This window comes from Streptomyces sp. NPDC030183, assembly GCF_055573455.1.
Genome location: NZ_JBVIBK010000012.1, coordinates 113,049 through 170,719, shown reverse-complemented (window position 1 = coordinate 170,719; position 57,671 = coordinate 113,049). Strand labels below are relative to the sequence as shown.

Sequence of the window (57,671 nt, the reverse complement as noted above, 5' to 3'; positions counted from 1 at the left end):
GCTCGGACGGCAGCGGTACAGCTCGGCCTTCACGGGTGAGGAGGCGTTCCTCGCCGACCACCGGGTGCGGGGCGAACAGGTCCTGCCCGGCGTCGCGTACCTGGAGATGGCGCTCGCCGCCGCGGCCGACGCCGGCCTGGACTTCGCTGCGCGCTCGGCGGGGTTCGCCCTCACCGACGTGCTCTGGGCCCGGCCGTTCCGGGTGAGCGGGCGCCCGCGCGACCTCCATGTCGCGCTGCGGGCCGACGACGCGTCCGCCGTCCGGTTCGAGATCTTCGCGGCGGACGCCGACGCCGGCACCGCGGCCACCACGCGCACCGGAACGGACGCGGCAACCACGGGCCCGGTCCTGCTCAGCGCCGGTGCCGTCGTGCCCTTCGCGGCCACGGCCGACCCCGTCGACCTGCCGCGGCTGCGGGCGGAGTGCGGCGTGCGGCGGCTCGACGCCGCGGAGATCTACGCGGCGTTCCGGGCCGCGGGGATCGACTACGGCGACTCGTTCCGCGGCATCGAGCACCTCCTCGTCGGCGAGGACCAGGTCCTTGCCCGTCTGGTGCTCCCCGTCGCCGCGCGGCAGGGCCTCGACGAGTACCGCCTGCATCCGAGCCTGATGGACGCGGCGCTGCAGGCCACGCTGGGGCTGATGACGGCGGACCCGGACGCCTCGCACCAGGTTCTGCTGCCGTTCGGCGTCGACCGGGTCGAGGTGTTCGGCGCCCTGACACCCGCCCTGTGGGTGTGGGGCCGGCGCAGCGCCGAGGGCTCGCGGGACGGTTCCGCCCGCCGCTTCGACCTCGACCTGTGCGACGACGCCGGCGAGGTCAGGGTCCGCTTGAAGGGCTTCTCTGTGCGGGCCCTGCGGCAGGAGAGCGCGGACGAGTGTGTCATCGCGTTCCCCCGGTGGCGCGAGCGTGCGCTGGCCGGGTCCGCTTCGTCGGTCTCCGGCGCGCGGACCGCCGTGGTGTTCGCCGAGGAGGGCGCACTGCCGGAGGCGGGTGCGGCGGCCCCCCAGTGCGAGGTGTTGACGCTGGCCTCCCGGGCCGCCGGACTCGACGGCCGGTACGCCGACTACGCGCTCCAGGTGTTCGAGAAGACCAAGGCGCTGCTTCAGGACGGCACCCGGATCGAGGTCGTCGTACAGATCCTGCTGGCGGACCGACCGGAGTCGCTGGTCCTCTCCGGCCTCGGCGCGCTGCTCAGGACCGCCCAGCTGGAGAACCCGAGGATCACGGGACAGGTCGTCGTCGCCGACGCCGCGGCGTCCGCGGACACGCCGCACGCGCTCCTCGCGGCCGAGCGGCGCAGCCTCGCCGACCCGATGGTCAGGTACCGCGACGGCCGGCGCGAGGTGCCGTCCTGGGCCGAGGAGCCCGCGGCGGGCCTGCCCGGCTCGCCCTGGCGGACCGGTGGCGTCTACCTGATCACCGGCGGCCTCGGCGGCCTCGGACGGATCTTCGCCGAGGAGATCGTCGGCCAGGTGAAGGACGCCACCCTCGTCCTGGTCGGCCGCTCCCCGGAGAACGGGCAGGCGCGGCGGACCATGGAGGAGCTGCGGGCGCCGGGGGCGGACGTCTCGTACGTCCAGCTCGACGTGTCCGACCGGGCGGGTGTCGAGGCCCTGGTCGAGCGGGTCGTGGCCCGTACCGGGCGTCTCCACGGGGTCATCCACAGCGCCGGCGTGATCGAGGACAACTTCGTTCTGAAGAAGACCGGCCGTGAGTTCCGCGAGGTTCTCGCGCCGAAGGCGAGCGGCCTGGTGAACCTGGACGAGGCGACCAGGGACGTGGACCTGGACTTCTTCGTGGCGTTCTCCTCCGGCGCCGCCGTCACGGGCAACGTGGGCCAGGCCGACTACGCGACGGCGAACGCCTTCATGGACGCCTACGCGCAGTACCGGCAGGGCCTCGTGGCGGCCGGACGGCGCCGCGGTCGCACCCTGTCCGTGAACTGGCCGCTGTGGGCGGAGGGCGTCATGCGCCCGGACGCCGAGACGGAAGCACGGCTCCGCGAGCGCTACGGGGTCGCCCTTCTGGAGCGGACCGACGGGATCGAGGCCTTCTCCCGGAGCCTTCAGACGAACCATCACCAAGTGCTCGTCGCCGTCGGCGACGAGGCCCGGATCAGGCACGCGCTGTCGATGCAGCATGCCGGTGAGGACACGGAAGAAGCAGTGAGCACCGACATTCCCGGCACGACGCCGGCGAGGCAGGCCGAGGGCCCGGACGAGGGCCTGAAGGGCAAGGCCGTCGCATACGTCACCTCGCTGCTCTCCCGCGTGCTCAAGGTGCCCCCGCACCGCATCGAGGCCGACCTCCCGCTGGAGCGTTACGGCATCGACTCGGTGATGGCCATGAGCCTGACCGCAGAGTTGGAGGCGGTCTTCGGGCGCCTGCCGAAGACGCTGTTCTTCGAGCACCGGGACATCGAGGAGCTGACCGGCTACCTGGTCGGCGCGCACGGTGACCGGCTGCGGGAACTGCTGGGCATCGACCGCGCGGCCGCCCCCGCCCCGTCCGTCACGCAGACGGAGAAGCCGCGGGAGCCGGGCCCCGCGGCAGTCTCCGCTTCGTCCGCGCCGGTACACCCCGCCGTCACACCGCGCGGCACGGACATCGCCGTGATCGGCCTGGGCGGGCGCTACCCGCAGGCTCGCAACCTCCGCGAGTTCTGGCACAACCTCGCCGAGGGCCGGGACAGCATCACGGAGGTCCCCCGGGAACGCTGGGACCACAGCGCGTACTACGACGAGGACAGGTCGAAGCCCGGCACCACGTACTGCAAGTGGGGCGGGTTCCTGGCGGACGTCGACCAGTTCGACCCCCTGTTCTTCAACATGTCGCCGCGCGAGGCCGAGGCCACCGACCCCCAGGAGCGCCTGTTCCTGGAGTGCGTCTACGAGACGCTCCAGGACGCCGGATACACGCGGCAGGACCTGCAGCGGCACCGCTCGAACGGCGTGGACGGCAACGTCGGTGTGTTCGTGGGCGCGATGTACGACGAGTACCAGCTGTACGGGGCGACCGAACAGGCGCTGGCGAACGGCCAGATGATCCCGGGCAACGCGGCGAACATCGCCAACCGCGTCTCGTACTTCTGCGACTGGCAGGGGCCGAGCATGACGGTGAAGACCATGTGCTCCTCGTCCTTGACGGCGCTGCACCTCGCCTGTCAGAGCCTGCGGTCGGGCGACTGCGAGGTGGCCGTCGCCGGTGGCGTCAACCTGTCCTTGCACCCGTCCAAGTACCTGCTCCTCGGACAGACCGGCTTCGCGTCGAGCAAGGGACGGTGCGAGAGCTTCGGCAAGGGCGGCGACGGCTATGTGCCCGGCGAGGGTGTGGGCGCCGTCCTGCTGAAACCGTTGGACCGGGCGATCGCCGACAACGACAGGATCTACGGCGTCATCAAGTCCACCGCCGTGAACCACGGCGGCAGGACCAACGGCTACACGGTGCCGAACCCGAACGCCCAGAGCAGTGCGATCGCGCACGCCCTCGACAAGGCAGGTGTCGACGCGCGCACGGTGAGCTACGTCGAGGCGCACGGCACCGGGACCTCGCTCGGGGACCCGATCGAGATCGCCGGTCTCACCAAGGCGTTCTCCCGGCACACCGACGAGCGGCAGTTCTGCGCGATCGGCTCGGTGAAGAGCAACATCGGGCACGCCGAGAGCGCCGCGGGCATCTCGGCCCTGACGAAGGTGCTGCTCCAACTGAAGCACGGCAAGCTCGTGCCCTCGCTCAACTCCGAGGTGCTGAACCCGCACATCGACTTCGGCGAGACGCCGTTCCGGGTGCAGCAGGAACTCGAGGAATGGCAGCGCCCGGTCGTCGCCACGGCCGACGGGGCTCGGGAGTACCCGCGCATCGCCGGCATCTCGTCGTTCGGCGCGGGAGGCTCGAACGCCCACGTCATCGTCGAGGAACACGTCCCCGCTGCCGACCCGGCGGTCGGCACCGAGGCGGCCCCGCTGGCATCCGTCATCGTGCTTTCCGCACGGAACGAGCAGCAGTTGCGCGAGCAGGCGCAGTTGCTGCTCGACTGGGCACAGGAGGAGCGCATCGGTGACGCCGACGTACCCGGCATCGCTTTCACCCTGCAGGCGGGGCGCGAGCATCTGGACGAACGCCTTGCGTTCGTCGCCGGCTCCGCGACCGAACTGATCGCCCGGCTGCACGACCACGTGGACGGCAAGGACACCGTCGGCGAGGTCCACCGGGGCCGGGCCAAGCGGTCCCAGGACGCGGTGTCGTTGCTGGCCGACGACGAGGACATGGCGCAGACCATCGAGGCCTGGGTACGGAAGCGGAAGTTCGGCAAGCTGCTCGAACTGTGGGTCAGCGGTCTTGTGTTCGACTGGCGCAGCTTCTACCCGGCTCCGCTGCCGCGCCGGCTCTCGCTGCCGACCTACCCCTTCGCCCGCAAGCGGTTCTGGATCCCGGGAAGCAGTACCCCGGCCATGGCGGAGGCGGCCGCGCCGGTGGCCGAGACTGTCGTCGAGAGGCCGGCGGCACCGGTCGATCGCGTCACCGCCCCCGCGGCCCTGCCGATCCCCGCACCTGCCCCTCTGGGCAGCGGGCGTGCCGTCGCGAAGCCGCAGGGCATCGGCCTCACACCGCTCGGCAGCGGTTCCCACGAACCGCGCCCGGCGCCGGTGTCCGCGCCGCGTGCCGCCCAGGCCGTGACGCCGGCGCCGGTGGGAGCGCCCGCCGCCGGGGACGGCGATTCCCGTCCGGCACCTGTCGGGAGCCCGGAACCCGCGTCTGCTCCTGCCGACGCGGCGGTCACCGTTCGCGACGACGAGACGCTTCCCGACGAGGAGACGCTCGTCGACGAGCTGGCGGCGAGCCTCGCCCACGCCCTGTACATGGCGGCGGAGGACATCGACCCGGACACGAACTTCACCGATCTCGGCCTGGACTCGATCGTCGGTGTCGAGTGGATCAAGGCGGTCAACAAGCAGTACGGGCTCGACCTGGCGGCGACCAGGCTCTATGACACGCCCACGGTGCGCCGGCTGGCGTCCTACCTGCGGAACCTGCCGATCCGAACTGCGGGGACACGACAGACACCGGCCGGACCGACGGTGACCGACTCCGAGGCCGAGGCCCGGGTGGTCTTCACCGAGGAGGAGATCCAGGCCGGTCTGCTGAGCAGCCTGGCGGAGGCCTTGTACCTGTCGGAGAGCGAGCTCGATCTCGACCGGAACTTCACCGATTTCGGCCTGGATTCCATCGTCGGTGTGGAGTGGATCAAGGTGATCAACAAGCAGTACGGACTCGACCTGGCGGCGACCAGGCTCTACGACCACCCGACCATCCAGGAGCTGACGGCCTGCATCTTCAAGGAGTTGGGGAAGGGAGGCGCCTCTCAGAGGCGTCCCTTTCGCGGCGTGACTAAGCCTGCCGCGACACCCGCAAGCGCACCGGCACCCGAATCCGCACCGGTACCCGCCTCGGAGCTGGAGCCCGCCCCCGCGGCGCCGCCCGTCCACGCCCCGGAACCCGTCGTCGAAGCGGCACTCACCCCCGCCTCGACGCCCGCGTCGCCGGGCCGCCGTGACGCGATCGCCATCGTGGGCATGGCAGGCAAGTACCCGAAGTCCGCGAATCTCGACGAGTACTGGGGCAACCTGGCGGGCGGGCGCGACTGCGTCAGCGAGATCCCGAAGTCCCGCTGGGACGTCGAGCAGTACTTCGACCCCCGCCCGGGCCAGAAGGGCAAGGTCTACTGCAAGTGGATGGGGCTCCTCGACGACATCGACGTCTTCGACCCGCTGTTCTTCAACATCCCGCCGGCCGAGGCCGAGGCGATGGACCCGCAGCAGCGGCTCTTCCTGCAGGAGGCCTACCACGCCTTCGAGGACGCCGGGTACGACCCGCGGGGGCTGAGCGGCAAGAAGTGCGGCGTGTACCTGGGGATCATGAGCAATGAGTACGGCATGCTCATGCAGAAGCAGGGCGGTGTCACGAGTACGGCCACCAGCAACAGCAACGCCATCACGGCCGCCCGCATCGCCTACTTCCTGAACCTCAAGGGCCCCGCCATCGCCCTGGACACGGCCTGCTCCTCCTCGCTCGTCGCCACGCACCTCGCCGCTCAGGCGCTCCGGAGCGGCGAGACCGACATGGCTCTCGTCGGCGGTGTCACCCTCTACCTGAGCCCCGAGGCGTACATCAGCATGTGCGGCGCGGGGATGCTGTCGCCGGACGGCCGCTGCAAGACCTTCGACAACGGCGCGGACGGCTTCGTACCGGGCGAGGGCGTGGGCGCCCTCGTACTGAAGCGGCTCGCCGACGCCGAGCGCGACGGCGACCACATCTACGGCGTCATCCTCGGCTCGGGCATCAACCAGGACGGGAGGACCAACGGCATCACCGCCCCGAGTGTCGTGAGCCAGATGGAGCTCGAACGCGACATCTACGAGCGCCACGGCATCGATCCCGCGAGCGTCAGCTACGTCGAGATGCACGGCACGGGCACCAAGCTGGGCGACCCGATCGAGGTGGAGGCCCTGGCCACGGTCTACCGCGAGAAGACCGACAAGGTCGGCTACTGCGCCATCGGTTCGGTGAAGAGCAATCTCGGCCACACCTCCGCGGCCGCGGGCATCGCCTCGATCCAGAAGGCCGTGCTCTGCATGCAGAACAAGCACTTGGTGCCGACGCTGAACTTCAGCAAACGCAACGAGCACTTCGACCTGGAGAACTCACCGTTCTACGTCAACACCGACCTGGTGCCCTGGAAGACCGAGGCGGGCGCCGCACGGCGTGCCGCCGTGAGCTCCTTCGGCTTCAGCGGCACGAACGCCCACCTCGTGCTGGAGGAGTACGAGCCGGGGCACCAGGACTCGGCGCCGCGGGCGCCCCACGCCTCGTGGGTCTTCCCGCTGTCGGCGAAGAGCGACGACCAGCTCAGGACCGCGGCCACCCGGCTCAGGGACCACCTCCGGACACACCCCTCCCTGGAACTGCGGGACGTGGCCCACTCACTGCAGGTGGGCCGTGAGGCCATGCCGCAGCGTCTGGCGATCGTCGCGAGGACCCTCGGCGAGCTCCTGGAGAAGCTGACCCGGTACGGCGAGGACGGCCAGGCGGACGGGGTCAGCACAGGACGGGCCGCCAAGGGCCGCCGCACAGGCACGGCGCGGCTCCCGAAGGCCGGCCCGGGCGGCGTGCTGCCCGGGGCGGAGTGCGAGCGGCTCGCCGACCTGTGGGTGAACGGGACGGCAGTCGACTGGTCGCGGCTGTACCCGGACGCCCGGCCCCGCCGCGTCCCGCTCCCCACCTACCCCTTCGCCCGCCAGAGCTACTGGCTCGCTGCCCCGGCTGCTCGGGCCGCCGAGCCCGAAGGGACCGCCGTCACCGGCCCCGTGGCGGAACCGGCAGCGCCAGCCGCGCCGACAGCGGCGTCCGAGCCCGCACCCGTGCCTGCGTCCGAACCGTCGGCCGACACGAACATCCTGCTGAAGCCGGTCTGGGACGCCGTCTCGAAGCCCGCCCTGCCCGGCCCCGGAGCTTCCTCCGGCCGCGTCGTCGTGGTCGGCGGCGGCGAGGAGCACTGGCAGCGGATCCGAGCCGTCCACCCGGAGGCCGAGCGTCTGGGCGTCGGGCCCGCCGACACGGTGGAGACGCTGGCCGCGAGGCTCGACAAGGTGCTGGAGCCCCTCGGGCACCTCATCTGGCTGGCTCCCCAGCAGTCGCCGGCGGATGTCACGGACGATGCGCTGGTCGAGGCCCAGGAAGACGGTCTCTACGCCTGCTTCCGTGTTCTGAAGGCACTGCTGAGCCTCGGCTACGGCCGCCACGCCCTTGACGTGACCCTCGTGACCGAGCAGAGCATGCAGGTCCGGCGCAGCGACACCGTCGACCCGACACACGCCGGCCTGCACGGCCTGCTGGGCTCGGTGGCCAAGGAGTACCCGGGCTGGAGCGTGCGCCTCGCCGACCTCGACAAGGGTCAGGACTGGCCGCTGGACGAACTCTTAGCGCTGCCCTGCGAGGAGCGCGGCAGCGTATGGGCCTACCGGCGCAGGCGCTGGTACCGGCAGGTTCTCCTCCCGCTCCAGGACACCACGCCGGCGGCCGGCGGCCGTCCGGCGTACCGGCAGGGCGGTACCTATGTCGTGATCGGCGGTGCCGGCGGCATTGGTGAGGCGTGGACCGAGCACATGATCCGTACCTACGGAGCACAGGTCGTGTGGATCGGCCGGCGTGAAGAGGACGCGTCGATCCGCCAGAAGCTGCAGCGCCTGGGCACGCTGGGGCCGGAGCCCCGCTATGTACGAGCCGACGCGGCGGACCGGGCGTCGCTGCAGCGCGCCTATGAGTCCATCAAGCAGAGCCACCCGGAGATCCACGGCGTGGTCCACTCGGCGATCGTCCTGCTCGACCAGAGCCTGGAGCGAATGGACGAGGGGCGCTTCCGGGCGGCAGTCACGGCCAAGGTCGATGTGAGCGTGCGCCTGGCTCAGGTCTTCGGTACCGAACCCCTGGACTTCGTCCTGTTCTTCTCCTCGATGAACTCGTTCCTCAAGGCCCCCGGGCAGAGCAACTACGTCGCGGGCTCCGTGTTCGAGGACGCCTACGCCGGGCGGCTCGCGACCGCACTGTCCCTCCCAGTGAAGATCATGAACTGGGGCTACTGGGGCAGCGTCGGCATCGTCGCTTCGCAGGAGTACCAGGAACGCATGAGCCGGGCCGGCGCAGCCTCTATCGAGCCCGCCGACGGCATGGCGGCCCTCGACGTCCTTCTCACCGGCACGTTCGACCAACTCGGCCTGGTCAAGGCTCACGGGGGTAACTCGTAACATGCGGCACATCATTCGGCGTGAAGCCATCACCACCGCCCGGAAAGGCACGAGGGTTCCCCTGGCCCGACTGTGTCAGGAGATAGCCGACCGGACGGCCGCCCCGGCCGTCGCCGACTCGGGTCAGGGCACGGACGCGCTCATCGACGACGACCTGCTGAGCCGGCTCCTGCTCGACCAGCTGCAGAGCGTCGGCGTCTTCGCGGCCCCGGCTCCCCGGCTGCCCCTCGGCGACGAACTGCGCAGCTGGCTGGCGGAGTCCGTCCGCCAGTTGCAGATCCGCGGATACGTCGAGGGTGCCGACGGCAACGCCGCCCGGCCCCGCCCCGCCCGGGCGGTGAGCAGCCGGGACGTGTGGGCGGAGTGGGAGGAGCGCAGCGCGCGGTGGTCGGACAACGCCGATCTGCGCGCGCAGGTCGTGCTTCTCGACGCCATGCTGCGCGCGCTGCCGCGCATCCTGAGCGGCGAGGTGCCCGCCACCGACGTCATGTTCCCCAACTCCTCCATGGAACTGGTCGAGGGGATCTACAAGAACAACCCCGTCACCGACTGCTTCAACGGCGTCATGGCCGACGTCGTGGCCGCCGTGGTGCAGGACATCGTGCGCAGTGACCCGTCGGCCCGCATCCGCATCCTGGAGATCGGCGCGGGCACGGGCGGCGGGAGCGTGAAGGTCTTCGAGAGCCTGGAGCCCTTCGCGTCCCACGTGGAGACGTACTGCTACACGGACCTGTCGAAGTCCTTCCTGATGTATGCGGAGAAGGAGTACGGGCCGGACCACCCCTACCTGGACTACCGGATCTTCAACGTGGAAGAGCCGCTGGCGACGCAGGACGTGGAGGCCGGCTCGTACGACATCGTGCTGGCCACCAATGTCCTTCACGCCACGAAGGACATCCGCCGGACGCTGCGCAACGCCAAGGGCGCGCTGAAGGAGAACGGGGTTCTGCTCGCGAACGAACTGTCCGGGTACTCGCTGTTCACGCACCTGACGTTCGGTCTCCTGGAGGGCTGGTGGCTGTACGAGGACGACGAGTTGCGCATCCCGGGCTGCCCCGGCCTGGCCCCCGATTCCTGGGAGGAGGTCCTCGACGACGAGGGCTTCGGCTCGGTGTCGTTCCCCGCACAGCGACTGCACGACCTGGGGCACCAGGTCGTCGCGGCGGACAGCGACGGCCTGATCCGGCAGGAGGTCCCGGAGGCCTCGGGGACCGGGAACGAGCAGGCCGCGGCCACCACACAGACACGCGCCGCGAGCCCGTCACGCCGAACCGTGCGGACAGGAACCCTGACCTCCTCGGTCGCCGACGACGTGCTCGAACAGCACGTCAAGGACGTCATCTACGAGCAGCTGAAGCTGTCGTTGAAGGTCGACCGGACCCAGATCGGCGCCGACGACGCCTTTATGGACTACGGCATCGATTCGATCATCGGCGTGCAGCTGATCCATGAGATCAACCAGAAGATCGGCATCGATCTGGCCACGACCGATCTCTTCGACCATGGCTCCGTGAACCGGCTTGCCCGGCATATCATCGCCACCCACCGGGCGGAGGTCACCGCCTCACTGCCGGGCGAGTTACGAGCCCCGGTCGAGGAACCGGCGCCGATCGCCGCGCCGCCGCACACCACCGCGTCGCAGCCCCGGACCGCTCCGGTGCGCGCGCCGCACGAGCCGACCGGCGCCCTGCGCAAGGAGCCGATCGCCGTCGTCGGCATGAGCGGCAGGTTCGGTGGCTCGGCCGACGTCGAGCAGCTGTGGCGGCACCTGGCACAGGGTGACGACCTCATCGAGCCGGTCTCGCGCTGGGACATGTCGCGCTACTACCCCGCGGGCGCGCAGAGCTGCGACTACGGCAGCTTCATCGACGACATGGACCGGTTCGACCCGACGTTCTTCAACATCTCGGGCATCGAGGCGACGTACATGGATCCCCAGCAGAGGGTGTTCCTCGAGGAGACGTGGAAGGCGCTGGAGGACGCCGGATACGCGGGATCCGCCACCCAGGGTCGGCAGGTCGGCGTGTACGTGGGCTGCCAGGAGAGCGGCTACGCGCAGTTGTTCGGAGGCGAGGCACCCCCGCAGTCCATGTGGGGCAACGCACTGTCGGCGATGCCGGCCCGCATCGCCTACTACCTCGACCTGCAGGGCCCGGCGATCTCCGTCGACACTGCCTGCTCCAGCTCCCTCGTCGCCATGCACCTGGCCTGCCAGGGCCTTTGGGCCGGAGAGACCGAGATGGCCCTGGCGGGCGGCGTCGCCCTCCAGTGCACGCCGCAGTTCTACCTGATCGCCGGCCAGGCGGGCATGCTCTCCGCGAGCGGCCGCTGCCACACCTTCGACGACCGCGCCGACGGCTTCGTGCCCGGTGAGGGCGCGGGTGTGGTCGTACTCAAGCGGCTGAGCGACGCGCTCGCCGACGGCGACCACATCCACGGCGTCATCAGCGGCTCCGGAATCAACCAGGACGGCGCCTCCAACGGCATCACCGCGCCGAGCGCCCGGTCCCAGGAGCGCCTGGAGACCTCCGTCTACGAGGGCTTCGGCATCAACCCGGAGCACATCCAGATGATGGAGGCCCACGGCACGGGCACGAAGCTCGGCGACCCGATCGAGTACCACGCCCTCAAGCGGGCCTTCCGCAGGCACACCCAGGAGCGGGACTACTGCGCGCTGGGCTCGATCAAGTCCAACCTCGGCCACACCATCACCGCCGCCGGTGTCGCCGGTGTCCTCAAAGTGCTGCTCTCGCTCAGGCACCGGCGCATCCCGCCGTCGATCAACTTCGAGAAGGGCAACGCCCACATCGACTTCAGCGACAGCCCGTTCTACGTGAACACGGCATATCGCGCGTGGGAGCCCGGTGGCGACGGCACTCGCCGGGCCGCGGTCAGCTCCTTCGGTGTCAGCGGGACGAACGCCCATATGGTGATCGAGGAAGCCCCACCCCGTGCACACCGCACCAGTGCGCCGTCGCCCCGGCTCATCACCCTGTCCGCGGGCACTGCCGAGCAGCTCGGGGAGCAGGTCGAACGGCTCCTCGCCCACTGTGAGGAACGACCCGAACTCGACCTGGGCGATGTCGCGTTCACCCTGCTCACCGGCCGTAGACACCTCCCGCATCGGCTGGCCTGCATCGCACGCAGCCAGGCGGAGCTCGTCCAGGGCCTGAGGCTCTGGCTGGCCAAGAGGCACAGCCCGCGCGTGTGCACCGGCGAGGTCCCGGCGCAGGGCCACAACGAGCGCGCCGCGCTCAGGACCTTCGGCAACGACTGCATCCGGCAGGTGACGACGGACGCCGACCCGGAGCGCCTCACCGAGCTGCTTTCCACCGTCGCGGACCTCTATGTCCAGGGCTACGACCTGGACTACGTCGCGCTGTTCGCCGAGGGCCGGCACACCCGCCTGCCGCTCCCGACCTACCCGTTCGCCCGTGACCGGTACTGGGTGCCCGAGGCGGCACCCCGGAGCCCGGCACACCCGTCGACGAGCACCCCGCACCCGTTGCTGCACGCCGACGCCTCGGACTTCGGCTCCCGGCGCTACCGCTCGGAGTTCACAGGCGACGAGTTCTTCCTCAGGGACCACAGGGTGAAAGGACAGAAGGTCCTCCCGGGCGTCGTGTGCCTGGAGATGGCGCGGGCCGCCGCGTCCCTGACCCTGGGCGGCCTCGAACCGGACGGACCGGGCATCGCCCTGCGGAACGTCGTGTGGGCGCGCCCGGTGACCGCCAGCGGCAAACCCGTCCTGCTCACCACGTCCCTCGTGCCCAGGAGCGACGACGAGGCCGAGTACGCGATCACCGGCACGGCCGACGACGCCCACGGTGCGGCGCAGGTGACGCACAGCCAGGGGCAGGTGGTTCTGAAGGACGCCGTCCCCGCCACGCTCGACCTCCCGGGCCTCAGGGCCGCGTGCGACAGGACCGAGCTCGGCGCGGATCGGCTGTACCCCGCGTACGAGGCCATCGGTTTCGGTTACGGCTCCTCGCACCGCGGCATCGAACGCCTGTACATCGGCCGTGACCAGGTGCTGGTACGCCTCGCACTGCCCGAATCCGTGCACGACACGCGGGACTCCTTCGTGCTGCACCCCAGCCTCCTCGACGCGACGCTGCAGGCCTCGCTCGGCATGGGGCTCGCCGCCGGGGACGCGGACACCCTCGACGTGTCCGGTATGCGGCCCTCACTGCCTTTCGCCCTGGACGAGTTGGAGATCCTCGGCTCCTGCACGGAGTCCATGTGGGCATGGATCCGCTACAGCGCCGGCGTCGAGCGGGACAGCTCGGTCTTCAAGCTCGACCTCGACCTGTGCGACGACCATGGCCGGGTGCGCACGCGGTTCAAGGGCATGTCCTACCGCGTCCTGGACGGAGCAGCCCCGGCTCCGGCCGAGGTCGCGCGCGTCGACTTCCTTCCCGCCTGGCGTCAGGCGCGGCCGGGCACGGGGGAGACCACGCCGAGCCGGCACGTCGTCCTGCTGCCTGACCTGCCCGACCTAGCCGAGGCGCTGGCCGAGCAGGAGCCGGCGGTGGAGGTGCTGAGCCTGACGTCCGCCGCACCGGGAATCTCGGTGCGCTTCACCGAGTACACCGTGCAGGCCCTGGGCCATCTCCAGAGCCTGCTGGACGGTGCCGCGCAGCGCGTGTTCGTGCAACTCGTCGTCCCCGACGAGGCCGCTCTCGCCACTGCCAAGGGCCTCCTCGGCCTCCTGAAGTCGGCGCACGCGGAGGACCCCGGCCTTGTGGCCCAAGCCGTCCTCGTCGACCCCGCCGAGAGCACCGGGCGTCTGGTGTCCCGGATCGGCACGGGGCGCCGGTACGCCGACGAGAGCTGCCTGCGCTTCCGCGACGGCCGCACAGAGGCGCTGACCTGGGTCGAGGGCGACAGCCACCCGGACGTCCGGGTGCCGTGGCGCGTTGGCGGCGTCTACCTCGTCACCGGCGGGCTCGGCGGAATCGCCACGGTCCTCGCGCAGGACATCGTCGCCGGGACGCGGGATGTCACGCTCGTCCTCGCGGGTCGCTCGGCGCTGCGCCCCGAGCAGGAGACGGTCCTCGACGCGCTGCGTGCGCAGGGGGCCCACGTGCGCTACGAGCGCGTCGACGTGAGCCAGGAGGTCGCGGTACGGGCCCTGATCGACGGCATCCTCGAGCAGCACGGTGCCCTGCACGGCATCGTCCACGGCGCCGGGATCATCAAGGACGGCTTCATCCGCCGCAAGACCGCCGAGGAGTGCCGTGAGGTGCTCGCGCCCAAGGTGGCGGGGCTGGTGAACCTGGACGAGGCCAGCAAGGACGTACCGCTGGACTTCCTCGTCGCGTTCTCCGGCGCGGCCGGGGTGTTCGGCAACACGGGGCAGGCCGACTACGCCGCCGCCAGCGCGTTCCTGGACGCCTACCTGCAGCACCGGCAGGACCTGGTGGCCCAGGGGCAGCGCTTCGGCGCCTCCGTCTCGGTCGACTGGCCGCTGTGGGCCGAGGGCGGGATGCGGGTGGACGCCGGCACCGAGGCCCTGATGCGTGAACGCCTGGGCATGGTGCCCATGCCGAGCGCCCTGGGGCTCGAAGCGCTGTACGCAGCGCTGGACGCACCGCACGGCCAGGTCCTGTGTATCGCGGGCGACGCCGACAGGATCCGGCGCACCGTGCTGCACACGACCGTTCCGCGACAGGATCCGCAGCCCGCCTCTCGGCCTGCCCCTGCCGTGCAGTCCGTGCCCGGGCCCGTACGGCAGGACGCCGTACCGTCCGGTCGGGGTGCGAGCGACGGCCCCGGCGCCGTGCGGACCGCGCTCGTCTCCTACCTCAGGAACACGCTGGCCGAGGTGATCCAGGTGCCCGCGCACCGGATCGACCGGGCGGCGCCCTTCGACCGGTTCGGCATCGACTCGGTGCTGGCGCTCACCGTCACGAGCCGGCTGGAGGCCGACTTCGGCTCGCTGCCGAAGACGCTCTTCTTCGAGTACCAGACCATCGACGCGCTGAGCGCCTACTTCTGCGAGACTCACGCGGGCGCTCTGGAGTCCGTCCTGGGCATCGGTCCCGACTCGACGCAGCCGACCGCGCTCGCCGAGCCGACCGTCCCCGCCGAGCCGATCGTCCCCGCCGTGCCGATCGTCCCCGCCGTGCCGACCGAGCCCGTGGCGCCCCGTGGGCCCGAGGTGCGTGAGGTGGCGCGGAGGCGAACCGAGGCGCAGGAGGACGCGATCGCGGTCATCGGGCTCTCCGGCCGCTACCCGGGGGCGAAGGACCTGGACGAGCTCTGGAGCAACCTGGCCGCGGGACGGGACTGCGTCACGGAGGTCCCCGCGGACCGATGGGATCACAGTCGCTACTACGACCCGGAGAAGAGCCGGCCCGGGAGGACGCCCACCAAGTGGGGTGGATTCATCGAAGGCGTCGCCGACTTCGACTCGCTGTTCTTCAACGTCTCGCCACGCGAGGCCGCGATCATGGACCCGCAGACTCGGCTCTTCCTCGAGTGCGTGTGGAACCTACTGGAGAGCTCGGGCTACACCCGGGACCGCCTGCGGGACGGGTACGGCGGCAACGTCGGGGTCTTCGTCGGTGCGATGTACCAGCAGTACCAACTGCTGTCGTCTGACATCCTGCACGAGTCGATCACCTCGGTCATGTCGTACAGCGCCGTCGCGAACCGGGTGTCGCACTTCTTCGATCTGCAGGGGCCGAGCCTCGCGGTCGACACGACGTGCTCCTCGTCGCTGGTCGCCATTCACATGGCGTGCGAGGAACTGCGCAGGGGCACCTGCGAGATGATGATCGCCGGTGGCGTCAATCTCTCCCTGCACCCCAAGAAGTACCTCGGGCTGAGCCTGACCGGCCTCGCCGGCAGCACCCCCGACAGCCGGGCCTTCCTCGACGGGGACGGCTTCATCCCTGCGGAGGGCGTCGGCGCCGTGCTGCTGAAGCCGCTGTCCCGAGCTGTCAGCGACGGCGACGAGATCCTCGCCGTCATCAGGTCGAGCGCCATGAACCACAAGGGCCGTACGAACGGTCCCATGGTGCCGAGCCCGGAACGGCAGGCACAGCTGATCGAGGAGAACCTGGAACGGGCGGGCGTCCACCCACGTACGGTCAGTTACGTCGAGGCGTCGGCGAACGGCTCCCAACTGGGCGACGCCATCGAGTTCGCGGCCCTCAAGAGGGTGTTCGGCAAGCACACCCAGGACGAGGGCTTCTGCGCCGTCGGCACGGTCAAGTCCACGCTCGGCAACGTCGAGGCGGCCTCCGGCATAGCCCAGCTCAGCAAGGTCGTGCTGCAGCTCAAGCACCGCAGCCTCGTCCCGTTCGTCGGACGCGGTCGACTCAACCCCGGGGTGGAGTTCGAGGGCACGGCGTTCTATTTGCCGCAAGAGGCGACAGGCTGGCACCGGCCGGTGGCGGCCGTCGACGGCCAGCCGCGGGAGTATCCGCGGCGCGCCACCATCAGCGCGTTCGGCGCAGGAGGCTCCAACGCCCACCTGGTCATCGAGGAGTACCTCGGTGAGGAGACAGCCGACCAGCCGTCCTCGGACGCGGACGGGACGTCGCAGATCGTGGTCCTCTCCGCGCGCACCGAGGACCGGCTGAATGCCGCCGCGCGGCAGCTTCTCGAGTTCGTGGGCGCGCACCAGGAGCAGCTGTCCCTCGGGGACCTCGCATACACGCTGCAGTACGGGCGGGAGGCGATGAACTCCCGTCTTGCGCTGGTGGTGGGCGACCCCAAGGAACTGCTCGCGGGCCTCGTCCACTACCTCGAAGGAACCGCCTCCGAGGCCGCCGTACCGCTGTTCACGGGTGACGCCGGGCGCGAGGCGTCGGACTTCGGCGCCTTGTTGAGCGGCAATGTCGGGGACGCGGTGCTCCGGGAGCTCCTCGCGGAGAACGCGCCGGAGAAGCTGGCATTGTTCTGGGCACGTGGAGGGACGGTGCCCTGGGCCTCCGTGCCGCGTCAGGGCCGGGCTCCGAGGATGCTGCGGACGCTCCCGACGTACCCGTTCGACCGGAAGAGGCACTGGGTGAGCCCGGGCCCGGAGGCCATGCCGATGGCCGTGGCGCCGCCGGCAACCGCCGCCACGCAGGACGCCCCGGCGACCGGCCCGGTGGCGGTGGCCACGGGGACGGACGCCGCCGAGAAGATCGCGGCCCTCGTGGCCGACCTGTTGGGCATGCGGGTGGACGCGCTCGACCTCGACGCGTCTCTTGAGGACCTCGGATTCAGCTCGATCCTCGCGATGCAGCTGGTGAAGAGGCTTCAGTCGCAGGTCGGCGCCGGAGCCGACCTGCGGTCCCTGGTCGAGTGCCGCTCGACCAGGGACCTGGTGCGGCGCTTCGGATCCTCTTCCGGGCCGGGTACGTCGGCCGTGGACGAGCAGGTGCCTGCGGCTCTGGCGGCGTCGGCGCGTTTTCCCGAGGTCATCCGCCTCAACGCGAACGGTGAGGGTCGGCCGGTCTTCTGGTTCCACGGCGGACTCGGCGGCCTCGAGGTCTACGGATCGATCGCCGACAGCTTTGAGCGGCCCTTCTACGGCATCCAGGCCCGCGGCTGGATGTCGGACAGCGAGCCGCTGCGCGGGATCCCCGCCATGGCTGCCCACTACGCGCACATCATCCGGACGGTGCAGCCCGAGGGACCGTACGACCTGGGTGGTTACTCGCTCGGAGGTCTTCTCGCCTACGAGGTGACGCGTCAGCTGCAGGAACAGGGCGAGACCGTCGAGACGGTCGTCATGATCGACGCAATGTACGGTGATGACATCAAACAGATGATCATGTCCCGAAAGGACATGATCCTGCAGCAGGTCAACGCCCTGTTGTTCGCGACTTCGAGACCGGATCCGAAGGACTTCGCCGACGCGTTCATCACGAGCGGCGAGGTGTCCTGGGACGAGGGCGACGACGACTGGCTCGACGGTTTGATCGCCCTTGCGCGGCAGCGTGGTCTGACCGGCTCCCCGGGGGGCTTGCGGGCTCTGGTGGAGCAGAACGTCCGGGTCCAGGAAGCCTACGAGGTGTTGGATTACGACGTACGGCCGCTGCCCCGGCCGGAGTCCGTCACCTGCTTCTACTTCCGCAACAAGAGCGGCCTCTTCTACGGCGACCTCGAGCCGGTGTTCTCGACTCAGGGCGACGGCACGGCACTTGACCACGTCAACTACTGGGAGGAGTGGCAGAAGCAACTGCCGAACTTCCACCTGACCGACGTGGATTCCGCGAACCATTTCACGATCCTCAGCGACGGACGTTCCCTGGCGACCCTCCAGTCCTTCTGCAAGCTGTTCTATTCCGACAGCCGGCAGGAGAAGCGGATCTCGGCTGCGAAGACCTGGGTGGGGCGGCGTCGGCGGGGGCGCGCGGCAGGAAGGAGCCGCGGGTCGGACTCGGGGTGACTCACCCGAGCTGCGGTTTCTGTAGGACCAGTGGGCGGAGCGGCCGCCCCCGGAACGTGGGTGCGGCCGTCTCCGGGCGGTTGAGCAGGGGGAAGCGGAATGGAAAGTGCGGGACAAAAGCTCGGTTGCGAGGGCTTCCGCAGGGATTTCGGCATCGACTTCGCGTATCTGTCGGGGTCGATGTACCGAGGCATCGCCTCGAAAGAGCTGGTGGTGGCCATGGCGCGCGGCGGCTTCATGGGGTTTCTCGGCGCGGCGGGCCTCAGCCCCGAGCGGGTGCGCGGGGACATCGCCTTCATACGCCGGAACCTGACGCCACGACAGCCGTTCGGTGTCAACCTGCTGTGCAACCTGCAGGACCCCGCACGGGAGACGGCCAACGTCGAGCTGCTGCTCGCGGAAGGGGTGCGTTTCATCGAGGCGTCCGCCTTCGTCAAGGTCACACCGGCCCTCGTCCGGTTCCATCTGAGCGGCCTGCGCCGAGGGCCCGGCGGCATCACACGTGACACCCGGATCCTCGCCAAGGTCTCGCGGCCGGAAGTGGCCCGCGAGTTCATGAAGCCCGCACCTGATGACATCGTCGCGTGCCTGCTCGCGGAGGGCCGGGTCACTCCGGAACAGGCCGCGTTGGCAAGGGATGTGCCGGTGGCCCAGGACCTCTGTGTGGAGGCGGACTCGGGCGGACACACCGATCGGGGTGTGTCCACGGTCCTGCTGCCGTCGATGCAGAGCCTGCGCCGCGACATGGTGAGGGAACACGGCTACTCGGAGAAGATCCGTCTCGGCCTCGCCGGGGGGATCGGCACGCCGCATGCCGTTGCCGCCGCCTTCACGATGGGCGCGGACTTCGTCATGACCGGTTCCATCAACCAGTGCACGGTGGAGGCCGGGATCAGCGATGCGGTGAAGGACCGGCTGCAGGACATCGACGTCCAGGACACGGATTACTGCCCGGCCGGCGACATGTTCGAGATCGGCGCACTGGTTCAGGTCCTGAAGAAGGGGGTGCTCTTCCCCGCCAGGGCCAACAAACTGTCCGCCCTCTACAAGGCCCATGAATCCTGGGAGGACATTCCGGAGGGCACCCGACGGCAGATTCAGGCCACGTACTTCAAGAAGAGCGTCGACGATGTCTGGCAGGAGACCCGGGAGTACCTGGAAAGGACGGGTCGGATCGCGGAGATCGAGCGCGCCGAGCGCAGCCCGAAGCGCAGGATGGCGCTCATCTTCCGCTGGTACTACGGCTACAGCAGCCGCCTGTCCTTCTCCGAACCCGAGCGCGATCCGGCGAACGTACAGGTCCACACCGGCCCCGCACTGGGCTCCTTCAACCAGTGGGTGAAGGGAACCCCGCTCGTCGACTGGCGGAACCGGCATGCGGACCGGATTGCGGCCGACCTCATGCGGGAAGCCTCGTCGATCCTCGCGGAGCGCTTGCATGCGCTTACGTGAAGGAGCTCTCCCCGCCCAGCACAAGCAGTTCAGCAACCATCGCCAACAGACTTCGAACGATGAGAAGGGATTCTCCATGAGGGCGTATGTCTTCCCCGGGCAGGGATCGCAGCGGAAGGGAATGGGCGGTTCACTCTTCGACGAGTTCGAGGAGCTGACCCGGGCCGCCGACGCGATCCTGGGTTACTCCGTCAAGGAACTCTGCCTGGAGGACCTCAACGGCCGGCTCAACCAGACCCAGTTCACGCAGCCGGCGCTCTACGTGGTGAACGCCCTGTCCTACTACAAGAAGATCCGGGAGACCGGACAGGTCCCGGACTTCGTGGCCGGACACAGCCTGGGGGAGTTCAACGCGCTCCTGGCAGCCGAATGCTTCGGCTTCGAGACGGGCCTGCGCCTGGTGAAGAAGCGTGGCGAGCTGATGGGGCAGGCGTCCGGCGGGGCCATGGCTGCTGTCCTCAATGCCTCGGAGAAGGAGATAAGGACGATTCTGGAGCAGAATCGGCTTACCTCCGTCGACCTGGCGAACTACAACACGCCCTCCCAGATCGTGATTTCGGGGCGGGCCGAGGACATCAAGGCCGCGCAGCCGCTCTTCCAGACGGGGAACCACCTCTTCGTACCCCTGAACACGAGCGGCGCCTTCCACTCCCGCTACATGGAGTCGGCCCGTGCCGATTTCGCTGAGTTTCTGGCGGACATACCCTTCTCCGCACCTCGAATACCGGTGATCTCGAACGTGACGGGGCGACCGCACGATAACCGCCGCGTGAAGGAGTTTCTGACGCGGCAGATCGTCAGCCCGGTGCGGTGGACCGACATCGTGGAATACCTGCTCAGCCATGAGGGAATGGAGTTCGAGGAGGTCGGGTACGGCAACGTCCTGACCAAGCTGGAGAAGAAGATTCGCAGGGAGCTTCCGGACTTGCGGAAGAATGCAGTGCAGGTCGAGGAAAAGGTGATCCCCTCGGCGGCTGAACTGGTTCGGCAGTGGAATGAGAAGCATGCGGTCGGCACCCGCGTCAGGTCCACCACCGGCGACTACGAAAACCTGAGGACCGCCACCGAGGCGACCGTTCTCTTCGGGCACCGTGCAGCCATCTACATGAGCGGGTACCGAGGGTACTTCGACCTCAAGGAAATCGAGCCCATCAACTGAGCAGTAAGGATCTCTAGTTGACCGGGAAGACCCCAGGGAGAAATTGATGACGACCGTCGGAATCGAAGCACTCAACGTCTTCGCAGGCACCTGCCACGTCAATGTGGAGAAGCTGGCGATCCACCGCGGACTTGACACCGCGAGGTTCGACAACCTGCTCATGAAGGAAAAGACCGTTGCGCTGCCTTATGAGGACCCGGTGACGTTCGGTGTGAACGCCGCCAAGCCTCTCATCGATGCCCTGTCCCCCCAGGAGCGGGACCGCATCGAGCTGGTCATCACCGCGACCGAGTCGGCCTTCGACTTCGGCAAGTCCATGAGCACCTACTTCCACAACCTGCTCGGACTGAACCGGAACTGCCGTCTCTTCGAGATCAAGAACGCCTGCTACTCGGGTGTGGCGGCTCTGCAGACGGCGGCGAACTTTGTCCTCGCGCAGACCTCGCCGGGCGCGAAGGCCCTGGTCATCGCCACCGACATCACGCGCTTCATGGTGGCCGAGGGCGGTGACGCACTCTCGGAGGACTGGTCGTTCGCCGAGCCGAGCGGCGGTGCGGGTGCCGTGGCGATGCTCGTCAGCGACATCCCGCACGTCTTCCAGATCGACGTCGGCGCGAGTGGCTACTACGGCCACGAGGTGATGGACACCTGCCGTCCGCTGCCCGACAGCGAAGCGGGCAACGCGGAGCTTTCGCTGCTGTCGTACCTCGACTGCTGCGAGAACGCGTTCCTGGAGTACCAGCGGCGCGTCGGCGACGCGGACTTCGTCGACAGCTTCGGCTACCTGGCGTTCCACACGCCCTTCGGCGGGATGATCAAGGGGGCGCACCGCAACCTGATGCGCAAGCTCCAAAAGGCGCGCCCGGCGGCGATCGAGGAGGACTTCCGGCGCAGGATGCAACCGGGCCTGACCTACTGTCAGCGCGTCGGCAACATCATGGGTGCCACGACGATGCTGTCGCTCGCCAGCACGATCGACAACGCGGATCTCTCGGCCCCTCAGCGCGTCGGCGTCTTCTCCTACGGCTCCGGCTGCTGCTCCGAGTTCTTCAGCGGCGTGGTCCGGCCGGACAGCCAGGACCGGCTGCGCGGGCTCGCCATCGAGAAGCACCTGGACCAGCGGTACGAGCTGAGCATGGACGAGTACGACACCTTGCTCAGGAACAACCACGTGGTGAAGTTCGGCACCCGCAACGTCGACCTCGACACCACCATCGTGCCGGGCGCCAGGACGGCGCTCGGCAAGGAACTCCTGTTCCTGAAGCGGATCGACGAGTTCCACCGGGAGTACGAGTGGGTCTCCTGAACGCCGCCGAGTACGACACGGTCAAGGTCAGGTTCGAGAACGAGATCTGCTTCCTCCAGATCCACCGTCCCGACGCCGACAACTCGATCAACGTCCGCCTGGTCGAGGAGTGCACCAGCGTCGTTCGTTTCTGCGAGGAGCACGCCAAGGTCCTCGTTCTCGAAGGCCTGCCCGACGTGTTCTGTTGGGGCGCCGACTTCCGGGAGATCAGCTCCCAGGAGGACGGCAGCAGCCATGAACAGTCGCACGCCGGGGCGTTGTACGACCTGTGGCTCGCGCTGGCCCACGGCTCGTTCGTCTCCATTGCACATGTCCGGGGCAAGGTCAACGCCGGAGGTCTGGGGTTCGTGGCCGCGTGCGACATCGTCCTGTGCGAGGACAGGTCGGTGTTCAGCCTCTCGGAGCTGCTCTTCGGCCTCATGCCGGCGTGCGTGATGCCCTTCCTGATCAGGAAGGTCGGCCCGGCGAAGGCCAACTACATCACACTGACCACGCAGCCGTTCACCGCCGAACAGGCGGTGAACTGGCAGCTGGTGGACGCCAGCGACAAGAACAGTCAGAACCTGCTGCGTAAACACATTCTGCGCCTCCGGTATCTGCCCAAGAGTGGAGTGGCTCGCTATAAGAAGTACCTGCGGAATCTCGACAGCACACTGGTCTCGGCCCGCGAGAAGGCCGTGGATGCAAATCGGGAGGTGTTCTCCGACAAGGAGAACCTGCAGAAGATAGCGCGTTATGTGGAAACTGGCCAGTTTCCCTGGGAGGGGGAGTAGAACATGCAGGGCGCAGCGCCCGTGGACTACCAGGAGATCGGTCCCCACATCGTGCAGATCACGATGCAGGACAAGGTGCACAAGAACACCTTCTCCGACCAGCTCATCATGGGCCTGAGTGAATCCTTTGAAAAGGCAAAGGCCAATGAGCAGTGCAAGGTGGTGATCCTGACGGGCTACGGCAACTACTTTGCCAGTGGAGGCAGGAAGGAGAGCCTGCTGCAGATCCAGGAGCGGCGGATCAGTTTCACCGACTCCGACATCTATGGCCTGGCGCTCGACTGCCCGGTTCCCGTCATTGCCGCCATGCAGGGCCACGGTATCGGCGGCGGCTTCGCGATGGGCCTCTTCGCCGACTTCGTGATTCTCAGTCAGGAGAGCATCTACACGACGAACTTCATGAAGTACGGCTTCACGCCGGGCATGGGGGCGACTCTGATCCTGCCCAAGAAACTCGGATTCAGCCTGGCCGAGGAGATGCTGCTCTCCGCGGAGACCTACTACGGCCGTGACCTCAAGCAGCGTGGAGTTCCTTTCCCCGTGCTGCCACGGGCGGAGGTCCTCTCGCGTGCCGTCGAGTTGGCCGAGAGCATTGCGGAGAAGCCGAGAGTCTCACTCATCACCCTGAAGGACCACCTTGTGTCCGAACTCCGCGCGGAGCTTCCACGCTTCATCGAACGCGAAGTGGCGATGCACGAGAAGACCTTTCATCAACCCGAGGTTCGAGACCTCATCACATCCCAATACATAGAGGGTTAACAGAATGCCGAACCAGGACGTCTTCAACCGGATCGTGGAGAACACCCGCGAGGTCCTCCCGGAACTCGAGGACCACGGCTTCGTCCCCGACGACTCGCTGCGGGATCTGGGGGCCAACTCCATCGACCGGGCGGAGATCATCATGATGACGCTCGAGTCGCTCTCGGTCAGCATCCCGCTGATCGAGCTCGCAGACGCCAAGAACATCGGTGAACTCGCGGATCTCATCCATGGCAAGTCGAATTCCTGACCCGCGCGATGTCGTCGTCACGGGCCTCGGCGTCACCACCTCCGTGGGCCAGGGCAAGGACGACTTCATCGCCGCGCTGCTCGACGGCCGCCATGCCTTCGGCACCCTGCAACGCCCTGGGCGACAGGCACCGACCGGTTCCGGCGGCTCGGACGGCTCCCCGACCGCCTTTCTGGGGGCCGAGATCTCCGAGTTGGTCATGCCCGAGAGCATTGCGCCGAGAGTGCTGCGCACGGCGTCCTTCTCGTCGCGGGTCGCCCTGGCCACCCTCGACGAGGCCTGGCGCGAGGCCGGCCTGGAGGACGTCGATCCGTGTCGCATCGGTCTGGTGATCGGCGGATCCAACGTCCAGCAGCGCGAACTCACCCAGCTCCACGCTCGGTACGCCGAGCGGCCCGAGTTCCTGCGTCCCACGTACGGCATGGCCTTCATGGACACGGACCTGTGCGGGTTCTGCACGGAGGCGTACCCGATCCGAGGCTTCGCCCACACGCTGGGCGGGGCCTCGGCCAGTGGACTGCTGGCCGTGCTCCAGGCAGTGCGGGCGGTGCAGTCGGGTCAGGTCGACGTGTGCGTCGCCATGGGGGCGCTTATGGATCTCTCGTACTGGGAGTGCCTCGCGTTCAGGGCCATGGGGGCCATGGGGTCCAACCGGTATGCGGATGACGCGGCCGCCGCATGCCGCCCGTTCGACCTGAACAGGGACGGCTTCATCTTCGGTGAGGCATGCGGTGCGGTCGTCGTCGAACGGGAGGGCGGCCGCCGCCACCCCGCGCCGTACGCCCGCTTCCGTGGCGGTGGCACGGCGATGGACGGCAACAGGAACCCCAATCCCTCACTCGACGGCGAGATCGGTGTGGTCCGGGCGGCACTGCGGGAGGCAGGTCTGCCGCCGTCCGCAGTGGACTACGTCAATCCGCACGGCACCGGCTCGCCCACTGGCGACGAGATCGAGTTGGAGGCGCTGAAGCAGTGCGGCCTCACCCACGCCCGGATCAACACGACCAAGTCGATCACCGGCCACGGTCTGACCGCGGCGGGCGCGGTGGAGGTGGTCGCCACTCTGCTGCAGATGAGGGCGCAGAAGCTGCACCCCAGCCGAAATCTGCTGGATCTCATGGACCCGTCGTTCGACTGGGTCGGTCAGGAGGCGGAACCGTGCACGTTCGAGACGGCTGTCAGCCTCAGCATGGGCTTCGGTGGCATCAGCTCGGCGATCTGCCTGCAGAAATGCTGATTGCAGCCGCGCCCGTGGCCGCGCCCCGGACTCTTTGGAAGCAGCGATGACCCAACCAACCGTGTTCATGTACTCGGGCCAGGGCTCCCAGTACTTCCAGATGACACGCGAACTCTACGAGCGGCATCCGCGCTACCGGCTCTGGCTCGACCACTGCGACGACATCGCCTCGCCCATCCTGGGCAAGTCGCTGCTGGACACGGTCTTCGATCCGGATCGGCACAAGAGCGATCCCTTCGACTCGCTCGCGGACTCCAACGCGGCACTGCTCTGTGTGGAGTACAGCTTGACCCGGGTGGTCCAGGAGATGGGCCACCAGGCCGACTTCCTGCTCGGCTACAGCCTCGGGGAGATCACTGCGGCCGTGGTCGCCGAGGTCTTCTCACTGGAGCTCGGTATCTCCTTCGCCGTGGAGTTCGCGCGGCTGCTCGCGCAGGAGACTCCGCGTTCCGGCATGCTGGCGATCGTCGGCTCGCCGGAACTCGTGGAAACCCGTGCGGCCCTGTTCGCCGGCTGCTGGGTGACGGGCCGCAACTTCGACGGCAACTTCGTGGTCAGCGGGCTGCTGGAGGACATCGAGGAGGCCCAGCGCGCCATGGAACGTGAGGGCATCCTGTGCCAGCGGTTGCCCGTGAACTACGGCGTGCACACGGAACTCATCGACCCGGTCAGGGACAAGGCCCGCAGTCTCCTCGGCACCCTGGGCTTCTCCCCGCCGCGCATTCCGATCGTCTCCGCTGCTTCGGCGGGCCTGGTCGACGCCGTGTCGACCGACGGACTGTGGGCCGCGATGCGAAATCCCGTGGAATTCAGGGAAACCATCGACAAGATGACCTGCGAGCAAGACCTCACATTTATCGACCTCGGTCCCAGCGCAACACTCGCGACATTTGTCAAGTACATCCTTCCGTCGGATGGCGGCTCTGTGCAGCTGAGTACCGTGAACCGCTTCGGTAACGACATCAAATCGATGGACGAATTTCAGCAGAAGATGGCCTCGATACGAGGCTGAAAAGACGAGACGTGGTCCTGGAAGGGAAACCGGTCATGGCAGCGCAGAAGAGCATCAGAACATATGAGGGGGCCACCGCGATCGTCACGGGTGGCGCGTCGGGCATCGGCCGCGCGCTTGCCGAGGCCCTTGCGGATCGAGGCTGCGAGGTCGTCCTGGCCGACCTGCAGATCGAGCAGGCCGAAGAAGTGGCCGCGGCGATCCGGGCAGCCGGCGGCAGGGCCACGGCGGCCTGGCTGGACGTCACCGACTACGCGGGGTTCGAGCAGTTGGTCCAGGACACGGTCAACCGGACCGGGCGCCTGGACTATCTGTTCAACAACGCCGGCATCAGCCACGGCATGGGCGCGGGAGCCCGGCACTACCGCATCGAGGACTGGCGCCGCGTCATCGACGTCAACCTCGGCGGCATCGTCAACGGCGTCCAGGCCACGTACAACGTGATGATCGAGCAGGGCTTCGGTCACATCGTGAACACCGCTTCCATGGCGGGCCTGGTTCCGAGCCCCGGAACCACGTCCTATGTGACCACCAAGCATGCCGTCGTCGGCCTGTCGAACAACCTGCGTGCCGAGGCCGCACAGCTGGGAGTGCGCGTGAGCGTGCTGTGTCCCGGCGTCATCCGGACCCCGTTCATCGAGGGGGGCAGGTACGGCCGCGAGGTCGACGGGGTGACCGGCGAGCAGTCCCGGAAGATGTGGGAGGAGAAGAAGCCGATCGCCCCGGAGGACTTCGCCAGGAAGGCACTCGACGGGGTCGCCAAGAATCAGGGGATCATCGTGGTTCCCGCCTTCTGGAAGCTCTTCTGGTGGCTCTTCCGCGTGTCGCCGTCGTTGTGCCTCAACATCGCGACGAAGAACTTCAAGGACCTGGGGCGTAGCGCCGCTCCCGGTGGAGGAAGAGGAGAGGGGAGCGTTGCTGTCGACGCAGAGAAATAGCGGCACCAATGCACGACGAAAAAATGATACGAGAGAGTGGGGACACCTTGTCGACCAGTAGTGGACGCTCGGCACCGATCGAAATCAACCAGGCAGAGTTCGAGCAGGATCCGCATGCGCTGTACGACCTCCTGAGGGTCGAGGCACCGGTCTGCGAGGTGATAGCTCCGGGCGGCCTCAGGGTGTGGCTTGTCACCCGCTACGAAGACGCAAGGGCCGCACTGACTGACCCCCGGCTGTCGAAGAACGTCGAGGTCGGCCAGAAGGTGATCGAGAAGAACACCACGGGTGAGCTCAAGGCGATGTTGTTCGCCACCCAGTTGTCGGCGCACATGCTGAACACCGACCCGCCGGACCACACCCGCCTGCGGAAACTGGTCAACAAGGTCTTCACCGCACGCGCTGTGGAGCGGCTGCGGTCCCGGATCGAGGAGATCGCTGCCGAACTGCTCGACGCGATGGAGGGTCAGGATCAAGTAGATCTGATGCGCGCCTTCGCCTACCCTCTGCCGATCGCCGTGATCTGCGAGTTGCTCGGCGTTCCGGCGCTGGACCGGGACCGGTTCCACGGCTGGGTCGCCGCTCAGCTGTCCGGGGATCCCGAGCGGATCCAGGAGGCTGCGCCGGCACTGCTGGGGTACCTGCACGAACTGGTCGAGAGCAAGCGGATCAACCCTGCCGAGGACCTGCTCACGGGTCTGGTGAACGCCAGCAACGACGGTGAGAAGCTGAACGCCCAGGAGCTGGTGTCCATGGCCTTCCTGCTCCTGGTCGCCGGTCACGAGACGACCGTGAATCTCATCGGCAACGGAATGTTCGCCCTGCTGCGACACCCCGACCAGTTCGCCGCACTGCGTTCGGATCCTTCCCTGCTGCCTGGGGCGATCGAGGAATTCCTGCGCTACGAGGGGCCGGTCAACACAGCGTCGCTTCGGTACACCACCGAACCAGTCGAGTTGGGCGGAGTCGTCATCCCGGAACACGAGCTGGTTGTGGTCGCCCTCGCCTCGGCCAACCGGGACGGCGCCCAGTTCGTCAACGGCAGCCAGCTGGACATCACCCGCAAGGCGGGCGGAAATCTGGCATTCGGGCACGGCATCCACTATTGCGTAGGCGCACCCTTGGCCCGACTTGAGGCGGAGATCGCGTTCAGTCGTCTATTTGATCGGTTCCCGGACATTCAACTGGGCGGCGATCCGGCCTCCTTCCGCTGGCGGCCCGGCACGGTGCTCCGCGGGCTGGAGACCCTGCCTGTGCGGCTGAGTGCCGAGCAAGGCTGAACCCAGCCCCCCCGTGACCGGCGGGGCCGGCCCAGCTCGGCCGGCCCCGTTGGCGTGCTGCGTGCACAGTCGGCAGCTCGGTCATCATCGGACACGCGCCGGCCACGGCTCTGCCTACTGATCCAGAGGAGCCGACCCGGATCGGGCGAGCCTGAAGCCGAGGTCGTCGATCCGGAACGTCGGGTGGCTCTTGCGTCGGCACGACGCTCTGCACGCCCGTGGTGGGTCGTAGGCACCGCCGCCGCGGAACACGCGGTACGGGCCGTAGACCTTGGGGTCGTAGACGTCCCAGCACCACTCCCACACATTGCCGATCAGGTCGTAGAAGCCCCAGTCGTTCGGCTGCCGGGTGGCGACGTCGTGCACTTCATCGCCGGAGTTGCCGCGGTACCAGGCGATTTCGTCGAGATCGCCGTATCGGACGTCCTGACTGCCTGCCCGGCACGCGTACTCCCATTCCGCTTCGCTGGGGAGGCGGTAGCCGTCCGCCTCCCAGTCGCAGACCACGTCCTGGGCGTCGGGGTCGTTCCCCGTCGTGTAGCAGGGCTGAAGTCCGTCGGCTTCCGAGAGGAGGTTGCAGAACCACACGGCGTCATTCCAGGAGACGTCGGTCGCCGGCTTGTGCGCTTCCGCCGGATCCCCCGCCGGCCTGTCCAGTACGGCGGCATAGAGCTCCCTGGTCACCGTCACGGAAGCAAGCCGAAAGGCCGCGACCTCCACCCGCCAATCCGTCATCGTTCCCTCGTCCCGCAGGGTGATCGCTCCAGCGGGAAGGCTGATCATGGGCTCGTCGGACAACCGGCGCAGCGCCGGTGCAAGGCTCATCAGGGCTCTCGTCCAATTGATCGGTATGTGGGTTTCCACGCGGCTTCGCCCGCTGCGGCCACGCATGAGGGTGAAGGGGCTGTCAGTGCGATCGCGGTGACGATGAAGCCGTCGCGGCAGAGCCAGCGGCCGCTGAACAATTCCAGACGTTCACCGTCGGCGACCGGTCCCGGAACGAGTACGCGTCCGGAGAACGTTTGTGATTCGAGTTCGAAGTCGATTTCTGCCTCGTCGAAGCCGAGTTCGCGCTCGGCGAGCGGATACCAGGTCTTGAACAATGCCTCTTTGGTACTGAACAAGAGGCGGTCCCAGCAGATTTCGGGGGCGAGGTCTGCCAAGCCCTCGATCCGGGCGCGCTCCTGGGGCAACGAGGTGAACTCCAGCAGGCCCTCCGGCAGCGGCTCATTGGGCTCGGCGTCGATGCCGAGTCCCAGAAAGTCGGAGGAGCGACCCACGGCGGCGGCACGGTATCCGGGACAGTGGGTCATGCTGCCGACGATGCCCCCAGGCCACTGCGGTGCGCCACGCTGACCTGCCAGTACGGGCGCGGGTGGTACCCCCAGCCCGCTCAGGGCGCGCCGTGCGCACATACGGACGCTGGCGTACTCCCGCCGGCGCTTCGGCAGGGCGCGTGCGATGGCGGCAGCTTCCTGCGGATACAGCGCGGACACGGCTGAATCGTAGTCGGTGAATGTATGAGCGGTACTGCCGGGCGGCGGTATCAGTTCATCGATCACGACGGTTCCGTAACCTGTTGCGCTTCACGGTTCAGGCGATGGCCTGAAGGCGGGCGTCGAGGGCCTCGACATCGGGAAGGAACCAGACGTGGTTGGACATGTTGCTCTCATGGACAAGAGCCCGGAGCGCAGAACTCGCCTCCAGGTGGCGGGTGATGTCACCGATGACGGCAAGACGAAGCCGGTAGTTGACGAATTTCTGCATGATTTCACCGGCGAAGCGCGAGCCCAGTGAGAAGAATTGCTCGTCCAGTCGTTCTGCGGGAACGGCCACGACCTCGGCACCGAGGTACACCGAACCGACGAGGTCGAGCCCGTCCTGCATCGTGCTTACACGAGGTCCGGCCGGATCGCACATCAGCACCTGCACGCCATTGCGCTCCTGCACTACATCCGGCACCGTTGACCTCCAACTTGGCTGACGTGAATCTCTGTTGATCAGACTTCACGTTACAGCTCTGGTCCAGTCAAGGCTGATCGCTCCGGATGATATCGGTCAAGATCTTTTTACTGTTCGGGGCCGAACCCGTCCTCCCGGCGGCATGGCCACGGCATGGGCCCGGACGGCTCTGTGGTGACGGTCAGCGCGGCATCGGCCCGGACAGCATCGGGGAGTAACAGCCGGACCCGGACCTCGTCCCCTGGGCTGATCACGGTCGTTCTTCGATGTGGTGCGCCGGGCGCGCTGGGTGCCGCTCTCGGGCGTTACCCGCAGCTCAGGGGGATCGTGGTCGTCGGCCGTGTGAGGGCTGCCTCGCCCGTGGCGGGTGAGGCAGCCGCAAGGCTTCTGAGCTGGGATGGAGGGTGGGGAACGGTCGTCGTCCGGGTGATGGCGGTGGCGTTCCCGGCCTACTCGGCGAGGAGGACACCGTGAAGCAGTGGCGGGCTCTGATCGTCCTCGGGACGGCGCAGTTCCTGATGGTGCTGGACACGTCCGTCATGAACGTCTCGATCAGTCAGCTGGTCGAGGACTTCGACACCGAGGTCACGGCCATCCAGGCCGTGATCACCCTGTACGCGCTGGTCATGGCCGCCTTCATGCTCATCGGGGGGCGCCTCGGGGACATCCTCGGGCGGCGCCGTGTCTTCCTCCTGGGTCTCGTCGTCTACGCCACCGGGTCGGCCCTGACCGCCCTGGCGCCCTCCCTGTGGGTCCTCACCCTGGGCTGGTCCGTCATCGAGGGGATCGGGGCCGCTCTGGTGCTGCCGGCCATGGCGGCCCTCGTCGCCGAGTCCTACCGGGGGCCCGACCGGGCCGTCGCCTACGGCGTCATCGGCGGACTCGCCGGTGCCGGCATCGCGGTCGGCCCGCTGCTCGGCGGCTGGGTCACCACGTACCTCACCTGGCGCCTGGTCTTCGCCGGCGAGGTGGTCGTCGTCGTGGTCGTCCTCTGCTTCCGCCGGGTGATCGCGGACGTCCCGCGGACCGGGCCGCGCCCCAGGCTCGACGCCGTCGGCGCGACCCTCTCGGCCGCCGGACTCGCGCTGGGCGTGCTGGGCGTCCTCCAGAGCGGCACCTGGGGATGGGTGGAGCCCCGGAACCCGCCCTTCACGATCCTCGGGTTCGCGCCCACCCTGTTCGTCGTCGCCGCCGGAGTGGCCGTACTGGCCTTCTTCCGGCACTGGGAAGGGCACCGGGAGCGCGAGGGCCGCGACCCCCTCGTGCATCTGTCGCTGCTGGGCGTGCCCGCCCTGCGGTCCGGCCTGATGACGCTGGTGAGCCAGAACCTCATCCTGCTCGGCCTGTTCTTCACCATCCCCTTGTATCTCCAGGTGGTCCAAGGGTTCGACGCCTTCCAGACGGGACTGCGGCTGCTCCCGGTGTCCGTCACCATGCTCGTGGCGTCCACCGTCGCCGCCCGGCTCGGACGGCTCGTGGGGCCGCGCCGCATGGTCCGGCTGGGCCTGGCCGCGCTCGTCGGGGCCGTCGTATGGCTGCTGGCCACCATCGATCCCGTCATCGACGACGCGCAGTTCGCCTGCGCCATGGCCCTGCTCGGTATCGGCATGGGCATGCTCGCCTCGCAACTGGGGAACGTCGTCCAGTCCAGCGTGGACGAGGAGGAACGCAGCGAGGCCGGCGGTATGCAGTTCACCGCGCAGAACCTCGGCTCCGCCCTGGGCACGGCGCTCATCGGGTCGATCCTCGTCGGCGCGCTGGCCCATGCCTTCACCTCGCAGGTCGCCGACGACCCGCGCCTGTCCGAGGAGACCCGCGAGCGGACGGGCGTCGCCCTGCAGGCGGGGATCTCCTTCGTCCCCACCGACCAGGTGCGCTCGGCCGCCGAGCGGGCCGGACTGCCGCCGTCCGAGGTCGAGGCGCTCACCGACGCCTACGCCTCCGCCCAGCTGAACGGCCTCAAGGCGGCCCTCCTCGCGGCGGGCGGCATCACCCTCGCCAGCTACCTCGTCACACCCCACCTGCCGACGGGCCGAACCGGTCGCACGGGCGGGACCGGCCGAACGGGCCCGTCCCGTCGAACGGGCGGGTCGGGCCCGGTCGACGGAACGGGCCCGGCGGGACCGCCGGGCCCCGACACCCCGGCCGCCGGTACGCCCGGATCGACCCGCCGCTCATGAAGGGGGCTCCCATGTCCGAGAGCGACCGGACCACTACCGACGGGACCACTATCGACGGGACCACTACCGACGGGACCACTACCGACGGGACCACTACCGACGGGACCACTACCGACGGGACCACTGCCGACGGGACCACTACCGACGGGACCACCATCGACGCACAGACCACCGCGGCCTCCCCGCACCCCACAGCCCGGGGCAGGCGTGCCAAGCGGGCCGAGCGCCGGGCCCACGCCGACTACACGGGCGGCATCTACGGCTCCATGCTGGCGGCGTCCGTGGTACTCGGCGCCGGCACCCTGGGCTCCTTCCCGCGGCTGGAGATGGTGCTGCTGTTGCTGCTCACCGGCATCGTCTTCTGGATCGCGCACGTGCACGCCGTGCTGTTCGGGGAACGCCTCGCCCAGCGCACCCTGGACCACCGGGTCGTGCTGCGCGTGTGCCAGGAGGAGTGGCCGATCATGAAGGCCGCCGTCCCGCCGGCCCTGGCGGTGGCGGTCAGTCCGCTCCTCGGTCTGGGCGTCCAGGGCGCCGTCTGGCTTGCGCTCTGCGTCGCCCTGGCCGGGCAGGTCGGCTGGTCCGTGGCGGCGGCACGCTGGGCCGGCGCCTCCTGGCGTCTGGTCCTGATCGCCGCGTCCGTCAATGTGCTGCTCGGCCTGCCCATCATCTGTTTCAAGCTCTTCCTGAAGCACTGATCCGGGCCTCCGCCTCCACCGTCACGGGCGGTTCACCTGCTCGGGGTGAGGCCCCGGGGCACAGCGACCGGCACGATCGTCGGGTAGGGACGGAGTTCGCACCGGGCCGCCCGCGGGAGAACCGCTCATGCGCTACGAGATCCGCGTCGAGGGACATATGTCGGAGACGCTGACCAAGGCATTTCCGGAGCTTGAGCACGTGCTGATGTCCGGTCAGACCCTGCTGTTCGGTCACGTCGTCGACGAGGCACACCTGTACGGGCTGCTGGCGCGCTGCCGGTCGCTGGGACTGCGTGTGGTGGAGATGCGGCAACTGCCGGAATGACCCACACGGCCCGGCCTCATGGTGCACGGCCTCATGGTCGGCCCGGCCTCGTGGGGCACGGCCTCATGTCGAGGCGGGCGGTTCGTCGCCCCGTCGGCGGAGCCCCACCTGCACCGCGGTCGTCAGCACCCGCGCGGCGCCGCCCAGGATCAGGAACCCCACCACCATCTGGATCATGGTCGCCACGCGCCCCGTCTGCGAGCGGGCGGTGATGTCGCCGAAGCCGACGGTGGTGAACGTGGTCAGCGTGAAGTACAGGGAGTCCGTCCTGGTCAGACGCTCGCTGAAGGAGCCCGGCGTGGTGCGGTCCATCAAGTAGTACGTGGTGGCGAACAGCACCAGGAACACGACCAGGATCGCGGTGAGGGACTCGACGGCCCGCAGCCGGGGATACGGCGAGCGCGCGATGGCCCTGACCTGCCACAGGAACAGCAGCACGACCACGAGCAGACCGCACACGATCAAGGTCAGGGCGCCGCCGGTGCGGTACTCCTCCAGCGGCAGCAGGTAGTACGCGGAGAGCAGGCCGACGGAGACGACCACCGTACGGGTGACCGCCGCGGCCGTCGCCCGCCGTCGGAAACGGCGTTCACGGTCCCGGCGGGAGCCGCCCGCGCGGCCGTGACCGTCGTCTCCGCGTGTCTCAGGGGGATCACTCATCTCGGTTCCATCCTCTCCGCCGTACGGCCGGTGCGCGCCCCCGTCGGCCGGCCGGTGGGCATGAGGGAGCCCCCGCCCGCCGATTCCTCGGCCGGCCGTCACGCCGGTCGGGTCACCCGCCGCGGGTGACCCGGCGGTCGGCCGAACGGGGGACCCTGGCCGGGGCGGCCACCCCGTGACCACGGGCGCGTGAAACGCCCCGCGTGACAGTGCGAGGAGGACCTCCATGACCGCGCCGCACGACACCGCGTCGCTCTCCGGACGGCCGGCCGTCCCGGATTCCGCTGCTCACGATCCCAGCGGCCCGGACCCGGACCCCGACCCGGACCCCGCTCCCGACCCGGCGGGCCCGGAGCGGGCGGCTTCGTGAGTCATGGCCAGACGGCGTGCCCCGGGTGATCCCACCCGCCGCGGCAGGGCCGAACGGGTCGCGGCCGGGCTGCGTGCGGGCACCGCCGCCCGGCTTCTGCCGCTTCTGCCGCACCTGTCGGCCCTGAACGTGGTGGAGGGCGCCGTGCGGCTGGCCGCCCAGGCATTCGTCACGGCGCTCCCCCTGCTGATGACGGTGGCGGCGTTCGCGCCCGGGGCGGTGCAGGAACTGCTCGTCGATTCACTCCGCGCGGTCCTCGGGATCCGCGGTGACACCCTCGACGAGATGCGCCGGGCCTTCGCCGCGACCGGCGCGACCCGGGACAGCGTGGGCGCCGTCGGGGTGTTGATCACGCTCCTCTCCGCCACGGCCTTCAGCCGGGCGCTCCAGGCGGTGTGCGAGCGGTGCTGGCACCTGCCGCGGGCGCCCCTGAGGGCGGCGACGGTCTGGCACTGGCTGCTCTGGCTCGTGGTCTGGCTGGGCGTCCTGCTGTTCCAGGCCCCGCTGCGCGGCGGCTTCGGTCTGGGCGCCGTGACGGGGCTGGTCCTCTCCCTGGTGTCGGCGCCGCTGCTGTGGTGGTGGTCCCAGCACCTGCTGCTGGGCGGACGCGTGGGCTGGCGGGACCTGCTCCCCGGAGCCGTGCTGGCGGGCACGGGCACGGTGGTGCTGAGCTGGGCGGCCCGTCTGTTCATGCCGGCGGCCATGCTGCGCAGCCTGGAGGAGTTCGGTCCGCTCGGACCGGTCTTCACGTTCATGTCCTGGCTGATCGCGGTCTTCCTGGTCGCCGTGTCCGGTCTGGCCCTGGGCCCGGTGGTCGCGTCCAGCGCCTGGTACCGGGCGGCCGGCCTCCCGCGCCGCCGGGCCCCGGACCAGGAGTGAGCCGGTGGGCCACCGGTCCGGTCCGGCGACGCGGCTTCACCCTTCTCGGGTGAGGACGCGCCGTCCCCATCGTGCGCACGCTGAGGGGGCAAGGCCAGGCATGACTGCCCGGCACAGGCAGGACGGAGGAGTGACATGAGCGGGCCGACCTATCTCGCGTACGACTATCCACTGCTGAGCGCCTTCTGGACGATGCTGGTGTTCTTCCTGTGGATCATGTGGTTCGTCCTGCTGTTCCGGGTCATCGCCGACATCTTCCGTGACGACGAACTCAGCGGCTGGGCCAAGGCGGGCTGGCTGGTGTTCGCCATCGTCCTGCCCTTCCTGGGCGTCTTCGTCTACGTGGTCGCCCGTGGCAAGGACATGGGACGCCGCGAGGTGGCGCAGGCACGGGCCCAGCAGCAGGCGTTCGACAGCTACGTCCGTGAGACCGCCGCCGGCGCCGGTGGCCGGTCCACCAGCGTCGACGAACTCACCCGGCTGTCCGAGATCCGCGCCCGCGGTGACATCACCGACGACGAGTTCCGCCGGGCCAAGGAACTGGTGCTGAGCGGCTCGGGCACCCCCGAACGCTGACTCACGTCCCCCCACTCCTCCGGTCGCCGACCGCGCCCGGAGCCGACACGAAACGAGGCAGCAGAATGGCAACCACACACCACACCCGCCCCACGCGCGAGCACTCCGCCAAGCAGGGATGGGCCGCCGGACTGACGGCGTTCGCCGCCGTCATGCTCCTGATCGCAGGTGTCCTCGACGTCCTGCGCGGCATCTCGGCGATCGCCGAGGACGACGTCTTCGTCGCCACCCGCAACTACGTCTACGAGTTCGACCTCACCAGCTGGGGCTGGATCCACCTGATCCTGGGGGCCGTCGCCCTGATCGTGAGTGCCGGCCTGTTCCAGACGTCCACGTGGGCTCGCGTCGCGGGCGTGGGGATCGCCTCGCTCATCATCATCGCGAACTTCCTCTCGCTGCCGTACTACCCGGCGTGGTCGATCGTGATGATCGCGCTGTCCGGGTTCGTCATCTGGGCCCTGTGCGTGGTGCGCAGGGACGACTCCCTCACGTCGAGCGACATGTGAGAGGAGGAGGTGGGGAAGGGCACGGCAGGAACGGCCGTGGCTCCGCGTCGAGGAGACCGGCCGGTCCCGCCGGCCAGCGGCCCGAGGGGGGACCTGGCCGGGAAGCACACCGGTCAGGGCCCCGCCGGCCCACTCATGACCGTCGGCCCGCGAGACCCCCTCGGGGCCACGGCAGGCCTCCGCGAACCGCCCCTCGCCACGCCCGGAACGCCAGAAAGGCGGAGATCCATGTGCCGGTGGCTTGCCTACTCGGGGACACCCGTGCTGCTCGACACCATCCTGTACCGGCCCGCGCACTCGCTGATCGACCAGAGTCTGCACGCGCGGATGGGTGTGGAGACGACCAACGGTGACGGATTCGGCGTCGGCTGGTACGACACGTCGCCGCACACCGACGACACACCGGCCATCTTCCGGGACGTCGGACCGGCTTGGAGCAACCGGAATCTGCGGGAGATCGCCGACCACGTCCAGTCCCCGCTGTTCTTCGCCCACATCCGGGCGACCACCGGCACGGCGGTGCAGCAGACCAACTGCCATCCGTTCCGGCACGGCCGCTGGATGTGGATGCACAACGGCGCGATCGCCGAGTTCCACCGCATGCGCCGGGACCTCGCGCTCGTCGTGGACCCGGAGCTCTTCCTCGACATGGAGGGGTCGACGGACTCCGAGATGATGTTCTACCTGGCGCTCACCTTCGGCCTGGAACAGGACCCGCCGGGCGCCGTCGCCCGGATGGCGGGCCTGGTGGAGCGGGTCGGCCGCGACCACGGGGTGGAGTTCCCGCTCCAGATGACGGTCGCCGTCACCGAGGGGCGGCGGCTGTGGGCCTTCCGCTACTCCAGCCAGGGCGCCTCCCGCTCGCTGTACTACAGCACCGACGTGGAGACGCTCCGGTCGCTCCACCCCGACGTGGCCTTCCTGCGCGGGATCTCCGACGACACCCGGCTGGTCGTGTCCGAGCCCCTGGGTGATCTGCCCGGCGCCTGGAACGAGGTCCCGGAGAGCAGCTACGGCGTGGTGCAGCCGGGCGGCGACGAAATGCTCCGCTTCGCCCCGCTGCCCTGAACCCGCCGCTCAGCCCGTGTCCCGGGCGGCACGGTGTTCCGGGCGGCACGGACGAGGGCGTCGAAGAGGTTCTGCTGGGCCGGGTCGTCGGCGGCGGTGTCCTCCGGATGCCACTGGACGGCCGTGAACCAGCCACGCGCATCCGGCAGTTCGAGCCCCTCCACGGTGCCGTCCACCGCCGTGGCCGTCACCTGGAGACCCGCGCCGAGCCGGTCGACACGCTGGTGGTGGTAGCAGGACGCGTCGACCTTCTCGGCTCCCGTCGCCCGCGCCAGCTCCGACGCCGGGCGCAGGGTGACGGGGTGCACGACGTGCCGGTGCTCGCGCCCCGGGCCGCCCATGTCCTGCTCCAGGGTGCCGCCGAGGGCCACGTTGACGACCTGCAGGCCCCGGCAGACCGCCAGCAGCGGCAGCCCCAGGGCGAGCGTCTCCCGGGCGAGAGCGAGGTCGAAGGCGTCCTGTGTCTCGTCCACGTCGTAGACGGTGTCGTGGGTGTCGGCCGCGCCGTAGCGGTGGGGGGCGAGGTCGCCGCCGCCGGGCAGCAGGACACCGTCGAAGCGGGCGAGGCGGGCGGCCACGTCCCCGGCGGCGGGGTGGACACTCACCGGCTCGCCGCCGGCCCGCCACACCGCCTCGACCAGGGCGCGGGCGTTGACCTCGGCGGCGTAGCGGAGCGCGGACGTGGTGGCGGAGAAGCGGGCGGGGATCGCGATCAGTGGTCGTGCGGGGGCCGTCACAGCTGGATCCAGGTGGTCTTCAGTTCGTTGTACTTCTCGATGGCGTGCGCGGACTTGTCCCGGCCGTTGCCCGACTGCTTCATCCCGCCGAAGGGCACGGTGAGGTCGCCCTCCTCGTAGCAGTTGACCCAGACCGTCCCGGCCCTGAGCGCCCGCGAGACCTGGTGGGCGGTGGACAGGTCGGAGGTCCACAGGCCGGCGGCGAGGCCGTACTCGGTGGCGTTGGCCAGGCGTACCGCCTCGTCCAGGTCGTCGAAGGTCAGGACGGACAGGACCGGGCCGAAGATCTCCTCGCGGGCCAGGCGCATGCCCGGGTCCACCCGGTCGAAGACGGTGGGCAGCAGATAGCTGCCGCCGGTGGCGGCCAGGGTGCGTTCGCCACCGGTGAGCAGCCGCGCCCCTTCCTGGCGGCCGGTGTCCACGTGGCCGAGTACGCGCTCCAGATGGGCCTCGCCGACCAGGGCGCCCATCTCGGTCGCCGGGTCGAGGGGGTCGCCGACGCGCAGGTCCCGGGCGCGGGTCACGATCGCCTCGGTGACGCGCTCGGCCACGGAGGCGTGCACCAGCAGCCGGGAGGGGGCGGTGCACATCTCGCCCTGGTTGAAGAAGATGCCCCAGGCGGCGGTGGCGGCGGCCTTCTCCAGGTCGGGGGCGTCGGGCAGGATGATGTTCGGCGACTTCCCGCCCAGTTCCAGCCAGACCCGCTTGAGGTTGGAGTCGGCGGCGTACCGCAGGAAGTGGCGGCCGACCGCGGTGGATCCGGTGAACGCCAGCACGTCCACGTCCGGGTGCAGCCCGAGGGCCCGCCCGGCGACCGGGCCGTCACCGGTGACGACGTTGAGGACACCGGGTGGCAGCCCGGCCTCGGTGGCGATCCGGCCGAGGAGCAGCGCGGACAGGGGCGAGTTCTCCGACGGCTTCAGGACGACCGTGCAGCCGGCGGCCAGTGCCGGGGCCACCTTCCAGGCGGCCAGCGTCAGTGGGAAGTTCCAGGGGACGACGGCGCCGACGACACCCGCCGGTTCCCTGGTGATCAGGGCGAGGGCGTCCGGGGCGGTGTGCGGGGACTCGTCGGTGAGCTTGTCGGCCAGTTGCCCGTACCAGCGGAACGTGTTGATCGCGGCCCGCAGTTCGATCGAGTACGCGTCCGTGATCGGCTTGCCCATCTCCAGGCTGACGGTGAGGGCCAGCTTCTCCCGGTGCTCTTCGAGGAGTTCGGCGGTACGCAGCAGGATCCGGCCGCGGTCGGCGGGGGCCAGCCGGGGCCAGGGCCCGGAGTCGAAGGCGCGGCGCGCGGCGGCCACGGCCAGATCGACCTCGGCGGGGCGGGCGTCGGCGACCTCCCGGAGAACCTGTCCGTCGCGGGGCGAGACGACCGTGAACGCGGTGCCCCCGCCCGGCTCGTCCGCCCCGTCGATGTGGTGGTGGGCGGGCAGGTCCAGGTCCTTGGCGCTGCGCAGGAGGTCGTCGTGGGTGAGGGCCGGCATCGGCTCTCCTCTTCTGAAGGGATGTGCGGCGGGGGCTCTGAAGGGATGTGCGGCGGAGCGGATCGACGGGAGCGGGCCGACGACGGCACCAGGGGAGTGGCGCCGCCGTGGGCCGCGGGGCGGGAGGCCGGATTCATCTGCCGGCGGTGTGGTCCCGCCGGGTCAGCCGGGCCGCGGCGAGTCCCAGGACCAGGACGACGGGCACGGTCAGTTGGAGCCAGACGGCGGTGGCGCGGTCGCCGCCGATCAGCGTGGTGAAGTTCTCGATGATCAGCCAGATCGCGGCGGCGATACCGAGCGCGCCCAGCACGGGGGCGATGAGCGTGTTCCAGGGCCGGGTATCGGCGCGTGAGCGGCGGAAGAAGACGACCACGGAGACCGAGGTCAGGAAGTACAGGAGCATGATCGCGAGGACGGCGACCCCGCTGAACCAGGAGAACAGCGTCAGCACCGGGTCCTTGCCGAGAAGCGCGAACGGGACGACGAGGGCCGCCGCGATCGCGGTCTGGACGGTGCCGGCCACCCAGGGGGAGTGGCAACTGTTGAGCGCGGTCAGACCCTGCGGCAGCAGACCCTCGCGGCCCAGGGAGAACAGATAGCGGTTGGCGGAGTTGTGGAAGGCGAGGATGCCCGCGAACAGTGAGGTGGCCAGCAGGATCGGCAGGACGTCGCCGGTCCACGCGCCGAACAGGTCCGCGATCGGGGCGAACACCCAGGACGCGGCGTCGCCGCTCTCCAGCGCCTTGCCCGCCTCGGCCGTCGCCCGCGACGCGCCGTGCGCGGAGACCAGCATCCAGGACGTGAAGGCGAAGAAGCAGGTGATGACGGCGACCGACACATAGGTGGCCCGGGGGACGGTTCTCTTCGGGTCCCGCGCCTCCTCGCCGTAGATGGCGGTGGCCTCGAAGCCGAACATCGACGCCACCGCGAACATCAGGGCCACACCGGGGGCGCCCTGGAGCGCCGCCTCCGGCGAGAAGCTGTCGGCGAAGCCGAGACCCTCCGGGCCCCCGCCCTTGAAGAAGGTGACCAGGGCGAAGGCGATGAGGATGCTGAACTCCGCGAGGACGAACACGGCGAGCACCTTGGCGCCCATCTCGATCCCGGCGGCGCCCAGCACCTGGACGACCGCCATGGTGACCAGCGCCCAGACCCACCAGGCGACACGCACGCCGGTGTAGTGCTCCACCAGGCCGCTCATCGTCGCGCCGTACAGCCCGTACATCGCGGCCTGGATCGCGCAGTACGCGAAGAGGGCGACCCCGGCGCTGCCGGAGCCCGTCGACCTGCCGAGCCCCTTGCCTATGTACGTGTAGAAGGCGCCGGCGTCCACGACGTGGCGGCCCATGGCGACGAAGCCGATGGAGAACAGCAGGACCACCACACCGGCGGCGACGTACGCGGCGGGGGCGCCGGTCCCGTTGCCGATGACGACGGCGATCGGCACGGCACCGGCGATGCCGGTCAGCGGGGCCTGGGCGGAAAGGACGAAGAAGAGGATGCCCAGGACGCCGAGGGAATCGGGCTTGAGCCTGCCTGCCGGGGAGGAACCTTGGGTGCTGTGCGGGGCGACCGCCGTCTGACTGTCCACTCGGATCACCTGTCGGGGACGGGGAGGGATGGATTCGTTTTGGGCCAAACGAGTTGCCTCATCGTGGGCTTGAACTATCCGTTTGACAAGGGGGCGGGGGCAAGATTTTCCAAGGGGTGGACAGCCCCCTCGCGCCCACCCCTGATCGTCGGTCCAGAACATGCCGAGGCCCCGGACACTCGGCGTCCGGGGCCTCGGAAAGCGCAGGTGGGAGCCCTACTCCTGGGCGTCCCCGGTGTCGGCGCGGCGGTCGTCGCCGTCGGCTTCGAGGAGCCGCAGCAGGGCGCGCAGCCGCTCCAGGGCGGCGTCCGTGACCTCCGGTTCGCCCAGCACCAGCTGGTGCAGCACCAGACCGTCGAGCGCGGCGAACACCAGGCGGGTCAGCGCCCGGTCCGTGCCGGCCGGCAGCATCCGGTCCAGCTCGCGCCGGGTGGCGTCGAAGTACTCGTCGTACAGCGCCCGGATCTGCGGCAGCAGCTCCGGGCTGCGGCGCGACTCCAGCAGCAGCTCGTACTGGAACGCCTGCCTGCCGGGGTCCGCCGTGACCATCTCCGACAGACCCGTCGAGAAGTCGGAGACCTTGCCGGTGCCCGGTTCGAGCGCGCTGACGCTCAGCGACGTGCGGATGGTGTGGGCGAGGGCCTCCTCGATCAGCGCGTCCCGCGAACCGAAGTGGTGGACGACGAGACCGTGGGTGACCCCGGCCTCCTCCGCGACGGCCCGGTAGGTGAGCTTGCGCAGTCCGCCCCGCGCCACCACCCGTACGGCGGCGTTCAACAGGGCCTCCCGCCCCTCGCCGTAGTGCAGGCGCTTGCGTGGCTTCCGGCTCTTGGGCGCGTCGGCGGAATCGGTCATGCCGGTGACCCTACCCGTAGGGTTCCGGCGCCTTCGGCGAAGGGCGTCAGCGCCGGGGCGGGCGGATCCCGCGGAACTCCCAGTCGCCGCCGAGCGCCGTGGACAGCACCTCCTCGGACTCGGTGGGCTGCGCGCCGACATCGGTACGGATCGGCGTGGGACCGGTGACGATGTGGTTGGTGAGCCGTCCGAGGCCCTCCACCTCGACCTCGACGACGTCACCGGGCTGAACGGGCCGGGAGTTGGCCGGTGTCCCCGACAGCAGGACGTCGCCCGGGTACAGGGTGATGGTGCGGGCGATGTCGGCGACGAGGTAGTGCATGTCCCACTGCATCTCGTCGGTCGAACCGTCCTGCACGACCTCGCCGTTGACGTACGTCCGCAGGCTCTTGCCGCGGAAGTCCCAGTCGGTGACCAGTCCCGGACCGAGCGGGCACAGGGTGTCGGAGCCCTTCACCCGGAGCATGGAGCCGGCGTCGGTGTCACGGAAGTCGTGCAGCCCGTAGTCGTTGGCGACGGTGTAGCCGGCGATGTACGCGCCGGCCTCGTCCGGGGAGATGTTCCGCGCCGTCCGCCCGATGACGATGGCGACCTCGCCCTCGTAGTTGAGCCACTTGCAGCCCTCGGGGCGGACGATCGCGCCCTGGTGGGCGTTGAGGGCGGAGGTCGGCTTGTGGAAGTACGTGGGTGTCGCCGGCAGCTCGATCCCGAACTCGTCGACGCGGCTGCGGTGGTTGAGGTGGACGGCGATCACCTTCGAGGGCACGACCGGGGGCAGGTGGTGCGCCCCGTCGGCCTTGACGCGGCGGCCGTCCCCGGCGACCAGTTCGTCACCGTCGACGGTGACCTGGACGGTGGCGCCGTCGAGCAGGACGCGGCGGTACTCAGGCATGGGCGGACTCCTGTACGGGGGTGTGGGACGCGGTCCAGCCGTCGGCGGGCCGGTCGAACCAGAGGTGGACCTGACCGGTGCCGACGGAGTTCTCGTACTCGCCGTACTGCCGGGCCCTGGCCGCGCAAGCCCGCTCGCCGAGGGCGCCGGCCATCATCAGGTAGTGGAAGAACTTCGCCTCCGGCCTGTACTTCCAGAACTCGTCCATGGTGTCGAGGACTCGGTCGTGGCGTCCCTCCTTGAACCAGGCGATCCGCTCCTCGTCGGCCGCCCGCGCCTGCGGGGTGAAGATGTGTGCCGGGTCGCTGGACTCGTGGTCGCGCAACTCCCTGAGCGGCCAGAACGTGTGCGAGAGGGCGCCCGAGGCGATCAGCAGCACCCGGCGGCCCGGGGTGGCGGCGATGCCGTCGGCGAGCGCCCGCCCCAGCCGCAGATGGTCCTCCATGTCGCCGGTCTGGCAGACCCCGATGGTCACCCAGCGCTTGTCGGGCAGCCCTTCGCCGAGGAACTTCCACAGGTTGACGGTGGCGTAGTAGATCGGCAGGTACTCGTCGTCGATCGCGGTGATCCAGGTGCCGTGCTTGTCCGCGAACTTCTCGATGTGGTAGGCGAGTTCGGGGTCGCCGGGGAAGTCGTACGGCATCCGGCACATACCGCGCGGCAGTTCCTCGGAGGTGAACAGCCCCGCCCGCCGCCGCTGCGCGGTCACCACGAACTCGACGGTGGTCGCCCAGTGCGAGTCGAGGACCACGACGGTGTCGTAGTCGTCCCGCTCGAAGACGTCCGCGCGGAGCTGCTGCAGGCCGGTGACGAGGGTGATCTCCTTGCCCTCGTTGAGCTCCAGCCGGTCCTCCTTCGGCAGCACGATGGTGGGGACGTGGGCGAGGAGGCCCGCCCCGACGATCTCACCCATGGTTGTTCCATCCGTTCGGTGCGGTGACCGTGTTCTTCAGGTCGCAGTAGAAGTCGAAGCTCCAGGTGCCGCCCTCGCGGCCCACCCCGGACTGGCGGGAGCCGCCGAAGGGCGCCCGGAGGTCGCGTACGAAGAAGCAGTTGACCCAGACCGTGCCCGCGACCAGCCGTGCGGTGACCCGCTCGGCGCGGGCCGGATCGCCGGTGGCGAGGGTGGCGGCCAGCCCGAAGCGGGTGTCGTTGGCGAGTCGGACGGCCTCGTCCTCGTCGGCGAAGGTCTGGAGGGTGAGGACCGGCCCGAAGACCTCCTCCTGCACGATCTCCCAGTCCTGGGCCACCTCCGTGAGCAGGGTCGGCGCGTAGTACTGCCCCTGCTTCCGGTGCCCGCCGATGACCGCCCGCGCCCCGGCCGCCAGGGCCCGCTGGACGAACCCGTCGATCTTCTCCAGCTGCCGGGGGTGGATGCTGGGCCCGATGTCGGTGGTCTCGTCCCGGGGATCGCCCTGCTTCAGCGCACCCGCCTTCTCGACGAACCGCCGCGTGAACTCCTCGGCGACCGACTCCTCGACGAGGAGGCGGGTGGCGGCCAGACACACCTGACCGGCGTTGTCGTACTGCTCCACCGCGAGGTCGACGGCGAGGTCGAGGTCGGCGTCGGCGAACACCAGCAGCGGTGACTTGCCGCCGAGTTCGAGGCTGAGCGGGGTGAGGTGGGCGGCGGCCGACGCGGCGATCCGCCGGGCCGTGGGCACCGATCCGGTGAAGCTGACGCGGCGCACGTCCGGATGCGAGGTGAGGGCGTCGCCGATCTCGGCGCCGTAGCCCTGCACCACGTTCAGCACGCCGGCCGGCAGCCCCGCCTCGGCGGCGATGTCGGCGAGCAGGGAGGCCGTCAGCGGCGACCACTCGGCGGGTTTCAGCACCACCGTGTTGCCGGCGGCGAGCGCCGGGGCGACCTTCCAGGTGGCGAGCATCAGCGGGGCGTTCCACGGGGTGATCAGCACGCAGGGGCCGGCGGGGTCCCACGACACGTGGTTCGTGTGCCCGCGCGTCTCGAAGTCCTCGTGCTCCAGCCGGAGCAGCCAGTCCGCGAAGAACCGGAAGTTGTGCGCCACCCGGGGCATCACCCCGCGCCGGTGCGACCGCAGCAGGGCGCCGTTGTCGGTGGTCTCGACGACGGCCAGCTCCTCCAGACGCTTCTCCACACCGTCGGCGACGGCGTGCAGGATCCGCGCGCGCTCGGCCCGCGAGGTGGCGGCCCACCCGGGGAACGCGGCCTTCGCGGCGGCGACGGCGGCGGCGGCCTCGGCGGGCCCGCCCCGGGCGATCTCACCGAGGGCGGCGCCGTCGACGGGGGAGTGGTCGGTGAACGTGTCGGTGGAGGCGACCCGTTCGCCCCCGATCCAGTGCCGGGTGTCGACGGGAACACCGCCGACGACGATCGTGTCAGACATGAGAGGGGCTTCCTTTCCAGCGGGGGACGGTGCGGATCTCATGCGGCGGCCGCCTCGGACGTCCCGGACTCCAGCAGGCGCCCGCCGTCCCACACCACGCCGACCTGGCGGTAGTACGCGGCGATCGGCTCCTCCACCGTCAGCCGCGCCAACTCCTCCGTGGGCGCCTCGAACAGCTCCAGCTCCGCGTCACCGACCCAGGGCTGCCCGCCCTCGAAGGAGGCCGCGCCGGACTCGACCAGCTCGTCCAGCGCCAGCCCCTTGCCCTTCTCGATCGACGGCAGCCACCGGTGGTGGGCCATGGGGTGCCCGTTGACGAACCCGTTCGTCTCCGACGGCTCCCGCAGCGTCACCACCGCCTGCGCGAGCCGCCGGTCCGCCGCGGCGAGGGTCGCCCCGAAGCGGGCCCCCGCCTCGATCCGTGGGGCGGGCCCGTACGGGTGGGGCCGCGTCTGGTGGATGGACCCGAGCTTCTTCGGGTAGCCCTGGTGCAGTCCGCGCGCGATCGCGAAGTCCTTGTCGACCCAGATGTACACGCACCGCGAGTACGTCTGCCCCTTGTACTTGCAGCGGACGACCGCGAACGCCTCCTTGTACTGGGAGAGCACCGGATCGAGCAGCTCCCTGCCGGACGCCGAGCAGGACTGCCAGTCCGCCCAGATCAGCGCGACCGCGCCGGGATCCTCGTCGGCGGGTTCCAGCGGCTCGGGAAGCAGTTCACGCACGCGTGCCGGGTCGGTGCGGTACTCGACGGTGAGCAGGTCGCCCGAGTAGCGCCAGGGCGGGGAGGGGATCAGCGACGAGGAGCCCGTCGCCGTCTTGGGGTGGAGGAAGCCACGGACGGTGGTCATGGTGAGGCGGTTCCTTACGCGGTGAGGGCGGGCTGCTTCAGGAGGTCGGCGCGGTGGCGGGCGGCGGCCGACGCGACGGCCGGGCCGCCGAGCGCCACGACACCGACCAGCCGGTCGTCGCGGTGGTAGCCGACCAGGACGTCCCCGGCCGGGTCGCCCTCCAGGACGCGTACGTCGTCCTTGCCGAGGGCGGGGGCGCCGAAGGACTGGAGCCGGAAGTCGTGCTGGTCGCTCCAGAAGGTGGGCAGCGGCGCGAACGGCGCGGGCTCGGCGCCGGTGAGCACCTTGGCCGCGTGCTTGGCGGTGTCCGTGGGGATGCACCAGTGCTCGACCCGGCGCGGTACACCGTCGTAGCGGGCGTTGGGGAAGCGCGCCACATCGCCCACCGCGACGACCTCGGGCCGTCCGCCGACGCGAAGGTGCTCGTCGGTGAGCGCCCCGTCGGTCAGGTCGAGGCCGTTGCCGCCCAGCCACTCGGTGTTGGCGAGCGAGCCGACCGACTCCACCACCACATCGGCGGGCAGTACGGTCCCGTCGTCGAGGACCACCCCGGTGACGCGGTCCTCGCCCGTGAAGCCGGCGACCCCGGTGCCGAGGGCGAAGCGCACCCCGCGCTCCTCGTGCCGGGCGAGCAGCGCGCGGCCGAGCAGCTCGCCGAGCGGGCCGACCATGGGCAGCGGCAGCGGATCGACGACGGTCACCTCGGCGACACCGAGGCCCACGGCGGTCGCGGCCACCTCGCAGCCGATGAACCCGGCGCCGACGACGACCACCCGGGCACCGGGCCGGGTCAGCTCCGCCCGCAGGCCCCGCGCGTCGGCCAGGGTGCGGACCGTGTGGCGTCCGGCCAGGGGACCGGGGCAGCGCAGCCGCCGAGGCCGCGTCCCCGTGGCGACGACCAGACCGTCGTACGCCAGCTCCGAGCCGTCGTCGAGGACGACGGTCCGTTCGGCGAGGCGGGACGCGACGACCCTGGTGCCGAGGCGCCACTCGGCGTCGGCCACGCTCGCGCGGGGCCGGAGGGCGAGCGACTCGAAGGGCGCCTTCCCGGCCAGCACCTCCTTGGAGAGCGGGGGCCGGTTGTACGGCATGTGGGGCTCGTCGCCGACGAGCGTGATCGCCCCGGTGAAGCCGGCCGCGCGCAGCTGCTCGGCGGCGCGCAGACCGGCCATGGAGGCGCCGGCCACGACGACGCGTGCGCTGGTGGGAGCCATGGTCAGACCTCGATCCGGATGGCCTGGAGCGGACAGACGTCGGCGGCTTCCTCGACCTCGTCGAGCAGCGCGTCGTCGGGGTCGGCGACGTAGGCCAGCCGCCCGTTCCCGTCCAGCCGGAAGACCTCGGGAGCCGCGAAAACGCACTGGCCGTGGTCCTGGCACTTGTTCATGTCGACGACGACCTTCATGGCCGGTCCTCCTCGGGTCATTTGGCTCCAAACAACATAGGAAGCCGCACGCCCCTGGTCAATACCTGTCCAGGTGGATAATTTTTTGGCCCCGGACCCTTGCGGGCCGATGGCCGCGTTCCTATCGTTTGGCCTCAAACATTTGCCTGCCGCCGAGGAGACAACGGTGAGCGCAACCCCAACACCGGACGTCCGTCAGCATCAGGAGCGGCTCGCCGCCGAGGGCATCGACGTGGTCCGCGTGACCTACCCCGATCTCATCGGCACCGACCGCGCCCGTGACGTCCTGCTCGACAGCCTCCCCACGGCCTGCGCCCACGGCCTCACCTTCTGCCGGGCCGTCTACCACACCTCCCCCCGGGGGGACGTCGTCCCGGTGCCCGGAGGTCTCGACGCGGGACTGCCCGACATCCACGTACGACCGGACCTCGACACCCTGGTCCCCCTGCCGTGGGAGCCCGGCGTCGCCGCCTGCCTCGGGGAGACCGTCGACCCGGCCACCGGGTCACCCGCGCCCGAGTCGCCCCGCGACCTGCTGCGCACCGTGCTCGCCGGCTGCGCCGAACAGGGCCTGACACCGATCGTCGGACCCGAGCTGGAGTACTTCCTGTGCGACGAGGACCCCGCGTCCCCGAGCGGCTGGAAGCGCTACTCGGGCGCGGACGGCGTCGTCTACACCGCCGGCCTGCGCGCCGACCCCGACAACCATCTGCTGCGCACCCTGCGCCACCTCCGTGACCTGCGGATCGGTGTCACCAACGGCAACCACGAGTTCGACGGCGGGCAGTTCGAGATCAACCTCGACCACTCCGAGGCGCTGTCGGCCGCCGACCGGTCCTTCCGCTTCAAGGCCGCCGTCAAGGAGCTGGCCCGCAAGGAGGGCCGGCTCGCCACCTTCATGGCCAAGCCGTTCAACGACGCCGGCGGCTCCGGCTTCCACCTCCATCTGTCCTGCGACGACGAGCAGGGCAGGAACGCCTTCGACGACCCGTCCGGCGCACACGGCCTGTCCGCCACCGCCCGGCACGCCATCGCCGGCGTCCTCGCCCACGCCCCGGCCCTCGCCGCCCTCGCCAACCCGACGGTCAACTCCTACAAGCGCTTCGGGCCCGACACCCTGGCGCCCTGGCTGATCGACTGGGGGCTCGACAACCGCAGCGCCATGGTCCGCGTCCCGCCCGAGCGCGGCTCCGGCGCCCGCCTCGAACTGCGCCTCGGCGACGCCGGCGCCAACCCGTACCTGCTGATCGCCGGCACGATCGCCGCCGCGCTCCTCGGGGTGAGGGCGGGCGAGGAACCCCCCGCCCCGCTGGAGGGCTACGGCTACGACACCGCCCGCTCGGCCGTGCTTCCCCTGAACCTGTCCGACGCCCTCGACGCGCTGGAGGCGGACACCGCCCTCACCGAGGTCCTGGGCAAGGACTTCACCACCTCGTACCTCGGCTACAAGCGGAACGAGGTCGAACGCTTCCACCGGCACGTCACCGACTGGGAGTTCACCGAGTACGCCTACCACCTGTGACGTCCAGGAGAACGAAGACCATGACCACCTCCGCCCACCTCCCCTCCGTCAGCGAGGCCGTGCGGGAGCCCCTGCCGCTGGCCGACGTGGACCTCACCGACCTCGACCACTTCACCGACGGCATCACGCCCTGGCGGATGTTCCACACCCTGCGGCACGAGGACCCGGTGCACTGGCAGCCCGAGGACGCCCCGAACTCCGGCTTCTGGGCCGTCACCCGGCACGCCGACATCGCCCGTGTCGACCGGGACGCCGAGACCTTCACCTCGACCAGGTTCGTCAACCTGGAGGAGGTCGACGACGACCAGATCAGGACCCGGGCCTCCATCCTGGAGATGGACGGTGTGCGCCACCGCGCGCTGCGCAGCGTGATCCAGCGGCAGTTCGGCGCGGGCGTGATCAACGGCTACACCGACTTCCTGCGCGGTCTGACCGCCACCACGCTGGACGCGGCCCTGGCCAAGGGCACCTTCGACTTCGTCGCCGACGTCTCCGCCGACTTCCCCATCAACGTCCTCGCCCGGCTGCTGGACGTACCCCCGGAGGACAACCAGAAGCTCATCGACTGGGGCAACCGCATCATCGGCAACACCGACCCCGACTACGCGGACGTCCTGCTGCACAGCGAGGAGAGCGAGAAGTACCGCCACCTGCCGTTCCGCTCGCCCGCCTCGGTGGAGGTCTTCGAGTACGGCCGCGAACTGGCCCGGCAGCGGCGCGGCGGCGACGGCACCGACCTGGTGTCCCGCCTGGTCAACACCACCCCGCGCGACGGGATCCCGCTCTCCGCGCAGGACTTCGACAACTACTTCCTGCTGCTGGTGGTGGCCGGCAACGAGACCACCCGCCACACCATCTCCCACTCCATGCTGGCCCTGCTCCAGCACCCCGAACAGCTCGCCCGCCTCCAGGAGGACCCGTCGCTGATCCCGGTGGCGGTCGAGGAGTTCCTGCGCTGGGCCTCGCCCGTCTACCACTTCCGCCGCACCGCGACCCGGGACGTGGAACTGGGCGGCAAGCAGATCAAGGAGGGCGAGAAGGTCGTCATGTGGTTCGCCTCCGGCAACCGCGACGAGGAGGTCTTCGGCAACCCGTACGACCTCGACGTCGCCCGGCAGAACAACGACCACGTCACCTTCGGCAAGGGCAGCCCGCACCTGTGCCTCGGCAATCTGCTGGCCCGCACCGAGATCCGCATCATGTTCGAGGAGCTGATCCCGAGGCTCGCGGACATCAGGCTCGCCGGTGACGTCCCGCGCGTGCGCTCCAACTTCGTCAACGGCATCAAGAAGCTGCCGGTCGAGGTGACCCTCGCCTGACCGTCCTCGGACGAACGCCTCAGCCGGACTTCCAGCCGGGAAGCGTCGGCAGCACCTTCTCCGCGATGCGGAACAGTGCCGCGTCGTCCGGCGGCAGCAGGTCCTCACGCCAGATGACCAGGTCGTAGGAGTCGCCCTTGTCCTCGGTGTCGCTCGCCACCAGCAGATGGCGGGCGACACCGCCGGGGCCCGACTTGGCGTCGCCGCCGTCGAGCCGGAAGGAGATGGAGATGGTCTGGCCCGAGTAGAGCACCGCCTTGTGTCCCAGGACCGTCCTGGACTCGGCCCCGGCGCCCAGGTAGTCGATCGACTCCGCGACCGGGAGATCGTCGTACGACGCCGAGATCTGCACGGTGTGGGACTCCAGTTCGACCTTCGCCTCGGGTGTGACGGTCCTGGTGCCCCCGGCCCAGCGGGACTCGCTCTCGCTGCCCGACGCGTACTCCGCCTCCTCCAGCGGTGTACCGACGAGCTTCGGCAGATCCTTGCGGTTCAGCGCGGTGCACAACTGCGCCCCGGAGACCCGCTTCCTCGGCGCCGGTGAGGCGTCGTCCGAGGTCGAGCAGGTGGCCGGCCCGCTGTCCGTTCCCGGTCCGGCGAAGGCGTCCTGCAGCCACAGGCCACCGGCCACCACCCCGAACAGGACGAACGCCAGGATCGCCTGGCCCCACGCCCCCGTGCCCTTCTCGGGCGCTCCTCGACGGTCGTTCATGTCCCCCACGCCTACGTCCCCCACGCCCATGTCCCCCACGCCAGTCCCTCACCCCGTGTGCGCGCCCCGTGCGCGCCGGGGGAGCTTAACGGGTGATCGTTCGACGCGCGGACAATATTGCGATCATGTGATCGCCGGGGGGCGAGGGTCGAGGGACGTCCTGCCGAGCCCCCGCGATGTGCGTCCCATCCCGTCGAGCGAAGGACCCGAATGACCCAGCAGAGCTCCCTCGGTGTCGCCGTCATCGGCACCGGCCGGATGGGCGCCGACCATGTGCGCCGGATCACCGAGGTCACCAGCGGGGCCCATGTCGCCGCCGTCGTCGACCTCGACACCGACCGCGCCGAGGCGATCGCCGCCGGCATCGAGGGCTGCACGGCCTTCGCCGACACCGCCGAGGCGCTGGCCGCGCCGGGCGTCGACGCCGTGCTCGTCGCCTCCCCGGGCCCCGCCCACGAGGCGGCCCTGCTCGCCGCCTTCGCCCACGACCTGCCCGTCCTGTGCGAGAAGCCCCTCACCCCCGACGCCGCCTCCGCGCTGCGCCTCATGGAGGCCGAACAGCGGCTCGGCCGCCGCAGGGTGCGGGTGGGTTTCATGCGCCGCCACGACCGCGAGTACGTCCGGCTCAAGGCCCTGCTGGACAGCGGGGAACTGGGCCGGCCGCTGATGCTGCACAACCGGCACCGCAACCCCGAGAACCCGCCCGGCTTCACCAGCGCCATGGCCCTCAACGACTCCGTGGCCCACGAGATGGACATCACCCGCTGGCTGCTGGGCCAGGAGATCACCGCCGTCACCGTGCTGCGGCCCCGGCCCTCCGCGAACGCCCCCGAGGGCCTGGCCGACCCCCAGTTCATCGTGTTCGAGACCGACGGCGGCGCCCTCTCCGACGTCGAGATCTACCTCAACGCCCGCTACGGCTACCAGGTGCAGGCCGAGGCCGTCTGCGAGCACGGCACGGCGCGCATCGGCGACGGGCACGACCTGCTGGTCACCACCGCGGGCCGCTGGGGCGGCACGGTCACCCCCGGCTATCTGGAGCGCTTCGAGGACGCCTACGACCGCGAGGTCCAGGCATGGGTCGACGCCACCCGCCGCGGTGAGGTCACCGGACCCGGCACCTGGGACGGCTACGCCGTCGCGGCCGTCTGCGAGGCGGCCGTCCGCTCCCAGACCGGGGGCGGCCGCGTCGAGGTGACCCTCGTGGACCGTCCCGACTTCTACGGCCCCTGACCTCCTACCGGTCCCTTGGCGCTTTCGGTCCGGTGGGCATGCTCGCTTCAAAGGCGTGTGAGGCGCCCCGACCGGAGGGGTGAGGGGCATGGGAATCGAGGACCGCAAGCAGGCGCGATCCCTGGAAGGGACGACGCGATCCCTGGAGGGGACGACGCGACCTCTGGAAGGGACGACGCGACCCCTGGAGGGGAGGACGCGTTCCCTGGAGGGCAGGACCGCGCTGATCACCGGCGCGGGCACCGGCATCGGCCGGGAGACGGCGTTGCTGCTCGCCGAGGAGGGCGCCACCGTCGTCCTCGTCGGGCGGCGCCCGCGGGTGCTGGACGACGTCGCCGCCGCCGTCGTGGAAGCCGGCGGCACGGCCTTCACCTGCCCCGCGCACATCGAGGACGCCGAGGAGGTACGGAACCTCGTCGCCTGGGCCAGGGGCGCCGCCGGGCCCGTCGACATCCTCGTCAACAACGCGGGCGGCGCCGGCCGGGCCGGTGACGTCCGCTGGACCGGCGAGGACGAGTGGAACGCCGTCATGGGCGTCAACCTCACCGCCGTCTACCTGCTCACCCAGGCCGTCCTGCCGGACATGCTGGAGCGGGGCGGCGGCTCGATCGTCACCATCTCCTCCCTGGCCGCGATCCGGCCCACCCTCCTGGGCGGCGCCCCCTACGGCGCGGCGAAGGCCGGCGCGCGGAACTTCATGGCCTACCTCCGCAACAGCTACCGCGACCACCGCATTCGGGCCACCTGCGTCCTGCCCGGCGCGGTCGACACTCCCGTCCTGGACAGCCGCCCGGTACCACCGAGCCCTGAACAGCGGGCGGCCATGGTGCGGCCGGAGGACGTGGCACGGGCCGTAATGCTGTGCGTCTCGCTCCCGGAACGGACGGTGATCGAGGAACTGGTCATCGCGCCCACGGTGCAGGGGGACCGGGTCACAGACTCGTCAGCACCTGCGGCGACATCGTCTTGATCATCGTGTTGGTCCAGCGCATCTGGCGCAGCGTCCGCGGATGGCAGGCCGAGGCCAGGGAGAGCAGCGCGGGGTCCTTCGACGCCTGGGCGACACACCAGCCGCGGCGGGTCGGAACCGGCCAGCGGGTCCAGGATCCGCATCCACTGCACGGGCTGCGTCGCGGCGATGTTGTGACCGAACAGGGCCATCACATCGGCGTGGTCGAAGTCGTCGAAGGTGGCGGGCTGGCCGTCACAGCCGAAGGACTCCTTGAGGGCCTCCGCCGCGGTGGACGTGCACAGCCGGGTGTTGCCGTCGAGGTGGTTGGTGCCGATGCCGGCCCGGGCGAGCACGGCGAGCGTGTAGTACTCCTCCAGGAACAGCTGGCCGGTGGTGTAGAAGCCGACGGAGCCGGGGCCGTGCGTGTCGAGTAGCTGCCGCGAGTGGCTCACCAGCCGGTCCATCGCCGTCGCCCGGTCGGTCTCGACGAGTTCGCCGCCCTCCCGGACCAGCAGGGGTGTCCATGGCGTCGCCCCCGGAGTCCAGCAGCGATGCCGACCGCACCCACCGCGCCACCGCCTCGGGTCGCACGCCGTCCGCGAGACAGCTGTCCACGCGCACGGGCCACGCCCCGTCCCGGCGGTACGGGGTCCGTTCTCCCCAGGGCCGGTCGATACGGCCGAAGGACGACTCCATGACTGCCTCCCGCGCCGACGGGGCACCGGCGGGTACCCGGCGCACGGGCGCGCCACACAAGACGTCCGGGCCGACCCGTGAGGGACGGCCCGGACGCGGGGGTCAGACGTCAGACGAGGTCGAACCGGTCCAGGTTGGAGACCTTGACCCACGCCGCGACGAAGTCGTTGACGAACTTCTCCTTGGCGTCGTCGCTCGCGTACACCTCGGCGAGGGCACGGAGCTCGGAGTTCGAGCCGAAGACGAGGTCGGCACGGGTGCCGGTCCACTTGACCTCGCCGGTGGCCGCGTCACGGCCCTCGAAGAGGGTCTGGTCCTCGGAGGTGGACTTCCAGGTCGTGCCCAGGTCGAGCAGGTTGACGAAGAAGTCGTTGGTCAGCTTGCCCGGGGTCTCGGTGAAGACGCCGTGCGTCGAGCCGCCGGTGTTGGCGCCCAGGACACGCAGACCGCCGACGAGGGCCGTCATCTCGGGGGCGCTCAGGGTCAGCAGGTTCGCCCGGTCGAGCAGCAGGTACTCGGCGGGGAGACGGTTGCCCTTGCCCAGGTAGTTGCGGAAGCCGTCCGAGGTCGGCTCCAGCGCGGCGAACGACTCGACGTCGGTGTGCTCCTCCGTCGCGTCCACCCGGCCCGGCGTGAAGGGGACCTCCACATCGAAGCCGGCGTCCTTGGCGGCCTTCTCCACGGCGGCGGCACCACCGAGGATGATCAGGTCGGCCAGGGATACCTTCTTGGCGCCGGTGTTGAACCCGGCCTGGACGCCCTCCAGGACGCTCAGGACGTGACGCAGCTCGTCCGGGTTGTTGACCTCCCAGCCGCGCTGCGGCTCCAGGCGGATACGGGCGCCGTTGGCACCGCCGCGCTTGTCGCTGCCGCGGAAGGTGGACGCCGACGCCCAGGCGGTGGAGACCAGCTGGGAGACGGTCAGCCCCGAGTCGAGCAGCTTGGCCTTGAGCGCCGCGACGTCGGCGGCGTCGATGGCCTCGCCCTCGGCCTCCGGCAGCGGGTCCTGCCACAGCAGCGTCTCCTCCGGGACCTCCGGGCCGAGGTACAGCGACTTCGGGCCCATGTCACGGTGGGTCAGCTTGTACCAGGCGCGGGCGAAGGCGTCCGCGAACTGGTCCGGGTTCTCGTAGAAGCGACGGGAGATCTGCTCGTAGACCGGGTCGAAACGCAGCGCCAGGTCGGTGGTGAGCATGGTCGGCAGGTGCTTCTTCGCCGGGTCGTGCGCGTCGGGGATGATCGCCTCGGCGTTCTTGGCGACCCACTGCTTGGCGCCGGCCGGGGACTCCGTCAGCTCGTACTCGAACTCGAAGAGGTTCTTGAAGAAGCCGTTGCTCCACTGGGTCGGCGTGGCCGTCCAGGTCACCTCAAGACCGGAGGTGATGGTGTCGCCGCCCTTGCCGGTGCCGTAGGTGGACTTCCAGCCCAGGCCCTGCTCCTCCAGCGACGCGGCCTCGGGGTCGGCGCCGACGTTGTCCGCGGGGCCGGCGCCGTGGGTCTTGCCGAAGGTGTGACCACCGGCGATGAGGGCGACGGTCTCCTCGTCGTTCATCGCCATGCGGCGGAACGTCTCACGGATGTCGCGGGCCGCGGCGATCGGGTCCGGGTTGCCGTTGGGGCCCTCGGGGTTGACGTAGATCAGACCCATCTGGACGGCGCCGAGCGGGTTCTCCAGCTCACGGTCGCCGGAGTAGCGCTGGTCGTCGAGCCAGGTGGTCTCGGGACCCCAGTACACGTCCTCCTCGGCCTCCCAGACGTCCGCGCGGCCGCCGGCGAAGCCGAAGGTCTCGAAGCCCATCTGCTCCAGCGCGACGTTGCCGGTGAGGATCATGAGGTCGGCCCAGGAGATGGACTGGCCGTACTTCTTCTTGACCGGCCACAGCAGACGGCGGGCCTTGTCCAGGTTGGCGTTGTCCGGCCAGCTGTTCAGCGGCGCGAAGCGCTGCTGACCGGCGCCGGCGCCACCACGGCCGTCACTGATGCGGTAGGTGCCGGCGCTGTGCCAGGCCATACGGATCATCAGCGGGCCGTAGTTGCCGAAGTCGGCGGGCCACCAGTCCTGCGAGGTGGTCAGTACCTCGGCGATGTCGCGCTTCACGGCCGCCAGGTCGAGGTTCTTGAACGCCTCGGCATAGTCGAACTCCTCGCCGAGCGGGTTCGCCACGGCGGGGTTCTTGGCAAGGATCTTCAGGTTGAGCCGCTCCGGCCACCACTGACGGTTCCCGCCACCCTGCGTGGGGTGCGCGGCGCGGCCATGGGCGACCGGGCAACCGCCTGCCCCCTCGGCCTTCTGATCCGTGACGATCGCGTCGTGGTTCTCAGTCATGGGAGTCCTTCCGAACTGGGTGGATCACGGTGCTGAACTGCTGGCTTTGGCTTGCGAGCACGGGGGGCACAGGCCCCAGTAGATGACCTCGGCCTCGTCGATCGCGAAGCCGCGGTCGTCGGACGCCGTGAGGCACGGGGCGTGGCCCACCGCGCAGTCGACGTCGACCACGGCACCGCAGGACCGGCACACGAGGTGATGGTGGTTGTCCCCGACACGGCCCTCGTACAGGGCCGGGCTGCCGGGTGGTTCGAGACGGCGTACGAGTCCCGCTTCGGTGAGTGCGTTGAGCGCGTCGTACACGGCCTGGACGGATATGTGGCCGACGCGATCGCGCACGCCGGAGGCGATCGCCTCGACGCCGAGATGGTCGCCGTCCCGGACGGTCTCCAGCAGAGCGACCCGCGCGGCCGTCACCCGCAGGCCGGCACCGCGCAGCTCCTCGGCGGTGGTCGGAGTCTGGGGCTCGGTCATGACGACCAACCTACCCCCTCAAACACGAACAGTTCAAGAAAACGAATGACCCAAGTTTGGTGAACGGTTTCGGACACGCCTCCCGTGGACGGCCGGGTCGTACGCGGTGACACTGGAAGGGAGGGAAGCCATGAATCCGCAGCTGAGCCGTGGTGGAGCCCCGTCGGCGACACGCTTTGGCGACCGTACGCACGCCGGGCGGGAGCTGGCCGCGCGCCTGCGCGGGCCCTGGGAGAAGGGCGAGCTGCCCGACCCGGTCGTCCTCGCCCTGCCGCGCGGCGGCGTCCCCGTGGCCCGGGAGGTCGCCCTGGCGCTCGGCGCGCCGCTGGACGTGCTGGTGGCCCGCAAGATCGGCGCGCCGTTCCACACCGAACTGGGTGTCGGCGCGCTCGTCGGCGACGACCCGCCCCTGTACGACCGGTCGGCGCTCGCCGCCCTGGGGCTCACCGAGGCCGACCTCGCCCCCGTGGTCGCCCGGGAGCGGGAGGAGCTGCGCCGCCGGGAGCGCCGCTACCGGGGCGGCCGTCCCCCGCCCGACGTGCGCGGCCGGACCGCGATCGTCGTCGACGACGGACTGGCCACCGGCGTCACGGCCCGCGCCGCGCTGCGCGCCGTCCGCCGGGCGCGTCCCGCGCGCCTGGTCCTCGCCGTGCCCGTCGGCGCCCC

Annotated in this window: 42 protein-coding genes and 1 pseudogene (2 of these 43 cut by a window edge); 25 read left to right on the top strand and 18 right to left on the bottom strand. The window is 69.9% G+C overall.

Translation table 11 applies throughout. The features are described 5' to 3' along the window. The 12 genes from ACZ4Z2_RS16870 to ACZ4Z2_RS16815 all read left to right on the top strand — a co-directional run. Positions 1-8,806, top strand: partial view of an SDR family NAD(P)-dependent oxidoreductase gene (locus ACZ4Z2_RS16870; RefSeq protein ID WP_468076644.1) — the 3' portion only. The gene continues 563 nt to the left of window position 1, outside the view; 8,806 of the gene's 9,369 nt are visible here — the last part of the coding sequence; the start codon falls outside the window, past its left edge; its stop codon occupies positions 8,804-8,806. Between the two features lies 1 nt (position 8,807). After that, complete coding sequence (locus ACZ4Z2_RS16865; RefSeq protein ID WP_468076642.1) at positions 8,808-18,197, top strand: SDR family NAD(P)-dependent oxidoreductase; 9,390 nt, start codon at positions 8,808-8,810, stop codon at positions 18,195-18,197. Between the two features lie 99 nt (positions 18,198-18,296). Continuing rightward, the gene (locus tag ACZ4Z2_RS16860; RefSeq protein WP_468076641.1) at positions 18,297-19,649 is read left to right on the top strand and encodes a PfaD family polyunsaturated fatty acid/polyketide biosynthesis protein; all 1,353 of its coding nucleotides are present in this window, start codon (positions 18,297-18,299) and stop codon (positions 19,647-19,649) included. Between the two features lie 76 nt (positions 19,650-19,725). Further along, positions 19,726-20,808, top strand: coding sequence for an ACP S-malonyltransferase (gene fabD / locus ACZ4Z2_RS16855; protein ID WP_468076639.1), 1,083 nt, complete (start codon positions 19,726-19,728; stop codon positions 20,806-20,808). 46 nt (positions 20,809-20,854) lie between these two features. After that, on the top strand, positions 20,855-22,114 hold the full coding sequence (locus ACZ4Z2_RS16850) for a hydroxymethylglutaryl-CoA synthase family protein (protein WP_468076637.1): 1,260 nt from the start codon (positions 20,855-20,857) through the stop codon (positions 22,112-22,114). Further along, positions 22,102-22,887 (top strand): enoyl-CoA hydratase/isomerase, encoded by a 786-nt coding sequence (locus tag ACZ4Z2_RS16845; RefSeq protein ID WP_468076635.1) that lies wholly within the window; start codon positions 22,102-22,104, stop codon positions 22,885-22,887. The genes ACZ4Z2_RS16850 and ACZ4Z2_RS16845 overlap by 13 nt, the downstream gene beginning before the upstream one ends. Before the next feature lie 3 nt (positions 22,888-22,890). Further along, a complete protein-coding gene (locus ACZ4Z2_RS16840; RefSeq protein WP_468076633.1) occupies positions 22,891-23,646 on the top strand; it encodes a polyketide synthase in 756 nt (251 codons plus the stop codon). A gap of 4 nt (positions 23,647-23,650) precedes the next feature. Further along, positions 23,651-23,896, top strand: a complete 246-nt coding sequence (locus ACZ4Z2_RS16835; protein ID WP_468076631.1) for an acyl carrier protein — start codon at positions 23,651-23,653, stop codon at positions 23,894-23,896. Further along, complete coding sequence (locus tag ACZ4Z2_RS16830; protein ID WP_468076629.1) at positions 23,877-25,133, top strand: beta-ketoacyl synthase N-terminal-like domain-containing protein; 1,257 nt, start codon at positions 23,877-23,879, stop codon at positions 25,131-25,133. Before ACZ4Z2_RS16835 ends, ACZ4Z2_RS16830 begins: the two co-directional genes overlap by 20 nt. A gap of 46 nt (positions 25,134-25,179) precedes the next feature. After that, positions 25,180-26,145 carry an acyltransferase domain-containing protein gene (locus ACZ4Z2_RS16825; RefSeq protein WP_468076627.1) on the top strand — a complete coding sequence of 322 codons (966 nt, stop codon included), beginning with the start codon at positions 25,180-25,182 and terminating at the stop codon, positions 26,143-26,145. 35 nt (positions 26,146-26,180) lie between these two features. Then, on the top strand, positions 26,181-27,083 hold the full coding sequence (locus ACZ4Z2_RS16820; RefSeq protein WP_468076625.1) for an SDR family NAD(P)-dependent oxidoreductase: 903 nt from the start codon (positions 26,181-26,183) through the stop codon (positions 27,081-27,083). Positions 27,084-27,130: 47 nt separating this feature from the next. Continuing rightward, positions 27,131-28,363 (top strand): cytochrome P450 family protein, encoded by a 1,233-nt coding sequence (locus tag ACZ4Z2_RS16815; protein WP_468076623.1) that lies wholly within the window; start codon positions 27,131-27,133, stop codon positions 28,361-28,363. Positions 28,364-28,477: 114 nt separating this feature from the next. Here the strand turns inward: ACZ4Z2_RS16815 and ACZ4Z2_RS16810 are convergent, their stop codons facing one another. Genes ACZ4Z2_RS16810 through ACZ4Z2_RS16800 form a run of 3 tightly spaced genes read right to left on the bottom strand, consistent with a single transcriptional unit; the run spans position 28,478 to position 30,325 of the window. Continuing rightward, the gene (locus ACZ4Z2_RS16810) at positions 28,478-29,188 is read right to left on the bottom strand and encodes a formylglycine-generating enzyme family protein (RefSeq protein ID WP_468076621.1); all 711 of its coding nucleotides are present in this window, start codon (positions 29,186-29,188) and stop codon (positions 28,478-28,480) included. Next, complete coding sequence (locus tag ACZ4Z2_RS16805; RefSeq protein ID WP_468076619.1) at positions 29,188-29,925, bottom strand: 4'-phosphopantetheinyl transferase family protein; 738 nt, start codon at positions 29,923-29,925, stop codon at positions 29,188-29,190. Before ACZ4Z2_RS16805 ends, ACZ4Z2_RS16810 begins: the two co-directional genes overlap by 1 nt. Before the next feature lie 31 nt (positions 29,926-29,956). Then, positions 29,957-30,325 carry a DUF4180 domain-containing protein gene (locus ACZ4Z2_RS16800; RefSeq protein WP_468076617.1) on the bottom strand — a complete coding sequence of 123 codons (369 nt, stop codon included), beginning with the start codon at positions 30,323-30,325 and terminating at the stop codon, positions 29,957-29,959. Between the two features lie 470 nt (positions 30,326-30,795). On the opposite strand from ACZ4Z2_RS16800, the gene ACZ4Z2_RS16795 reads away from it, so the two are divergent. From ACZ4Z2_RS16795 to ACZ4Z2_RS16785, 3 genes are all read left to right on the top strand, one after another. Further along, a complete protein-coding gene (locus tag ACZ4Z2_RS16795) occupies positions 30,796-32,505 on the top strand; it encodes an MFS transporter (protein WP_468076615.1) in 1,710 nt (569 codons plus the stop codon). Between the two features lie 155 nt (positions 32,506-32,660). Then, positions 32,661-33,203, top strand: coding sequence for a hypothetical protein (locus ACZ4Z2_RS16790; RefSeq protein ID WP_468076712.1), 543 nt, complete (start codon positions 32,661-32,663; stop codon positions 33,201-33,203). A 127-nt stretch (positions 33,204-33,330) separates the two neighbouring features. Next, on the top strand, positions 33,331-33,528 hold the full coding sequence (locus ACZ4Z2_RS16785) for a hypothetical protein (RefSeq protein ID WP_468076613.1): 198 nt from the start codon (positions 33,331-33,333) through the stop codon (positions 33,526-33,528). A gap of 63 nt (positions 33,529-33,591) precedes the next feature. Here the strand turns inward: ACZ4Z2_RS16785 and ACZ4Z2_RS16780 are convergent, their stop codons facing one another. Then, on the bottom strand, positions 33,592-34,188 hold the full coding sequence (locus tag ACZ4Z2_RS16780; protein WP_468076611.1) for a potassium channel family protein: 597 nt from the start codon (positions 34,186-34,188) through the stop codon (positions 33,592-33,594). A 226-nt stretch (positions 34,189-34,414) separates the two neighbouring features. Between ACZ4Z2_RS16780 and ACZ4Z2_RS16775 the strand changes: the two genes are divergently transcribed. The 5 genes from ACZ4Z2_RS16775 to ACZ4Z2_RS16755 all read left to right on the top strand — a co-directional run bounded on the left by ACZ4Z2_RS16775 (position 34,415) and on the right by ACZ4Z2_RS16755 (position 37,587). After that, positions 34,415-34,558 carry a hypothetical protein gene (locus tag ACZ4Z2_RS16775; RefSeq protein WP_468076609.1) on the top strand — a complete coding sequence of 48 codons (144 nt, stop codon included), beginning with the start codon at positions 34,415-34,417 and terminating at the stop codon, positions 34,556-34,558. Between the two features lie 3 nt (positions 34,559-34,561). After that, complete coding sequence (locus ACZ4Z2_RS16770) at positions 34,562-35,437, top strand: YhjD/YihY/BrkB family envelope integrity protein (protein WP_468076607.1); 876 nt, start codon at positions 34,562-34,564, stop codon at positions 35,435-35,437. Between the two features lie 135 nt (positions 35,438-35,572). Then, positions 35,573-36,013: an SHOCT domain-containing protein gene (locus tag ACZ4Z2_RS16765; RefSeq protein ID WP_468076605.1), complete on the top strand. Its 441-nt coding sequence runs from the start codon at positions 35,573-35,575 to the stop codon at positions 36,011-36,013. Between the two features lie 65 nt (positions 36,014-36,078). Then, positions 36,079-36,519: a DUF7144 family membrane protein gene (locus tag ACZ4Z2_RS16760; protein ID WP_468076603.1), complete on the top strand. Its 441-nt coding sequence runs from the start codon at positions 36,079-36,081 to the stop codon at positions 36,517-36,519. Between the two features lie 228 nt (positions 36,520-36,747). Next, entirely contained in the window at positions 36,748-37,587 is an 840-nt protein-coding gene (locus ACZ4Z2_RS16755) for a class II glutamine amidotransferase (RefSeq protein ID WP_468076601.1), read from the top strand. Here ACZ4Z2_RS16755 and ACZ4Z2_RS16750 read toward each other — a convergent pair. The 10 genes from ACZ4Z2_RS16750 to ACZ4Z2_RS16705 all read right to left on the bottom strand — a co-directional run bounded on the left by ACZ4Z2_RS16750 (position 37,530) and on the right by ACZ4Z2_RS16705 (position 47,771). Next, entirely contained in the window at positions 37,530-38,324 is a 795-nt protein-coding gene (locus ACZ4Z2_RS16750; RefSeq protein ID WP_468076599.1) for a gamma-glutamyl-gamma-aminobutyrate hydrolase family protein, read from the bottom strand. The two genes, ACZ4Z2_RS16755 and ACZ4Z2_RS16750, sit on opposite strands and share 58 nt — an antisense overlap. Then, complete coding sequence (locus ACZ4Z2_RS16745; RefSeq protein WP_468076597.1) at positions 38,321-39,811, bottom strand: aldehyde dehydrogenase; 1,491 nt, start codon at positions 39,809-39,811, stop codon at positions 38,321-38,323. The genes ACZ4Z2_RS16750 and ACZ4Z2_RS16745 overlap by 4 nt, the downstream gene beginning before the upstream one ends. Before the next feature lie 133 nt (positions 39,812-39,944). Further along, positions 39,945-41,402 (bottom strand): APC family permease, encoded by a 1,458-nt coding sequence (locus ACZ4Z2_RS16740; protein WP_468076595.1) that lies wholly within the window; start codon positions 41,400-41,402, stop codon positions 39,945-39,947. Positions 41,403-41,618: 216 nt separating this feature from the next. Then, the gene (locus ACZ4Z2_RS16735; protein WP_468076593.1) at positions 41,619-42,257 is read right to left on the bottom strand and encodes a TetR/AcrR family transcriptional regulator; all 639 of its coding nucleotides are present in this window, start codon (positions 42,255-42,257) and stop codon (positions 41,619-41,621) included. A gap of 46 nt (positions 42,258-42,303) precedes the next feature. After that, positions 42,304-43,149: a fumarylacetoacetate hydrolase family protein gene (locus tag ACZ4Z2_RS16730; RefSeq protein WP_468076591.1), complete on the bottom strand. Its 846-nt coding sequence runs from the start codon at positions 43,147-43,149 to the stop codon at positions 42,304-42,306. Continuing rightward, positions 43,142-44,062, bottom strand: coding sequence for a 3,4-dihydroxyphenylacetate 2,3-dioxygenase (locus ACZ4Z2_RS16725; RefSeq protein WP_468076589.1), 921 nt, complete (start codon positions 44,060-44,062; stop codon positions 43,142-43,144). The genes ACZ4Z2_RS16730 and ACZ4Z2_RS16725 overlap by 8 nt, the downstream gene beginning before the upstream one ends. Next, entirely contained in the window at positions 44,055-45,515 is a 1,461-nt protein-coding gene (locus ACZ4Z2_RS16720) for an aldehyde dehydrogenase (RefSeq protein WP_468076587.1), read from the bottom strand. The genes ACZ4Z2_RS16725 and ACZ4Z2_RS16720 overlap by 8 nt, the downstream gene beginning before the upstream one ends. A gap of 38 nt (positions 45,516-45,553) precedes the next feature. Next, positions 45,554-46,366, bottom strand: a complete 813-nt coding sequence (locus tag ACZ4Z2_RS16715; protein ID WP_468076586.1) for an acetoacetate decarboxylase family protein — start codon at positions 46,364-46,366, stop codon at positions 45,554-45,556. A gap of 14 nt (positions 46,367-46,380) precedes the next feature. Continuing rightward, on the bottom strand, positions 46,381-47,580 hold the full coding sequence (locus ACZ4Z2_RS16710; RefSeq protein WP_468076584.1) for an NAD(P)/FAD-dependent oxidoreductase: 1,200 nt from the start codon (positions 47,578-47,580) through the stop codon (positions 46,381-46,383). Between the two features lie 2 nt (positions 47,581-47,582). After that, positions 47,583-47,771: a ferredoxin gene (locus tag ACZ4Z2_RS16705; protein ID WP_468076582.1), complete on the bottom strand. Its 189-nt coding sequence runs from the start codon at positions 47,769-47,771 to the stop codon at positions 47,583-47,585. 166 nt (positions 47,772-47,937) lie between these two features. On the opposite strand from ACZ4Z2_RS16705, the gene ACZ4Z2_RS16700 reads away from it, so the two are divergent. After that, positions 47,938-49,293, top strand: coding sequence for a glutamine synthetase family protein (locus ACZ4Z2_RS16700; RefSeq protein WP_468076580.1), 1,356 nt, complete (start codon positions 47,938-47,940; stop codon positions 49,291-49,293). A gap of 20 nt (positions 49,294-49,313) precedes the next feature. Beyond that, positions 49,314-50,612 (top strand): cytochrome P450, encoded by a 1,299-nt coding sequence (locus ACZ4Z2_RS16695; RefSeq protein ID WP_468076578.1) that lies wholly within the window; start codon positions 49,314-49,316, stop codon positions 50,610-50,612. A 19-nt stretch (positions 50,613-50,631) separates the two neighbouring features. On the opposite strand, the gene ACZ4Z2_RS16690 is transcribed toward ACZ4Z2_RS16695, so the two are convergent. Continuing rightward, a complete protein-coding gene (locus tag ACZ4Z2_RS16690) occupies positions 50,632-51,324 on the bottom strand; it encodes a DUF6215 domain-containing protein (protein WP_468076576.1) in 693 nt (230 codons plus the stop codon). 210 nt (positions 51,325-51,534) lie between these two features. On the opposite strand from ACZ4Z2_RS16690, the gene ACZ4Z2_RS16685 reads away from it, so the two are divergent. Then, positions 51,535-52,557 (top strand): Gfo/Idh/MocA family protein, encoded by a 1,023-nt coding sequence (locus ACZ4Z2_RS16685; protein WP_468076574.1) that lies wholly within the window; start codon positions 51,535-51,537, stop codon positions 52,555-52,557. An 88-nt stretch (positions 52,558-52,645) separates the two neighbouring features. Further along, positions 52,646-53,527: an SDR family oxidoreductase gene (locus ACZ4Z2_RS16680; protein ID WP_468076573.1), complete on the top strand. Its 882-nt coding sequence runs from the start codon at positions 52,646-52,648 to the stop codon at positions 53,525-53,527. 92 nt (positions 53,528-53,619) lie between these two features. Here the strand turns inward: ACZ4Z2_RS16680 and ACZ4Z2_RS16675 are convergent. The 3 genes and pseudogenes from ACZ4Z2_RS16675 to ACZ4Z2_RS16665 form a co-directional block, all read right to left on the bottom strand. Further along, a pseudogene (locus ACZ4Z2_RS16675) lies at positions 53,620-54,205 on the bottom strand (molybdopterin-dependent oxidoreductase); the annotation flags it as partial. Between the two features lie 109 nt (positions 54,206-54,314). After that, positions 54,315-56,531, bottom strand: coding sequence for a catalase/peroxidase HPI (gene katG, locus ACZ4Z2_RS16670; RefSeq protein ID WP_468076571.1), 2,217 nt, complete (start codon positions 56,529-56,531; stop codon positions 54,315-54,317). A 24-nt stretch (positions 56,532-56,555) separates the two neighbouring features. After that, complete coding sequence (locus ACZ4Z2_RS16665) at positions 56,556-57,005, bottom strand: Fur family transcriptional regulator (RefSeq protein WP_468076569.1); 450 nt, start codon at positions 57,003-57,005, stop codon at positions 56,556-56,558. Positions 57,006-57,135: 130 nt separating this feature from the next. Between ACZ4Z2_RS16665 and ACZ4Z2_RS16660 the strand changes: the two genes are divergently transcribed. Next, on the top strand, positions 57,136-57,671 hold the 5' portion of the coding sequence (locus ACZ4Z2_RS16660; protein WP_468076567.1) for a phosphoribosyltransferase. Its footprint extends 145 nt past the window's final position; the window shows 536 of its 681 coding nt (coding positions 1-536); it begins with the start codon at positions 57,136-57,138; its stop codon lies off the right edge, out of view.

What these genes read in the sequence shown, in the direction of transcription:
- ACZ4Z2_RS16730 (WP_468076591.1), bottom strand. Translation starts at nt 43,149, where the DNA reads ATGCCTGAGTACCGCCGCGTCCTGCTCGACGGCGCCACCGTCCAGGTC.
- ACZ4Z2_RS16725 (WP_468076589.1), bottom strand. Translation starts at nt 44,062, where the DNA reads ATGGGTGAGATCGTCGGGGCGGGCCTCCTCGCCCACGTCCCCACCATC.
- ACZ4Z2_RS16785 (WP_468076613.1), top strand. Translation starts at nt 33,331, where the DNA reads ATGCGCTACGAGATCCGCGTCGAGGGACATATGTCGGAGACGCTGACC.
- ACZ4Z2_RS16810 (WP_468076621.1), bottom strand. Translation starts at nt 29,188, where the DNA reads ATGAGCCTTGCACCGGCGCTGCGCCGGTTGTCCGACGAGCCCATGATC.
- ACZ4Z2_RS16865 (WP_468076642.1), top strand. Translation starts at nt 8,808, where the DNA reads ATGCGGCACATCATTCGGCGTGAAGCCATCACCACCGCCCGGAAAGGC.
- ACZ4Z2_RS16685 (WP_468076574.1), top strand. Translation starts at nt 51,535, where the DNA reads ATGACCCAGCAGAGCTCCCTCGGTGTCGCCGTCATCGGCACCGGCCGG.
- ACZ4Z2_RS16775 (WP_468076609.1), top strand. Translation starts at nt 34,415, where the DNA reads ATGACCGCGCCGCACGACACCGCGTCGCTCTCCGGACGGCCGGCCGTC.
- ACZ4Z2_RS16710 (WP_468076584.1), bottom strand. Translation starts at nt 47,580, where the DNA reads ATGGCTCCCACCAGCGCACGCGTCGTCGTGGCCGGCGCCTCCATGGCC.
- ACZ4Z2_RS16770 (WP_468076607.1), top strand. Translation starts at nt 34,562, where the DNA reads ATGGCCAGACGGCGTGCCCCGGGTGATCCCACCCGCCGCGGCAGGGCC.
- ACZ4Z2_RS16780 (WP_468076611.1), bottom strand. Translation starts at nt 34,188, where the DNA reads ATGAGTGATCCCCCTGAGACACGCGGAGACGACGGTCACGGCCGCGCG.
- ACZ4Z2_RS16695 (WP_468076578.1), top strand. Translation starts at nt 49,314, where the DNA reads ATGACCACCTCCGCCCACCTCCCCTCCGTCAGCGAGGCCGTGCGGGAG.
- ACZ4Z2_RS16760 (WP_468076603.1), top strand. Translation starts at nt 36,079, where the DNA reads ATGGCAACCACACACCACACCCGCCCCACGCGCGAGCACTCCGCCAAG.
- ACZ4Z2_RS16665 (WP_468076569.1), bottom strand. Translation starts at nt 57,005, where the DNA reads ATGACCGAGCCCCAGACTCCGACCACCGCCGAGGAGCTGCGCGGTGCC.
- ACZ4Z2_RS16830 (WP_468076629.1), top strand. Translation starts at nt 23,877, where the DNA reads ATGGCAAGTCGAATTCCTGACCCGCGCGATGTCGTCGTCACGGGCCTC.
- ACZ4Z2_RS16690 (WP_468076576.1), bottom strand. Translation starts at nt 51,324, where the DNA reads ATGAACGACCGTCGAGGAGCGCCCGAGAAGGGCACGGGGGCGTGGGGC.
- ACZ4Z2_RS16860 (WP_468076641.1), top strand. Translation starts at nt 18,297, where the DNA reads ATGGAAAGTGCGGGACAAAAGCTCGGTTGCGAGGGCTTCCGCAGGGAT.
- ACZ4Z2_RS16745 (WP_468076597.1), bottom strand. Translation starts at nt 39,811, where the DNA reads ATGCCGGCCCTCACCCACGACGACCTCCTGCGCAGCGCCAAGGACCTG.
- ACZ4Z2_RS16680 (WP_468076573.1), top strand. Translation starts at nt 52,646, where the DNA reads ATGGGAATCGAGGACCGCAAGCAGGCGCGATCCCTGGAAGGGACGACG.
- ACZ4Z2_RS16755 (WP_468076601.1), top strand. Translation starts at nt 36,748, where the DNA reads ATGTGCCGGTGGCTTGCCTACTCGGGGACACCCGTGCTGCTCGACACC.
- ACZ4Z2_RS16850 (WP_468076637.1), top strand. Translation starts at nt 20,855, where the DNA reads ATGACGACCGTCGGAATCGAAGCACTCAACGTCTTCGCAGGCACCTGC.
- ACZ4Z2_RS16735 (WP_468076593.1), bottom strand. Translation starts at nt 42,257, where the DNA reads ATGACCGATTCCGCCGACGCGCCCAAGAGCCGGAAGCCACGCAAGCGC.
- ACZ4Z2_RS16820 (WP_468076625.1), top strand. Translation starts at nt 26,181, where the DNA reads ATGGCAGCGCAGAAGAGCATCAGAACATATGAGGGGGCCACCGCGATC.
- katG (WP_468076571.1), bottom strand. Translation starts at nt 56,531, where the DNA reads ATGACTGAGAACCACGACGCGATCGTCACGGATCAGAAGGCCGAGGGG.
- ACZ4Z2_RS16715 (WP_468076586.1), bottom strand. Translation starts at nt 46,366, where the DNA reads ATGACCACCGTCCGTGGCTTCCTCCACCCCAAGACGGCGACGGGCTCC.
- ACZ4Z2_RS16825 (WP_468076627.1), top strand. Translation starts at nt 25,180, where the DNA reads ATGACCCAACCAACCGTGTTCATGTACTCGGGCCAGGGCTCCCAGTAC.
- fabD (WP_468076639.1), top strand. Translation starts at nt 19,726, where the DNA reads ATGAGGGCGTATGTCTTCCCCGGGCAGGGATCGCAGCGGAAGGGAATG.
- ACZ4Z2_RS16840 (WP_468076633.1), top strand. Translation starts at nt 22,891, where the DNA reads ATGCAGGGCGCAGCGCCCGTGGACTACCAGGAGATCGGTCCCCACATC.
- ACZ4Z2_RS16765 (WP_468076605.1), top strand. Translation starts at nt 35,573, where the DNA reads ATGAGCGGGCCGACCTATCTCGCGTACGACTATCCACTGCTGAGCGCC.
- ACZ4Z2_RS16835 (WP_468076631.1), top strand. Translation starts at nt 23,651, where the DNA reads ATGCCGAACCAGGACGTCTTCAACCGGATCGTGGAGAACACCCGCGAG.
- ACZ4Z2_RS16720 (WP_468076587.1), bottom strand. Translation starts at nt 45,515, where the DNA reads ATGTCTGACACGATCGTCGTCGGCGGTGTTCCCGTCGACACCCGGCAC.
- ACZ4Z2_RS16705 (WP_468076582.1), bottom strand. Translation starts at nt 47,771, where the DNA reads ATGAAGGTCGTCGTCGACATGAACAAGTGCCAGGACCACGGCCAGTGC.